This window comes from Mycobacterium sp. 1245499.0 (assembly GCF_001673615.1).
Taxonomy (GTDB): Bacteria; Actinomycetota; Actinomycetes; order Mycobacteriales; family Mycobacteriaceae; genus Mycobacterium; species Mycobacterium europaeum_A.
Window position 1 is genome coordinate 1 of the sequence record NZ_LZMG01000058.1, and the last position, 42,456, is coordinate 42,456.

Here is a 42,456-nt window from a genome sequence, read left to right on the forward strand (position 1 = left end):
ACGACAACCTGGAGTACTACCAGGACGCCTACGAGATCGGTTACGAGAAGATCATCGACACCTATGCCGCGGCCACCCAGCACGTGGACCAGGGCCTGTCGCTGACGCTGTTCTTCAAGGACACGGCCACCACCCGCGACGTGAACAAGGCGCAGATCTACGCCTGGCGCAAGGGAATCAAGACGCTGTACTACATCCGGCTGCGCCAGATGGCTTTGGAGGGAACAGAGGTCGAGGGCTGCGTGTCCTGCATGCTCTAGCGCCCCGGCGCCCGGTGTAAAGCCGGGCGCCACCGCGTTTTCCGGCCACCGCCCGCGTAATCCGGGTAGACCGGCTGTCGTAGCCGCCCTAACTTTGCATCAGACAGCGACCCGAGCGACGCAGATTCGTTCGGGGGCCAGACGATGCAAAGGGGCGATCATGCCACGGACCCGTGACGATAGTTGGGACCTCAAGACCGGCGTAGGCGCGACGGCGACGATGGTGGCCGCGGCACGGGCGGTCGCCAGCAGGCAAACCGACCCGGTAATCAGGGATCCGTTCGCCGAGATATTGGTCCGGGCGGTCGGACTACGATTGTTCACCCAAATAGTCGACGGCACAATCAGTTTCTCCGACCTCGATGTCGCCTGGATGCCCGCCTACTTCGGGATGCGCAGTAGCAGCCTCGATGACTTCGCCCTCGACGCGTGCCAGTCGGGCATTCGGCAAGCCGTGATCCTGGCCGCCGGATTGGATTGTCGCGCCTACCGGTTGGATTGGCCGTCGACGATGTCCATCTACGAAGTCGACCAACCGCGGGTAATCGAGTGGAAGCGCAGCGTCCTGACCGGATTGGGCTGGCCGCCTGCAGACGGGCACCACTGCCTAGGCATCGATTTGCGCCAGGACTGGTCAACGGCATTGCGGCAAGCGGGTTTCGATGACGCTCAGCCGACCGTCTGGATCGTCGAGGGCCTCCTCATCGGGTACCTACCGCCCGAGACACACGACGAGATACTCGACGCGATCACCACCTTGAGTGCCCCTGGCAGCCGGCTCGGGGCCGACTACATCGACAGCCCCCGGGCCGACGCGCTTGGCGATAACCTGCGAATGCACCATGCGATGTGGAATGAGCGGGACCCCGAAATAGATATGCGCGACCTGACTTTCGCCGGAAAGCACGCCGATCCGGTGGCGTATCTGGCCGAGCGTGGCTGGAAGGCAAGCAGTGCGGATCTCGACACCGTCTTTCGGGACGCCGAGCGACCCGCTCCCACCGGGGACGGCTTCGCCGAGCTTGCGAGTTTCACCCGGATGCTCAGCGGGTTGCGCACCTAGCGGTTTCGTCGCAGCTGCGTTCACTGTCATCCCCGCATGTCTTTCCTTGGCCCGCAGGAGGGGTCACACTCATGGTCGCGTCCGTACGTCGGCGGCTGGTCAGCAGGCTCTGGCTGCCCGCCCTGGTGGCCGTCGTGGTTGTCCTGGCTGCATTCATCATCGACTCCGCACACGGGATCTTCGGTTCCCAGGACCGAACTCGAAGTCCGGGCAACAAATTCTCGATAGCCCAGTTCAATCCCAAACGCATCGAATACGACATTTTCGGCGATCTCGCGGGGTGGGGAAGGGCCAGCTACTGGGACGTGAACTCCCGCCCCGTACTGGTCGACCTCGCGGCGCTGCCGTGGACACACACCGAAGTAACGGTCTTGACGACGGCCACCGCCGATATCGCCGCGCAGGTGGCAGGCGGCAACATCGGCTGCCGTATCACTGTCGACGGGCAGGTGCGTTCCGAACACACGGCAACCGGTGACCATGCCGGCGTATGGTGCCAGGTGCTGTCCGCATGAACCATAGTGACAACACGCGAAGGCCGTTCTTCGCCAAGGCCATTCGCAGGTTCGCCGTGCCCGTGGTGCTCGCGTGGATCGCCCTCATGGTTGTACTCAACACGGTCGTTCCGCAGCTGGAGCCGGTCACCGAAGCGAACCGGGGTCCGCTGGTCCCGGTCGACGCGCCATCGTCACAAGCACTCATCCACATCGGGCAGGTATTCAAAGAGTCCGACAGCAACAGCCTGGTGATGGTCGTGCTGGAAGGCGAACACAAGTTGGACGAAGGCGACCATGTGTTCTACAACGATCTGGTCGCAAAACTACGGCGCGACAAACACGTTCAATACGTGATGAACCTCTGGGGGCAGGGAACCACCGCCGCGGGGGTGCAGAGCAACGACGGAAAGGCGTCCTACACGCTGGTACGGACCGCCGGCAACCTCGGCTCGGCGGTCTCGGACGAGTCGATCAAGGCGGTGCGAGACCTGGTCTCGCAGAACAAAACCCCGCCCGGTCTGAAGGTCTACGTCTCGGGTTCGGCACCGCTGTCGGCGGATATGCTCGAAGCCGGTAACGAGAGCCTGATCATGATCATGTTCGTCACCATCGTCCTGATCACCGTGATGCTGCTGGTCGTCTACCGCTCGGTCTCGACCGCGCTGCTCGTCCTGCTCATGGTGATGCTGGAACTGAACTGCGGGCGGGGCTTGGTGTCCTTGTTGGCCTTCCACAAGCTCATCGGGATATCGGAGTTCGCGTCGAACCTCTTGGTATCCCTCATCCTCGGCGCGGGCACCGATTACGCGATCTTCTTGATCGGCCGCTATCACGAAGCACGCCACGCTGGCGAAGACCGGGAAACCGCATACTATTCCGCAGTCAACGGCGTGTCGCACGTCATCCTGGGGTCTGGTCTTGCGGTTGCCGGCGCGACGTTCTGCCTCAAGTTCACCCGGCTCAATTACTTCAACACCTGTGGGATCCCCTGTGCCGTGGCAATGCTCACCGCGGTCAGCGCCGCCCTGACCTTCGGGCCGGCCGTGCTGGCACTCGGCAGCAGATTTGGGGTATTCGAACCGAAACGCCAAGGAGGCGCCGGCATTTGGCGCAAGATCGGCACGGTTACCGTCCGGTGGCCTGGCCGGGTCCTGTTGGCAAGTTGCCTGGTGGTGCTTGTGGGATCGCTGACGTTGCCCAGCTACCGGCCCAACTACGACGACCGCATCTACATCTCCGATGACAGCCCGTCGAAGCTGGGATATGCCGCGAGCGACAGGCACTTCCCGGTCAGCAGGCTCAACGGCGACATGCTCATGGTCGAGTCCGATCACGATATGCGTAACAGCACGGATATGATCGCATTAGATCGGGTGGCGCGCAGCGTCTTTCACACTCCGGGCGTGGGGTTGATCCAGAGCGTCACCAGGCCGCTGGGGACTCCGCTCGAGCATTCATCCTTCACCTACACAATGGGCTCGATGGGAACGAAGATCAAGGAGCTCGTGCCGTTCCTCACCGACCTGAACACCCGGCTGACCGACATGGCCGACATCACGAGTCGCATGACCGAACTGATGCGTCATCAGCAGCAATTGACGTCACAACAGGCCGGCGCGACGCATCTCGCCGCCAACGCCGCCCAGGGCATGAAAGACGTCACGGATGCGCTGCGGGACAACATCGCCGAGTTCGACGACGTCTGGCGTCCGGTCCGAAGCTACTTCTACTGGGAGAAGCATTGTTTCGACATCCCGCTCTGCTGGTCATTGCGATCGCTGTTCGACGCGACCGACAAGTTCGACCAGCTGGACGAGCAGATGGACAAGAATCTTCAAGCTGCACTGATCCAGGACTCGGTGCTGCCACAACTGGTCGAACTACTCAGCCGCAACGTCGATGAGCTCGACCAACTCCACCGGGTCATCCTGGCTGAGCACAGCACGATCGAACCCCAGTTGGCCCAACTCGACGAGCTGAGCCGCCAGATGATGGACCTGGGTTACGCTTTCGACAGTGCGAAGAACGACGAATTCTTCTACCTACCACCAGACGCCTTCGCGAATCCCTCTTTCCGGATCGACCTGAAATACTTCGTGTCTCCGGACGGCAAAGCCGCGCGATACATGATCTACCACGACGGTGAGGCGCTCACTGCGCAAGGCATCCAGCATGACCAGACCTATCTGGCGGCCGCGCAGGAGGCGCTGAAGGGCACCACCCTCAGTGGCGCCCGCGTCTATCTCGGCGGCGCGGCGACGACGTACTGGGACATCCAGGATGCGGCCAAAACGGACCTGATCATCGCGGCCACCGCGGCATTCGCGTTGATCTTCCTGGTGATGCTGCTCATCACACGAAGCGTGATCGCGGCGTTGGTCATCATCGGAACCGTCGCGTTTTCTTACTCGGGAGCGTTCGGCCTGTCGGTCCTGATCTGGCAGCACGTGCTCGGCATCCCGATGAGCTGGCTTGGCCTGCCGCTCACCTTCATCATCCTGGTTGCGGTCGGCTCTGACTACAACCTGCTGCTCATCGCCCGCTACCTCGAAGAAAGCCGAGCGGGCCTGAACACCGGTCTGATCAGAGCGGTCGCCAACTCGGGCAAGGTGGTCACCACCGCGGGCCTGGTCTTCGCCGTCACCATGATGGCGATGGTTTCCGGGAAGCTGGTCTCGGTGGGGGAAATGGGATCGACGATCGGGATCGGTTTGCTGCTCGACACTCTCATCGTGCGTTCGTTCGTCACCCCCGCGCTTGCCCGGCTCCTCGGACCCTTCTTCTGGTGGCCCCGACTGGTCCGCTCCAGGCCGGCGCGCGCCGCCACCGGGCGTCCGGTGATGCCGATCGAATACGCGGCTGTTCCTTGACGTCAGGGTGTCGCATTTCGTGGGCACAACGGCTCGATAGCCATGGGTGAATCGCGCTGCGCTGGTGCAGGCTTGATTGGCCCTTACCAAACGACGAGCGTGAACGAGGTGACACCGCTTGCAGGCGATTGCGCGCGCGACCGCGCCGCCGGCCTCCGCGGCCTTTCCCTCGTCGCGGCGCCCTCCGCGCCTGCCGGCGAAACCGACGACGTCAGTCGTCGGGCGGGGCTTGAGCGTGCTTGAAATGGCGACGGCGATCCACGAACGGGCCACAGCCTGATGATCGACGGCCTGCGCATCCGGATCGACACCTCGGATCCGGACGACGCGAGAACTCAAGTCGCGTCTGTCTACTGTCCCCATCGCCTCGCTGTAAAAGGCAGGTTATCGGCGTTCCGGGCCCGGCACGCCGAGGGCGGCACCACTGGGCTAGGCGTCTACGCCCTCTCGTATGGGTCGGCTACAACCCTGATGGAATCGTCGACGTTCGACGACTTCGTCCTGGTTTCCCAGCAGATCAGCGGGCGGTTTGCGGCCCGTGCCGCGACTGGGGAACGGTTGCTGGTGCCCGGCGAACACGTAGTGCTGGACGCGCACACGTCGTATCAGTTGCGTTGGGAACAGAACTGCAGGCTTTTCCACGTGCGGATCGGCCGTACCGAGTTCGAGGCGGCTATTGGTGAATTCACCGGCGCGGGCGAGCCGTCCGCGGTCCGATTCCCGTTGCACCGGCACCCTTCCCGGGCGGGAACGGTGGCCGTTGCCAAGGTGATGCACTTCCTGCTCCGCAACGCCGGACCGAACGGGCTCTTGGCGTCCGGGGCATTGCTGTCCGCCCAGATGCGGCGCATGTTGATAGCGAGCATCGTGCAGGCCTATGCCGGGATTTCTGCCGCGGTCGAGGCAGGTCGGTGTGGCGGCGTCCAGCCGCCGGCCGTTCGGCGTGCGATCGCCTATCTCGAGGAGGCGGCGGCCGAGGACATCCGGATCGGTGACGTCGCGGCCGCAGCGCGATTGAGCATTCGTGCCCTCCAGGAGGCCTTTCGTACGCACCTGGACACGACGCCCACGGCACACCTGAAGGCGATCCGCCTCGCAAGGGCGCATGCGGAGCTGAGGCAGTCATCTGTCGAGGACGGGACGACCGTGGCCGCCGTCGCGTACCGCTGGGGGTTCGGCAATCTCGGCCGGTTCGCGGCCGACTACCGGCGGGAGTTCGGCCGCTCCCCGAGCGAGGTACTGCGCGGGCCGTAGCGACGCATCGGCGGAACAGAAGTCGAGGGCTGCGTGTCCTGCATGCTCGAGGACCGCGACCGATCAAAGGTTCTCGGCGCCCCAGTTGGCCAGCCGGCGTTCGCGTTCGGTTGAGTCGATGTCTTCGACCCGCGTCATGATCGACCACCGCTGCCCGAAAGGGTCTGTGATGGACCCGAACCGGTCGCCGGTGACGAAGGTCTGGGCCGCCTCCCGCAGTGTGGCCCCCGCGTTCTGGGCCCGCGCCAGCACGGCGTCGACGTCCGCGCAGTAGAGCGCGATCGAGTGGGTGACCGCCTCGGTGCGGCTCGGGGCTTCAAGCTGATAGCTGGGGTTGGGGTCGGACAGCTGCAACCTGCCGCGCCCGAAGTCCAACTCCGCGTGCGCGACCGTGCCATCGGGCCCGAGCATCTTCTCGACGAGTGCCGCGCCGAAGACGTCGGTGTAGAACTCGATGGCGGCTGCGGCTCCGTCGACAACGAGAAAAGGGGTCAAACTCGTGTAGCCCTCGGGGATCGGTTCGGGATTCATGTCGTTCAGCTTGGCTAGATTCGTCGCGTGGACGCTTGTAAAAACACGCCACCGGCGGGAGCGCCGGAGCCCGGTGTGGTCGGGCGGGCTGCCACCGGCTCGATATTCGAGCTCGACCGCACGGTGCCCTCGGTGGCGGCTGCCGAATTCGTCGAGCACTTCTGGTCGGTGCGCTGGGACCTGACCGGGCGGACCCCGCAGGAAAGCTTGGTCATCACTTTCCCATCGATCAATCTCACCCATGAGTGGGGCACCGACTCACCCCGCCATGGGTTCACCCTGCCGGCCACCTTGGTGCACGGCGTGGTTCAGCGGATCTTCGCCATCGAGTTGTCGGGACGCGGCGCGGTGGTCGGCGCGCGCTTCCGGCCGGGCGGATTCACCGCCCGATTCCGACGCGATGCAAGCGCGCTGACCGGCCGGGTTGTGTGCGTCGATGACGACTTATTCGACAGCCCAGCGCTTTTCGACGATGATATCGATGGCACGACCGCGCAACTGGACGCCATGATCGGGACACGCACCGACCCCGACCCGACCTATACGTCACTCAACGCGCTGCTAGACCGGATCCGTGACGACGACGCCATCCAGCGAGTACAGCACGTGATGGCGTGCTCACCGTGGAGCGTGCGAACCACCCAGCGGGTTTTCCGCCACTACGTCGGGGTTCCGGTCAAATGGGTCCTGTGCCGTTACCGCCTGCAGCAGGCGGCGTTGGCAATCGAGACCGATCGATCCGTCGATCTGGCCGATCTGGCGGTTCGCCTCGGCTGGTATGACCAAGCCCACTTCACCAACGACTTCCGCTCGATGCTCGGCTGCAGTCCCGGTGAGTACGCCCAGCGATACGCCTGAACGGGCACGCCCAGCCGTTTGATCGGGCAGTCTGCCCAGGTCAGCGCCCGTCGCGCGGTACAGTGCTTGATGTGGTGAGAATTCCTCGGCCTCCTAGACCCCACCCGGCTGTCAAGCCTGGGGCCAAGGTCGACGCGCGCAGCGAGCGCTGGCGCGAGCACCGCAAGAAAGTGCGCAGCGAAATCGTCGACGCGGCCTTCCGCGCCATCGACCGGCTCGGCCCCGAACTGTCCGTGCGGGAAATCGCCGAGGAGGCCGGCACCGCCAAGCCGAAGATCTACCGGCACTTCCACGACAAGTCGGACCTGTTCCAGGCGATCGGGGAGCGGCTACGCGACATGCTGTGGGCCGCGATCTTCGCGTCCATCGACCTGAAAACGGACTCGGCCCGTGAGGTGATCCGGCGCAGCGTCGAGGAGTACGTGATCCTGGTCGACAAGCACCCCAACGTGCTGCGCGTCTTCATCCAGGGCCGCTCGGCGGCCAGCCCCCAGATCCTGGACGAGGGACGCGGCATCACCCTGGCCGTGGCCGACATGTTCGACAACGAGCTGCGCGAGATGGAACTCGACCACGCGGCGGTCGAACTGGCCGGCAACGCGGCGTTCGGCTGCGCGGCGTCGGCCACGGAGTGGTGGCTGGGCCCCGAGCCGGACAGCCCCCGGCTGATGTCGCGCGAGCAGTTCGTCGCGCACCTGACCACCATCATGATGGGGGTCATCGTCGGGACCGCCGAGGCGCTGGGCATCACGATGAATCCTGACCTGCCGATTCACGACATGGTGACCGTCAAGCCGGCCGTGGGCTGAGCGCAGTTCCGCGTTGACAACCGCCGCGGCCATCGATAACACTCGTCCAAGCCGATACCCTGGGTACTGGGTATCTGCGCCGGCCGGGGCCGCAGCCGAAGACGCCGGCTGACGCCGACCCGCGACACGCCTGGATAGAAGGACCGATCGACCGTGACCGACGTCGTGACACAAACCGAGACAACCCCTGCGGCCAGCGCCTCGAAGCCCGTGCACACGCGCGCCCTCATCATCGGGACCGGGTTCTCCGGTCTGGGGATGGCGATCGCGCTGCAAAAGCAGGGCGTCGGCTTCGTCATCCTGGAAAAGGCCGGCGACATCGGCGGCACCTGGCGGGACAACAGCTATCCGGGGTGCGCCTGCGACATCCCGTCGCACCTCTATTCGTTCTCGTTCGAGCCCAAGCCCGACTGGAAGAACCCGTTCTCCTTTCAGCCCGAGATCTGGGACTACCTCAAGGGCGTCACCGAGAAGTACGGGCTGCGCCGCTACATCGAGTTCGACTCGCTGGTCGATCGGGCCCATTGGGACGATGACGAGAACCGCTGGCACGTGTTCACCGCCGACGGGCGCGAATACGTCGCCCAGTTCCTGATCTCGGGTGCGGGCGCGCTGCACATCCCGTCCATGCCCGACATCGAAGGCCGCGACGAGTTTGCCGGCGCCGCTTTCCATTCCGCCGAGTGGGACCACAGCGTCGACCTGACCGGCAAGCGGGTGGCCGTCATCGGGACCGGCGCCAGTGCGATCCAGATCGTGCCGGAGATCGTCGGGAAGGTCGCCGAACTTCAGCTCTACCAACGCACTCCGCCGTGGGTGGTGCCGCGGTCGAACCCCGAGATTCCGCCGGCGGTGCGCCGGGCCATGGAGAACGTGCCCGGGCTGCGCGCGCTGGTGCGGCTCGCGATCTACTGGGGGCAGGAAGCGCTGGCCTTCGGCATGACCAAGCGGCCGAACCTGCTCAAGTTCATCGAGTCCTACTGCAAATACAACATTCGCCGGGCGGTCAAGGACAAGGAGTTGCGGCGCAAGCTGATCCCGAACTATCGCATCGGGTGCAAGCGAATCCTGAACTCCTCCACCTATTACGGCGCGGTCGCGGACCCGAAGACCGAACTGGTCACCGACCACATCTCGCGGATCACCGCCGACGGCATCGTCACCGCCGACGGCACCCACCGGCCCGCCGACGTGATCGTGTACGCCACCGGCTTCCACGTCACCGACTCCTACACCTACGTCCAGATCAAGGGGCTGCACGGCGAGGACCTGGTGGACCGCTGGAACCGCGAGGGCATCGGCGCGCACCGCGGCATCACCGTCGCCGACGTGCCCAACCTGTTCTTCCTGCTGGGACCCAACACCGGGCTGGGACACAACTCGGTGGTGTTCATGATCGAATCCCAAATCCGTTACGTCGCAGACGCGATCGCGACCTGCGACAAGCTGGGCGCCCAGGCGCTGGCCCCGACCCGCGCCGCCCAGGACAAGTTCAACGACGAGCTGCAGCGCAGGCTGGGCCCCTCGGTGTGGAACAGCGGTGGCTGCAGCAGCTGGTATCTGGACGAGCACGGCAAGAACACCGTGCTCTGGGGCGGCTACACCTGGGAGTACTGGCGGGCGACCCGTTCCGTGAAGCGGGACGAATACCAGTTCTACGGCGTCAACACGGGCGAGCGGGCGGCGGTCTAAAGGCCGACCGAAGTTGTTGCGGCGCTGCGTTGTTCGCGGGCCTGCGACTTCCTGGCGAAGGATCGCAGGTTCTGCCGCACGATGCGGTCCAGCCCCCGGTCGGACACCACGCGGTTGATCCACAACAGGATTGCGGCGTCGCGTCCGATGGTGTAGCGCGTGCGTGGACGCGGTGCGGTCGCGGCCTTGGCGACCACCTTCGCGGCGTGTTCGGCCGAAACGCCCTCCTCGCCGAACGACCGGGCTTGCGCCGTGACGGCCCCGATGAGATCGCCGTAGCGGGCGAGTTGCGCCTCGGTCAGGCTGGCCATCAGGCCCTCGGCGGTGCTGATGCCGCGCTCGGCCATCTCGGTCTTGACCGCGCCGGGTTCGACGACGACCACCTTGATGCCGAGTTCGGCGACCTCCCGCCGCAACGCGTCACTGGCGGCTTCCAGGGCGAACTTCGAACCGGCATACGCGCCATACGTCGGCAACACCACCTTGCCGCCGACCGAGCTGATGTTGACGACGGTGCCTCCGCTGAGCAGCAGGGCCGGCAACAGCTTCTGGGTCATCGCGATGTGGCCGAAGAGGTTTACCTCGAATTGCCGGCGCCACTGGTCGATCGGCAGCGTTTCGACTGGAGAATTGACCGCGATGCCGGCGTTGTTGACCAGCGCGCGCAGGGGACGGCGCAGCGGATCGCGCGCGACGCGGTCGGCGATGGCGGCCACGTCCGTTTCCATCGTGATGTCCAGGATGTGCGGCTCGATGTTTTGTGCGCGCAGCGCCTCGGCGTCCGCGTCGCGGCGCACACCGGCCAGCACATGAAAACCCTTGCGGGCCAATTCTCGAGCGGTGGCCGCGCCGATGCCGGTCGAGGCGCCGGTGACGACGATCAGCTCATTACGGTTGGCGCGATTCGACGACATCATGGGGTTCTCCGATCGAGGGGACCTAGTTTGAGTTGACGCTGTCATCTCAAACTAGCAGTCGAGTTGACATTGTCAACCCAACGACCGGCTTATGCTCTGCGGGTGACGACAAGGGCCGAAAGCGCGGCGGCGACGCGCCGTTCGTTGGTCGAGGCGGCGGGGGTGTTGCTCGACCTCGGCGGTGTCGACGCGGTGACGCTGCGCGAGGTCGGCGCCCGCAGCGGCGTGTCGCGCTCGGCGGCGTATCGGCACTTTGCCGACAAGGAGTCTCTGCTCGCCGAGTTGGCCACCAACGCACTGCGCGAACTGGGTGACGCGCTCGAAGCGTTGGTGGGTAGCGAAGATTCGCCGCAGGAATGTCTGCGGTCGGCCCTGCTGTCGCTGATCGACATCGGCCGCACCCGCCCGCATCTCTACCGCCTGATGTTCACCCCGCCGGCGGGTGACCCGACCGCGGCGATGCAGGCGGCCCAACGCACGCAGGAGCTGTTTCTTCAGATGGTCGGTCGCATCACCGGTCCGCAGCAGGCCCCGCGCTACGGGGCGCTCATTTTGACGAGCGCGCATGGCATTACGGGCCTCGACTTGAGTGGCCACATGGATCTGGACAAGTGGCACACCAGCGCCGAGGAACTCGTCGACACGCTTATTTCGGTGTTGCCAAAAGCCGGATGAAAGCCTGCGCGGCCGCATCCACGCCGGCCTCGTCGTCGGTCGCGACGAGATCCAGCAGCAGGCCGCGTGCGACGGCCAACCCGAGCCGGGCCAAGGCGGGATCGACCGGAGCCTCGGCGATCGCGTCGACCTCGGCCAGCCAACTCTCGACGGCCCCGGGAACCATTCGGGCAAAAGGCTTTTCGCCCTGGGCGGCGCGGGCGTAGCACTCGAAGAACAAGCGCTCGGCTTGGCGCAGCTCGGGTCGACGCAGGTCGGCCCACATCGCCGCGAAGCCCTCGGCAGGGCCGGTCGGCAGTTCGGACAGCACACCCATCTGCCGGTGCTCGACCGCCTCGACGATTGCCAGGAGCAGGTCTTCGCGAGAGCCGAAGTGGTGCAACAGCATTCGGTGGCTGGTGCCCACTGCGGCGGCCACCTCGCGCAGGGACCGGTCGCCGATGCCGCCGGTGGCGAACTCGGCGACGAGTGCCTCGAGGAGCTGTTGGCGCCGCCCGGTGTCAGGGGTGCGCGCCATCGGCGCGGCTGAGCTGCTCGGCGCGGGCCTTGAGGCCTTGGGCTTCCAGGTCGAGGAAGCGCTTGGTCTTCTTGATCATCAACCGCCCGACGAGGGCCCCCAGCGCGCCGCCCTGGTCGAGTTGCTGGCGCACCAACGTGCGGCCGCCGGGTTGGGCGATGACGTCGTGGCGTGCGCGCACCCGCACTCCGGGCGAGCGCTGCACCCAGGTCCAGGACCTGCCGGGGTCGAGCTCGGTGACCCGCCACTTCAGCTTCGACATGCCGGGCTGCTTGATCGCGAAGCGCCTGCCGACGGCGAGGGCCGCGCCGTCCAGCCCGGTCAGGGAGGTGACCGAGGCGGTCCAGTCCGGCCAGTGCTCGACGTCGGTGAAGACGTCCCAGACGAGTCGGGGCGGTGCGTCGATCTCGACGCTGTCTTCGGTAAGCATGTACCAAATGGTACATCCTTGGCGCGCGATACTGGAGAACGGAATGGAACCGACGGTGCGCCGGGGGGCGCTTGCGACACGCAAACACAAGTTGTTGTGTTGCCGTCGCTTGTCGCACCCCAGAGGTAGTGTCTGGAGCCTGAGATTCATCCGGCAAAACGGCGTGTGAAGTGGGGTTCTGGTGTCCGAAAACATGAAGCTGATCGACCGCGTTTCGGCGATCAACTGGAACCGGCTGCAAGACGACAAGGACGCCGAGGTCTGGGACCGACTGACCGGCAACTTCTGGCTGCCGGAGAAGGTGCCGGTGTCCAACGACCTGCCGTCGTGGGGCACCCTGACCGCCCACGAGAAGCAGATGACCATGCGCGTGTTCACCGGCCTGACCCTGTTGGACACCATCCAGGGCACGGTCGGGGCGGTCAGCCTCATCCCCGACGCGCTGACCCCGCACGAGGAAGCGGTGTACACCAACATCGCGTTCATGGAGTCGGTGCACGCCCGCAGCTACAGCAACATCTTCTCCACGCTGTGCTCGACCGCCGAGATCGACGACGCCTTCCGCTGGTCGGAGGAGAACCCCAACCTGCAGCGCAAGGCCGAGATCGTCATGCAGTACTACAAGGGCGACGAGCCGCTCAAGCGCAAGGTCGCCTCCACGCTGCTGGAGAGCTTCCTGTTCTACTCCGGCTTCTACCTACCGATGTACTGGTCGAGCCGGGCCAAGCTGACCAACACCGCCGACATGATCCGGCTGATCATCCGCGACGAGGCCGTGCACGGCTATTACATCGGCTATAAGTTCCAGCGCGGTCTGGCCTTGGTGGACGACGCGCGCAAGCAGGAGCTCAAGGACTACACCTACGAGTTGCTCTTCGAGCTCTACGACAACGAGGTGGAGTATACCCAGGACCTCTACGACGAGGTCGGGCTGACCGAGGACGTCAAGAAGTTCCTGCGCTACAACGCCAACAAGGCGTTGATGAACCTCGGCTACGAGGCGCTGTTCCCGCGCGACGAGACCGACGTCAACCCGGCGATCCTGTCGGCGCTATCACCCAACGCCGACGAGAACCACGACTTCTTCTCCGGCTCGGGGTCGAGCTACGTGATCGGCAAGGCCGTCGTCACCGAGGACGAGGACTGGGACTTCTAGCAACCGCAGCTCGCATAGCTGGTCCGTCTTGCACGGTCGGCCGGCCGGAGACTTATTGCTCCGCTCCATACGCCGCGCGGGAGTTTATACAAACACAGTTGTAATTAGATGCGGGAGCGATTACGCTGCCATCGACGAATCGGGACGCGTCGCCAAACATCTGGGTCGCCAATAGGGGGAAGTTTGGGAAGTATGTTGTTCCGCGTAGCTACCGTCACCGCAAAGATCGTCACTGCCGCCTTATGACCGTCGCGTTGCTGACCCAGCATCTGTACGAGTTTGCCGTCGAATTGCGCCGATTGGCCTACACCATGCCTGGTGGGTATGAAGACCCGCTGATCCAGCTGAGCGAGCGGATGGTCCACTGCGCCAGCGAGCAGAGCTCGGAAGGTGTTGGCTGACTCGGCCGATCACTGTCGCCTCGTTAAGCAGTTGCTAGCGACTGGCAAACGCGGATTGGGTTTCCCGCGATCTGCTTTCTCACGATTGTGGATACCAGCCGATTATTGACTCGACCGCTAATAAGCCCGAAGCGGAAAATACCCGTACCCGATTTACCGCGGGCCTCCGATGTTGCTTTGTAGCCCGCACTGCTTGGCTTCCCGCGCGATCACTCGCATTAGCCGCCGGCGGCACGTCGGCCAGATCTGCAGTGGCGTTCTCATGCACGTTCCTCGACGCGAGGACGAGGGCCGGGACTGCTGGGCGGTTCGACCGCAGCGCTCGGTTTCCCGCGTGGCCGGCCCGGGTATCTGGCACGCGAAATCGTTTCTGGACGGGAGAGCCACGTGACCACCGCCGAACAGCCGCCGCCAGAGGGCGACGAACAACCGCCCCAAGCCACCGACGACGAAGAGGGCTCCGACGTGGAGTCCACGGAGCCCTCATCCACGGGAAGTGACGCTCCAACCGCCGGCGAATGAGGCGCCGGCCAGCCGACATGAGCCCGCGGCCCGACGGCTATGCGCTCTGCCGGTGCTGCTGGCGGGTCTGGTTAACGAGATTGATGCCGACAGCTGCGCCGCCCAATATTGCTGCGGGAAGGGCGATTTCGAGCTGTCCTGTCGTCGCGCCGATCGTGGCCAGCAGTCCCAGGCCCCCGGCAATCATGTTGAGGTTTCCGGCCACTCTGTTTGTCCGCTGGTGCTGATAGGCGCCGATCGCGATCTCGCCGACCCCGAGTATCCCGGAGACGATGAGCGGCGCGCCCGTCGCGGTCATTGCGGTGGCGATTACATCGAGTTGCACTTGTCTCCCAGACGATTACGACTGAACCATCAATTGCTCGTACAAGTCCTGCATACCCAATCGTCGCGTCGCTCCAAAAGGCCATCGCCCCTCCGGCCGCGCAGTTTCGCATATCGGCCTTCGCAGGGACGCCATGATTCGTTTCGTGACTGCCGCTGTGGATCCGTCCGCCGCGCGCTTTGGTAGCGGACATGTTCGGGTAATGAACGGCGTATGAATTGTGCGCGCGCCGCTTTTCACCCGCTGGCGCGGGCGACACGACAGCCCTGACACTGGTGGGGTGACGAATACCGCCGCCTCTGCCACCGCCAACTTCTGCCGTTCGGTACTTCGCTGGCTGCGCGCCGGCTACCCCGAGGGAGTCCCCGGGCCCGACCGGGTGCCGCTGCTGGCGCTGCTGCGCAGCACCCCGCTGACCGAGGAGCAGATCGCCGAGGTGGTGCGCAACATCACCGCGGACGGATCCCCGGCGATCGCCGACGGCGTGATCGAGCGCGACGAGATCGCCCATTTCATCTCCGACATGACGCACTACGACGCCGGGCCGGAAAACATCATCCGGGTGGCGTCCACCCTGGCGGCCGTCGGGTGGCCGCTGGCCGGCATCGACGTCAGCGAAGTCATCCCCGGCGACGAATGGGGAGAGGCCGCCGAAATCGCCGCGCGCAGTGCTGCTTCCGAGAACGCGCCGGGCGTCGCGCTGTAGGGCCCGTCAGCTTCCTGATGCCCTACAGCTTTGAGATGTCGATGACGAAGCGGTAGCGCACGTCGCTGGCCAGGACGCGCTCGTAGGCTTCGTTGATGTAGTCGGGCTCGATCAGCTCGATTTCCGGCGTCACGTTGTGCTCGGCGCAGAAGTCCAGCATCTCCTGGGTTTCGGCGATGCCGCCGATGTTCGACCCGGACAGGCTGCGGCGCGCCAGCGCCAGCGAGAACGCGCCCACCTCCATGGGGTGCTCGGGAATGCCCAATTCAACGAGCGTGCCGTCGACGTCGAGCAGACTGAGGTAGTCGTTGAGGTTCAGGTTCGCCGAGACGGTGTTCAGGATCAGGTCGAAGCTGTTGCGCAGCTCCTTGAAGGTCTCGCGCTCGGCGGTGGCGTAGTAGTGCTTGGCGCCGAGTCGCAGACCGTCTTCCATCTTCTTCAGCGATTGCGACAGGACCGTCACCTCGGCGCCCATCGCCGCCCCGAGCTTGACGCCCATGTGGCCCAGCCCGCCCAGGCCGATGATCGCCAGGCGAGTGTCCGGGCCGGCCTTCCAGTGCCGCAGCGGCGAGAACAGCGTGATGCCCGCGCACAGCAGCGGCGCCGCCTTGTCCAACGGCAGCGAATCGGGGATGTGCAGGACGAAGTTCTCGTTGACGACGATCGCCTGGCTGTAGCCGCCCTGGGTGATCGTGCCGTCCTTGTCGGTGGCGTTGTAGGTGAAGATCGTGCCCCGGCTGCAGTACTGCTCCAGGCCGGCCTGACAACTGCGGCACTGACCGCAGGAGTTCACCATGCAGCCCACCCCGACGTGGTCGCCCACCTTGTGCTTGGTGACCGCGGAGCCCACCGCGGTCACGACGCCGGCGATCTCGTGGCCGACGACCAGCGGGTAACTCGGTGTTCCCCATTCGCCTTTGGCCGTGTGGATGTCGGAGTGGCAGATTCCGGCGAACTTGATGTCGATCGCCACGTCGTGCGGACCCGGCTCGCGCCGCTCGATGGTTGTCTTGGTCAACGGTGCCGTCGGCGAGGTGGCCGCGTACGCCGAAACTGTGCTCATGAAAAGTCCCTCTTCGATTCGATACGTCTTCAAGAAGTTTAGCTAGGGTAAAAGTTCTTCCGCCATCCGAGGCGGCGAATATCACCTTATGGCGACGAGTGCGTACCGGCCGGTCGTGGTCAGTTGATCGGGGCGTTCACCAGGCGCAGGTCGTCGACGATGCCGCGGGCCGCGATCAGGCCCTCGCCGGTTTGCCAGATCTCGTCGTTGACGACGTAGACCCGGTTGTCGTGGTTGGCCGACAGCTTGCGCCACGGGTTGCTGTCCAGGATCGTCGCGGCCCGATCGGCGGCGGCCGGGGTGGCGCAGGACAGGTACACCACGTCGGCGTCGGCGATCGAGAGATCCGGATTCTTCGCCAGGTCCGCGTCGGAAGCGCCGATCTCGATGTAGGGCTTGTCGGTGAACCGCTGCGAGGCGGGCCGGTCGACGCCGACCGCGCCGAGCACGCTGGCCGGGAAGTTGTTGGCGCCGTAGACCCGGATGGTGCCGGCCGTCAGCTGCACGATCGACGCCTGATAGTGGGAGGCGTCGTGCCGCGCGCCGACGTCGGTCGCCCGCTGCGAGAAGCCGGTGACCAGCCCGTCCGCCGCGGCGCCGCGGCCGGTGGCGGCTCCGACCGCGCGCAGGTTGTCCTGCCAGGCCGCGCCCGGCGCGGCGGTGAACACCGTCGGGGCGATCGGGGCCAGCTGCGGATACAGCGTCGGGGTCAACGCTTGCGAGCCCAGGATCAGATCGGGGTGGGCGGCCGCGATCGCCTTCACGTCCGGGTGGGAGCGGCTGCCGACACCGGGCACGCCCTGCACCGCGCCGCCCAGATAGGCGGGCTGGGTCGGCGAGCCGTCCGGCAGGGCGGCGCCGACCACCCGCGATTGCAGGCCCAGCGCGCACAGCGTGTCGAGCTGGTCGCCGGAGAGCACCACGATGCGCTGGGGATCGGCGGGCACCTGCACGATGTCTGGGGCGACGCCCGCCGCGTTGTGCGCCTGCCGCTTGGCCGGGCCCGGGTCGGCCTCGGCGGGGTCGCGTGCGCATGACTCGTCGGGCCGGCGGTCGTTTCCGAGCACGCCGGCGCCGGCGATCTGGGTGGTGGGCGTGACGAGCGAATGGGTCGGCTGCCCGGCGGGCTGGTCGGATCCGCAGCCGCCGCAGGCCAGGATGACCGCCGCCGTCGCCGCGGTCAGCCGGGCGGGTCTGATCACGCCGAACAACACGCGTCAGACGCTAACATCCGGCCAGCTCGGCGCGGCCGCGCCGACGGGCGGGCCGCGCCGGTGAGCCGTTTACGACAGTTTGTAGGACCAGCCCTGACGTCGTCATGATCGACGGCTAAGATTCGTCTCAATACCGATTTTTGGGCCAGTGTCCGATCTGGATGTTTGGAGAAGCTGTTGACAGCCGAAGCGCCCCCTTTGGGACAACTCGAGGCCGTTCGTCCGTATCCGGACCGGATGGGCCCCAAAGGGAACCTCGTCTACAAACTGATCACGACGACCGATCACAAGTTGATCGGCATCATGTACACGGTCACCTGCTTCGCCTTCTTCTTCATAGGCGGGCTGATGGCGTTGCTGATGCGCACCGAGCTGGCCGCTCCCGGGCTGCAGTTCCTGTCGAATGAGCAGTTCAACCAGCTGTTCACCATGCACGGCACGATCATGCTGCTGCTCTATGCCACCCCGGTGGTGTTCGGTTTCGCCAACCTGGTGCTGCCGCTGCAGATCGGTGCGCCCGACGTGGCCTTTCCGCGGCTGAACGCCTTCTCGTACTGGCTGTTCCTGTTCGGTGGGCTGATCGCGGCGTCCGGCTTCATCGTCCCGGGCGGCGCCGCCGACTTCGGCTGGACCGCCTACACGCCGCTGTCCGACGCCGTGCACTCACCCGGCGCCGGGGGAGACCTGTGGATCACCGGCCTGATCGTCGCCGGTCTGGGCACCATCCTGGGTGCGGTCAACATGATCACCACCGTGGTGTGCATGCGCGCGCCCGGCATGACGATGTTCCGGATGCCGATCTTCACCTGGAACATCCTGGTGACCTCGATCCTGATCCTGATCGCCTTCCCGATCCTGACCGCGGCGCTGTTCGGGCTGGCCGCCGACCGACATCTGGGCGCCCACGTCTATGACGCCGCCAACGGTGGAGTCTTGTTGTGGCAACACCTGTTCTGGTTCTTCGGGCATCCCGAGGTGTACATCATCGCGTTGCCGTTCTTCGGCATCGTCACCGAGATCATCCCGGTGTTCTCGCGCAAGCCGGTGTTCGGCTACACCACGCTGGTGTACGCCACCCTGTCGATCGCCGCCCTGTCGGTCGCGGTGTGGGCGCACCACATGTTCGCCACCGGAGCCGTTCTGCTGCCGTTCTTTTCATTCATGACGTATCTGATCGCGGTGCCGACGGGGATCAAGTTCTTCAACTGGATCGGCACGATGTGGAAGGGGCAGATCACCTTCGAGACGCCGATGCTGTTCTCGGTCGGCTTCCTCATCACCTTCCTGCTGGGTGGTCTGACCGGCGTGATGCTGGCCAGCCCGCCGCTGGACTTCCACGTCACCGACAGCTATTTCGTGGTCGCGCACTTCCACTACGTGCTGTTCGGCACCATCGTGTTCGCCACCTACGCCGGCATCTACTTCTGGTTCCCGAAGATGACCGGCCGGCTGCTCGACGAGCGGCTGGGCAAGCTGCACTTCTGGCTGACCTTCATCGGGTTCCACACCACGTTCCTGGTGCAGCACTGGTTGGGTGACCTGGGCATGCCGCGCCGCTACGCGGACTACCTGCCCAGCGACGGCTTCCAGCCCTACAACGTCGCCTCGACGGTCGGCGCCTTCATCCTGGGCGCGTCGATGTTCCCGTTCGTCTGGAACGTCTTCAAGAGCTGGCGTTACGGCGAGGTCGTCACGGTCGACGACCCGTGGGGCTACGGCAACTCCCTGGAATGGGCGACCAGCTGCCCGCCGCCGCGGCACAACTTCACCGAGCTGCCCCGAATCCGTTCGGAGCGACCGGCATTCGAGTTGCACTACCCGCACATGGTGGAGCGGCTGCGCGCCGAGGCCCACGTGGGCCGCCATGCCACGGCTCTCGAATCACCGAAGGGCTTCGGCCCACGAACCGAACCCGATCGCTCAACTCCTGAGCAGTAGCGGCGGCTGTCCGGAGTGAACGCACCACCCAACAAGGTGTCGGTGCTGATCACCGTCACCGGCGTGGACCAACCGGGCGTGACGGCGACCCTGTTCGAGGCGCTGTCGCGGCATGGGGTCGAGTTGCTCAACGTCGAACAGGTGGTGATCCGGCACCGCCTGACGCTGGGCGTGCTGGTGTGCTGCCCGGCCGAGGTCGCCGACGGCGCGCAGTTGCGCGAGGACGTTGAAACGGCCATCCGCAGCGTGGGGCTCGATGTGACCATCGAGCGCAGCGACGACGTGCCGATCATGCGGGAGCCCTCCAGCCACACCATCTTCGTGCTCGGCCGGCCCATCACCGCCAGTGCGTTCGGCGCGGTGGCCCGTGAGGTGGCCGCCCTCGGCGTCAACATCGACCTGATCCGCGGTGTCTCCGACTATCCGGTGATCGGCCTGGAACTGCGGGTCTCGGTGCCGCCGGGCGCGGACGCCGCGCTGCGGACCGCCCTGAACCGGGTGTCCAGCGAGGAACAGGTCGACGTGGCCGTCGAGGACTACAGCCTGGAACGACGGGCCAAGCGGCTCATCGTGTTCGACGTCGACTCGACGCTGGTGCAGGGCGAGGTGATCGAGATGCTGGCGGCCCGGGCGGGCGCCGAGGGCAAGGTCGCCGCGATCACCGACGCCGCGATGCGCGGCGAGCTGGACTTCGCGCAGTCGCTCGAGCAGCGGGTGGCGACCCTGGCGGGGCTGCCCGCCAGCGTGATCGACGAGGTCGCCGACCAACTGGAACTGATGCCCGGCGCCCGGACCACGCTGCGCACCTTGCGCCGGCTGGGCTATCACTGCGGCGTGGTCTCCGGGGGATTCCGGCGCATCATCGAGCCGTTGGCGCACGAGCTGATGCTGGACTACGTCGCGGCCAACGAGCTCGAGATCGTCGATGGCAAACTCACCGGCCGGGTGGTCGGCCCCATCGTCGACCGGGCCGGAAAGGCCACGGCCCTAAGGGATTTCGCGCAGCAGGCCGGGGTGCCGATGGCGCAGACCGTCGCTGTGGGCGACGGCGCCAACGACATCGACATGCTGGCCGCCGCCGGGATGGGCATCGCGTTCAACGCCAAGCCCGCGCTGCGTGAGGTCGCGGATGCGTCGCTGAGTCACCCCTACCTGGACACCGTGCTGTTCCTGTTGGGTGTGACCCGCGGCGAAATCGAGGCCGCCGACGCGATCGACGGCGAGGTCCGGCGGGTGGAAATCCCGCCGGGCCCCTAGCGACCCGGCAGCTATTCGGGCGCCGCGGTACGGCACGATGGTCGGGTGCCCGAAAACGGAAGCCGGAGGTGATTCCCGAGGAGTCGAGAGACTCCGAGCGTCGAGCCGACCAGACGGTGGAGGAAGCCGACCCCGATCTGCTGCTCGATTTCAGGCAGGTATCGCTGAAGCGTGGCGGCAACGTCTTGGTCGGGCCGCTGGACTGGGCGGTCGAACTCGACGAACGCTGGGTGATCGTCGGGCCCAACGGGGCGGGCAAGACCTCGCTGCTGCGGATCGCGGCGGCGGCCGAACATCCCTCGTCCGGCGTCGCTTTCGTGCTCGGCGAGCGGCTGGGCCGGGTCGACGTGACCGAGTTGCGGTCCCGGATCGGGCTGAGCTCCTCCGCCCTGGCCCAGCGCATCCCCACCGACGAGGTGGTGCGCGATCTCGTCGTCTCGGCCGGTTACGCGGTGCTGGGCAGGTGGCGAGAGCGCTACGAGGACGTCGACTACCAACGCGCGATCGACATGCTGGAAAGCCTGGGCGCCGAGCACCTGGCGGACCGCACCTACGGAACGTTGTCTGAGGGCGAGCGCAAGCGGGTGTTGATCGCGCGTGCGCTGATGACCGACCCCGAGCTGCTGCTGCTCGACGAGCCCGCCGCCGGCCTGGACCTGGGCGGCCGCGAGGAGCTGGTCGCCCGGCTGGCCGACCTGGCCGGCGACCCCGACGCGCCCGCGCTGGTGCTGGTCACCCACCACGTTGAGGAGATACCGCCCGGGTTCAGTCACTGCATGCTGCTCTCGGAAGCCGAGGTGGTCGCCGCTGGCCTGCTGACCGACGTGCTGACCGCCGAGAATCTGTCCACCGCGTTCGGCCAGGCGATCGCCCTCGACGTCGTCGACGGGCGCTATTTCGCCCGGCGAGTCCGCACCCGCGCAGCCCACCGGAGGCCGCTATGACGTCACCCGACGAAGCCCCGCTGGTCGCCCGGCCGGCCGCCACCGTGATGCTGGTGCGCGACGAACCGGCCGGCTCCCAAACCGGGCTAGCGGTTTTTCTCATGCGCAGGCACGCGAAAATGGAATTCGCCGCGGGGACGATGGTGTTCCCCGGCGGCGGTGTGGACGAACGCGACCGCAACGCGGACATCGCGTGGGCCGGCCCGCCGCCGCAGTGGTGGGCCCAGCGCTTCGGCATCGAACCCGACCTGGCCGAGGCACTGGTCTGCGCCGCGGCCCGCGAGACGTTCGAGGAGTCGGGGGTGCTGTTCGCCGGGCCGGCGGGCGAGGCCGTTTCGGCGCCGAACAGCATCGTCGACGACGCCTCGGTCTACGGCGAGGCCCGCCGCGCGCTGGCCGACGGCACGTTGTCCTTCGCGGACTTCCTGCGCCGGGAGAACCTGGAGCTGCGCTCGGATCTGTTGCGGCCGTGGGCCAACTGGGTCACGCCGGAGGCCGAGCGCACCCGGCGCTACGACACCTACTTCTTCGTGGGCGCCCTGCCGCGGGGGCAGCGCGCCGACGGAGACAACACCGAATCCGATCGGGCGGGCTGGACGACGCCGGAGGCCGCGATCGACGACTTCACGGCCGGCCGCAGCTTCTTGCTGCCTCCGACCTGGACGCAGCTGGACTCGCTGGCGGGCCGGACCGTTGCGGAGGTGCTGGCCGTCGAGCGCCAGATCGTGCCCGTGCAGCCGCACCTGGAGATCCAGGGCGACAACTGGGTGTTCGAGTTCTTCGACTCCGACCGCTACCACCAGGCGCGGGAAGCGGGTGGCCTGGGATGGCGGCATTGAGCGAGTTCGTCAGCGTGGTGGTCTCCGACGGCTCCCAAGACGCCGGGCTGGCCATGTTGCTGCTGTCGCGGCCCCCGACGAACGCGATGACCCGCCAGGTGTATCGGGAGGTCATCGCGGCCGCCGAGGAACTGGGGCGGCGCGACGACGTCGCCGTGGTGATCCTGTTCGGCGGCCACGAGATCTTCTCCGCCGGCGACGACATGCCCGAGCTGCGGACGCTGCGGGGCGCCGAGGCCGACAGCGTGGCGCGGGTGCGCCAAGAGGCGATCGACGCCGTGGCGGCGATCCCCAAGCCGACGGTGGCCGCGATCACCGGATACGCGCTGGGCGCCGGCCTCACGCTGGCCCTGGCCGCCGACTGGCGGATCAGCGGGGACAACGTGAAGTTCGGCGCTACCGAAATCCTGGCCGGCCTGGTGCCCGGCGGCGATGCGATGACCCGCCTGACCCGGGCGGCCGGCGCGAGCAAGGCCAAGGAGCTGGTGTTCAGCGGCCGGTTTTTCGATGCCGAAGAGGCGCTGGCGCTGGGCCTCATCGACGAAATGGTGGCCCCCGACGACGTCTATGACGCCGCCGCGGGGTGGGCGCGCCGTTTTCTCGACGGGCCGCGGCACGCGCTGGCCGCCGCCAAGGCCGGGATCAACGACGTCTTCGACCTGGGGCTGGCCGAGCGGCTCGCCGCCGAACGCCGCCGCTACGTCGAGGTGTTCTCCGCTGGTCAGGGCGGTGGCGATCGGGCGGATCCCGGCGGCCGTTAGGCTGCCCTGCATGACCAGTTCGACGGACGCCGTTCCGACGCCCCACGCCACCGCCGAGCAGGTGGAAGCCGCCCGGCACGACAGCAAGCTGGCCCAGGTGCTCTACCACGACTGGGAAGCCGAGACCTACGACGACAAGTGGTCGATCTCCTATGACCAGCGCTGCATCGACTACGCGCGGGGCCGCTTCGACGCCATCGTGCCGGACGAGGTGCGGCGCGAGCTGCCCTACGACCGGGCCCTTGAATTGGGTTGCGGCACTGGGTTTTTCCTGCTCAACCTGATCCAGTCCGGGGTGGCCCGGCGCGGATCGGTGACCGACCTGTCGCCGGGCATGGTCAAGGTCGCCACCCGCAACGGGCAGTCGCTGGGCCTCGACATCGACGGCCGGGTCGCCGACGCCGAGGGCATCCCGTACGAGGACAACACCTTCGACCTGGTCGTCGGCCACGCGGTGCTGCACCACATCCCCGATGTGGAGTTGTCGCTGCGCGAGGTGATCCGGGTGCTGCGCCCGGGCGGCCGGTTCGTCTTCGCCGGCGAGCCGACCAGCGCCGGCGACGTCTACGCCCGCGAGCTGTCCACCCTGACCTGGCGCATCGCCACCAACGTCACCAAGCTGCCCGGCCTGGGCAGCTGGCGGCGCCCGCAGGCCGAGCTCGACGAATCGTCGCGGGCCGCGGCGCTGGAGGCCATCGTCGACCTGCACACCTTCACCCCGGGCGACCTGGAGCGGATGGCCGCCAACGCCGGGGCCGTCCAGGTGCGGACCGTCAGCGAGGAGTTCACCGCCGCGATGTTCGGCTGGCCGGTGCGCACCTTCGAGGCGTCGGTGCCGCCCGGGCGGCTGGGCTGGGGCTGGGCGAAGTTCGCCTTCAACGGCTGGAAGACGCTGAGCTGGGTGGACGCCAACGTGTGGCGCCGTGTGGTGCCGAAGGGCTGGTTCTACAACGTGATGGTGACCGGGGTCAAACCCTCCTGAGTGGTGGACTGCGGTTCAGCGCGCAAGACGTCGGCTACCTGCGGTCGGCCGCGGGTGCCGCGGCGCTGGCGGAGGTCGCCCGGCTCGAGCTGACCGACGCCACCCGGGTCGCCGACGTCGCCGCCGCCCGCGCCCGATTCGGTGACCGCGCCGCGATCCTGGTGGAGACGGTCCTGTTGCGCCGCCGCGCGGTGGACAAACTCGGCGGCCTTGCGACGCCGGCGTGGCTGTTCACCGACGAGGCGCTGCAGCAGGCCACCGCGGCGCCGGTGGCCTTGCACCGGGCCCGGCGACTGGCCGGCGCCGCCCCCGATTTCGTCGTGCACGACGTGACCTGTTCGATCGGCACCGAGCTCGCCGCGCTGCGGGCCTGCGGGGTCACCGCGGTGGGCAGCGATATCGACCCGGTGCGGCTGGCCATGGCCCGCCACAACGTGGGGGAGGCGGCCCTGCTCTGCCGCGCCGACGCCCTGCGCCCGATCACCCGCGACGCCGTGCTCGTCGCCGACCCGGCCCGGCGCGTCGAGGGCCGGCGCCGGTTGCGTATCGACGACTACCGGCCCGGCCTGGGCTCGCTGCTCGACACCTACCGCGACCGGCACTTCGTCGTAAAGTGCGCTCCCGGAATCGATTTCGATGAGGTGCGGCGCCTGGGCTTCGGCGGCGAGATCGAGGTGACGTCGTATCGGGGTTCGGTCCGGGAAGCCTGCCTGTGGTCGGCCGGGCTGGCGCGGCCCGGCGTGGGCCGGCGGGCCAACATGCTGGACCGCGGCGAGCAGCTGACCGACACCGACCCCGACGACTGCGGCGTGCGGCCGGCCGGTCGCTGGATCGTCGACCCGGACGGCGCCGTGGTGCGGGCCGGGCTGGTGCGCCACTACGGCGCACGGCACGGACTCTGGCAGCTCGACCCCGACATCGCCTACCTCTCCGGTGATGCGCTACCGGCCGCCGACCGCGGGTTTGAGGTGCTCGAACAGCTGGTCTTCGACGAGCGCCGCCTGCGCCAGGCGCTGTCGGCTCGCGACTGCGGCGCGCTCGAGGTGCTGGTGCGCGGGGTGCGCGTCGACCCGGACGCGCTGCGCAAACGGATGCGGCTGCGCGGGAGCCGCCCGCTGTCCGTGGTCATCGCCCGCATCGGCGCCCGGACCGCCAGCCGGGCGATGGCATTCGTTTGCCGGCCCTCCCGATAGCTCCGGGTACGCTGGCGGCGTCACTTCTCCGGGTCACCGGCCCTGGCCACTCTGCGAGGACGATTCCACGATGCGTTATCCGATAGCCGCTGCGCTGCTGGCGGCGGCGGTCCTGGTGGGCTGGCCGGCCGCGGCCGAGCCGCCGTCGTGTGCCGGTTTGGGCGGCAGCGTCGAGGCCGGCCAGCTGTGCCATCTGCACGCCACCGGCCCCAACTACACGCTCAACATGACCTTCCCCGCCGACTACCCGGACGAGCAGGCGCTGACCGACTACATCACCCAGAACCGGGACGGCTTCGTCGCGGTCGCGCAGAGTTCCGGCGGCCGCGACCAGCCCTACCAGCTGGAGGCCACCACCGAACAGCACAGCGCCGGGCAGCCGCCGCACAACACCCGCAGCGTGGTGCTCAAGTTCTTCCAGGACGTCGGGGGATCGCACTCGTCGATCTGGTACAAGGCCTTCAACTACAACCTGGGCACCAAGCAGCCGCTGACCTTCGACAACCTGTTCCCTCCCAACACCACGCCGCTGGACGCCATCTTCCCGATCGTGCAGCGCGACCTGGAACGCCAAACCCCTTTGGGCGCCGCCATTTTGCCGTCGACCGGCCATGACCCGACCCACTACCAGAACTTCGCCATCACCGACGATCAGCTGATCTTCTACTTCGCCCCGGGCGAGATGCTGCCGGCGTTCGGCGGGCCGCTGCAGGCCCAGGTGCCGCGCAACGCCATTCCGCCGCTGGCGATCTAGACCGGGCCGGCCTGCAACTCCATCGCGACGGCGGCGACCGCCAGCGCCACCTGCGCGAGGCACCCGATGATCGGGACGAAAAACGCCCGCCGCCGGCGCACCAGCAGGTACACCGCGAGCACGATGTCGATGAGCAACAGGGCCGCGCCGCCCCAGGTGGCCAGGTTCATGGCCCGGTCGATCCAGGCGGGATTGCCGCACTGCCGGGAGCCGCACGCATCGGTGGTCATCACCAGCAGACCCAGCAGCGCGAAGGTCGCGCCGTAGAGGCCGCCGTGGATGACCAGCAAGATGACCGTCGCCACGGTGTCGGCGGTGTTGCTGCGGCCGCTTCCTGCGGTACTGGTGGTGGCGGCGCCGGGCGCCGCGGGGTCGTCGATCGGCACTACAGCAGTATGTCCCGGTCAGGCCGGCGCAAAACCGTAAACCTGGCCGTCGCTGGTGGCGGCCACCACCCGGCGATCGGTGCCGACCGATACCCCGACGGGATACCCGGTCGCCGCGGGCAGCGCAGAGCTGTTCAACGTGCGGCCGCTGCCCGGATCGAACACCAGCAGCGACATGCCGGGGGCGCCGTTCGCCGGTGGGCCGCTGACCACCGCGTAGCCGACGCCGCCGCCGGCCAGGCTCGACGTCGACAGGGGGAACACGTCGTCGCGGCGCCACACCTGGTCGGCGTGATCACCGGCGTCCTTGAACGCCGCCAGCCGGGTGTCGGGCCCGCCGCCCGCCACGATCAGCCCCTGCGGGGTGACTGCGGGCGGCGTCTGCGCCAGGAAGCCCAGCGGCGCCGACCATTTCACCTTCGCATCGGCGGTGCGCAGCGCCCACAGCCGTTGGTCGCGGCCGTTGACGTAGACGGTCGATCCGTCGGCCGACAGCACTGGACTGGCGATGATGCCGGCGCCGACGGCGTCGCTGGTCCATTCGCGGGTGAGCAGCGGCGTCTGCCCGGGGTGGTACTTCAGCCCCACCAGACCCGCGGCCGGGGCGCCGGGCTGCCAGACCCCGAGCACCACCATCCCGTTGACCGGCGAGAAGGCGGGGGCGGCCGCGACGGGACAGCCCTGGCGGGCCGGGGCGCAGTCGGCGAGGCCGCGCGCGGGGTCGGTGGGGTCGACGCCGTCGACGAGATCGAGCGGGCTCCCGGTCACCTGGCCGCGATGGGAGTCGAAGACCAGCACCTGCCCCAGGTGGGTCGTGACGAGCAGCTCGCCCTGCCCGAGGAACCGCGGCGTGGTGGGCATGCCGATCACCGGCTGGCGCCACCGCGTCCACTGGGTGACCGGAAAGGACAGCATGGCCCCGGGCTGGCCGACATAGACATTGTCGAAACCGTCGAGCAGCGGGCCGCCGAAGCCCCCACCCTGGGCGAGCCGCACACACCAGCGCTGCCGCCCGTTGTCGTTGTTCTCCCACTCCATCAGCGAACATCCCGCCGACGTCTGGGCGTTGAGGACCAGATAGCCGCGCGCGCTGAGCGCCGGTCCGGCGGCCAGGCTTCCCTTGACCGACCGGGTCCATTGCAGCGACAGCTTGGTGGCGCCGCCGACGGTGGTGTAGCTGCTGTTGGCGGCGTCGGCGTACTGGGCCGGCCAGCCTTGCGCGGCCGCGGCGTCCACCCACGAGTCGGTGTTGCCGCAGGCCCCCAGCGGCACCGCGAGCACGGCCGCCAGCGCCACGGATGAACAACGCCGTAGCCCACTGACGAGTCGTCGGGCAAGCACGTCGGTTTCCAAGTCCTTCCGCAGGGGCGTTCGGCGGGTGCGGCGATCGAGTACACGTGAGGGTATCGCTTGGCCTCTCGACTAGGCTTTCCGGCCATGACATCCATGTGGGGTGCCCCGGTCCATCGTCGCTGGCGTGGATCAAATCTGCGCGACCCGCGCCAGGCCAAGTTCCTCACGCTGGCCTCGCTGAAATGGGTGCTGCGCAACCGCGCGTACACCCCGTGGTACCTGGTGCGCTATTGGCGGCTGCTGAAGTTCAAGCTGGCCAACCCGCACATCATCACCCGCGGCATGGTGTTTCTGGGCAAGGGCGTCGAGATCCATGCGACGCCCGAGCTCGCGCAGCTCGAGATCGGCCGCTGGGTGCACATCGGCGACAAGAACACCATCCGCGCGCACGAGGGTTCGCTGCGGTTCGGGGACAAGGTGGTGCTGGGTCGCGACAACGTGATCAACGCCTACCTCGACATCGAGCTCGGCGACTCGGTGCTGATGGCCGACTGGTGCTACGTCTGCGATTTCGACCACCGCATGGACAACATCGACCTGCCGATCAAGGACCAGGGCATCGTCAAGTCCCCGGTCCGGATCGGTCCGGACACCTGGGTGGGCGTCAAGGTATCGGTGCTGCGGGGCACGTCCATCGGGCGTGGTTGCGTGCTCGGGTCTCACGCGGTGGTCCGCGGGGTGATCCCGGACTACTCGATCGCGGTCGGCGCGCCGGCCAAGGTGGTGAAGAACCGCCAGCTCGCCTGGGAGAGCTCGGCCGCCCAGCGCGCCGAACTGGCGGCCGCGCTGGCCGACATCGAGCGCAAGAAGGCGGCCCGTTAGCCGGCGGCCTGCGGCTGCTCGTCGACCTTGAAGTGGAAGTTGACGTCGCCGGCGTCGACGTCGGTCACGGTCACCAGCACGCCGTATTTCTCGGCGCCGTCGGTGAGCTGACACCGTAACGTCGCGCCCGCAACGCCTTTGAGGTTGTCGGGGCAGGTCACCGCGTCCGGTTTGCGGCCGACCTGCTGGCCCACCTGGGTGCTGATCGCGCCGGCGACCTGGTTCTTGTCGACCGTCTCGACCATGTCGAACTTGACGTCCTTGCCGTTGACGCTGGTCACCGTGACGTTGACGTTGAACGGCCGGTCCTTGACCTTCATGTCGCAATTGATCTGCGCGCCGACCTTCGCGGGCAGATCGGTGGGGCAGTTCACCGACTCCGGTTTGTTGCCCGCCGCGTCGGTCATTTTGGCGGTGATCTGGCCGGCGACATCGCTCTTGCTCACCGAGTGCGAGGTGCCGACGGAACACGAACAGGCGCCGACGCCCGCGGCGAGTCCGGCCGCCGCGCCAGAGATCAGCAGCGCCCGGATGATGAAGTTGGTCATTGTCGCCTCCCGAACGGCTTGCCCACGATGAATGGGCTGATCCTGGCATGCTCATCGGTTTCGGGCGGACGATTCAGCAAACGGGTGCCGGCGGGCGTGGCCGTTGCTGCGTCCATGACCCACCAACGGCCACTCGTGTCACAGCGGCAACGTCTGCGCACCATAATCCGCTTTCCGATTCCGCTGGCGCGGGTGCTAGCACATGGCGGAAGGTGCGCATCAGTTCGCGGAGCCGGCGGGAGCGCCTCGACGGCGAATCCCGCTCAGATGCTCTGGTAACGCCGCAGCGCCTCGGCGCGCTCCGCGGGGTGGTCGACTATCGGCTCGGGATAGCCGTCGGGACGTTGACCCTTGCGAAGGTGCACGTCGTCGGCCGAACGCAGCTCCGGGACCCAGCGCCGGATGTAATCACCCGCCGGGTCGAACTTCTCACCCTGGGTGATCGGGTTGAACACCCGGAAGTAGGGCGCGGCGTCGGTGCCGCAGCCCGCACACCACTGCCAGCCGTGCTGGTTGTTCGCCATGTCACCGTCGACCAGCTGGTCCAGGAACCATTCGGCCCCCCATTGCCACGGCAGGTGCAGGTCCTTGACCAGGAACGAGGCCACGGCCATGCGCACGCGGTTGTGCATGAATCCGGTGTCGCGCAGCTGACGCATGCCGGCATCCACGAACGGAAAGCCCGTCTCGCCGGCTTTCCATGCCTCGAAGCGGCGGGCGGCCTGCGCGCCGGTGTCGGTCTGGATGCCGTCGAAATCGCTGTTCCAGTTCCGCCAGGCGCTGGCCGGCCAGTGGTGCAGCACGTCGGCGTAGAAGTCGCGAAAAGCCAACTCCCGCAAGAAGGCCTGCGCCCCGACGCTTCGTGCGTCCAGGTCGGCGACCAGGGTGCGCGGATGAATGGTGCCGAACTTCAGGTGCGCCGACATGCGGCTGGTCCCGGTCAGGTCGGGCCTGTTGCGTTCCTCGGCGTAGCTTTGTAAGCCGTTGTCGACGAACGACTTCCATTGTTTGCGTGCCGCCGCCTCGCCTGCGGCCACCTCGAGGGCCTGTCCGGGATCGGGGAGGTCGCACTGCTTGATGGGCAGGCTCGCCGGATCCAGCCAGCGCGCGGACTTCGCGTTCGACTTCGCCGGTTCCCGCCACCCGGTCTTGCGCCACTGGCGCAGGAACGGGGTGAACACTTGGTAGGGCGAGCCATCGGGCTTGGTGACGCGGCCGGGTGAGACGAGGTACGGCGACCCCGTCGCCATCAGCGGCACCGGACCCAGCGCCGCGCGCACCCGCTCGTCACGGCGCTTGCCGAACGGCGCGAAGTCTTCGGAGATGTGCACCGACGACGCCCCGATTTCCTTGACTATGCGGGGAATCTGCGTGTGGGGCTGCCCGCGGGTGACCAGCAGCCGGCCGTCGAGATCGTCGCGCAGCCGGCGCAGCGAGTCACCGAGGTACTGCAGTCGGCGTTGCCCCGAGGACTTTTCCAGGCGCGGGTCCAGCACGAAGCAGGCGAGCACCTCGTCGTTCTCGGCCGCGGCGAGCAGCGCCGGATGATCGCGCAACCGCAGATCTCGGCGAAACCACAGCAGTGCCGGCATAGTCAGCGGTTGAGTCGCCAGATGTGGGTGGACAAAACGGTCGCGAAGCCGCACCACAAGGGGTAGGGCAGCAACGCCAGCGCGCCGCGCGGTGTGGCTTGCGCCGTGCGCCTGACCAGATCGGCGCTACTGGCCGTCAGCGCCGCCGCCCCGATCGTGGCGGCCCCGAGTTTGTGGTACCGGAAGAACAGCCAACTCCATCCGGCGTTCAGGGCCAGGTTCGCCGTCAGCGCCGCCGCGTACGCGCGGGCCTTGTCGTGCTGCCCGGTTGCCTTCAGACGGTCGAGGGCTGCCGCCGACGTGACCGCGATGTCCCCGTAGAGCGTGGTCCACGCCGCGGGGAAGGCGGCGCGGGGTGGCTGGTAGGCGGGCTTGCGGAGCCGCGAGTACCACCGGGACGTGGCGTCGCGGCTGGCGACGCTGCCGGCCGCGGCGGTTGCGGCCACGGCCAGGCTGGTCCCGGCCAGTATCGACCTGTTCATCGCGTGCTCCGTTCTGGTTGTCTCCGGTCCGCTTGTTGCTCAACGGTTTTGGTGCGTGTTGGATTGGTCGGCCACCAGATCCGGTCGCCGATGAGGGCGAACAACGCCGGGATGACCAGCGTGCGCACCACGAAGGTGTCGAGCAGGATTCCCAGGCCGACGATGATGCCAAGCTGGGTCAACACGATCAGCGGCAACACCCCGAGCACGCAGAACACGGCGGCCAAAACGATTCCGGCACTGGTGATCACGCCACCGGTAGCCGATACAGCGCGCACCATCGGAGCGCGGGCGCCGGGCCGCGCGGCTTCCTCGCGGGCCCGGGTGACCAGAAAGATCGTGTAGTCCACCCCGAGGGCCGCCAAGAACAAGAACGCGAACAGCGGGGTGGTGTTGTCCAGCGCCGGGAACCCGAAGACGTGCAGGCTCGCCCACCCACCCATGCCCAGCGCGGCCAACGCGCCCAGGATCGTCGCGGCCAGCAGCGTCGGTGGCGCCAGGGCCGAGCGCAGCACCGCGTACAGCACGACCAGGATGACGGCCAGGATCGCCGGGATCAGCAGCAGCCGGTCATGAGTGGCCGCATCACGCACGTCGACGGCCTGCGCGTCGGGCCCGCCCACCAACGCCGCGGGGTCCACGGCTCGCGTCGAATTCCGCAGTGCCGCAACTGCATTGAAAGCTTGATTCGACGACGGCGGCGCGTCGATCACCACCGACCACTTCGTCAGCCCGGACTCCGATCGGCCGGACTCGGTCACCGAGACGACGCCGGGGGTGGCGGTGATTGCCTGCCGCAGCGCCGAGGCGTGATCCGTGCGTCCGATGACCAGCGTCGGGTTGGTCAGGCCGGCCGGAAAGTGTTGGGCCACAACCTGGTATCCCGCCACGGAGTCGGCGCGCAGGCGGAACTGTTCGGTCTGCGTCAGGCCGATCCGGGTTCCCAGCAGGCCGGTGCCCAGGACCGCCAGCACCGCGACGGCGACCGCCGCCACCAGAGCGGGGCGCCGATTCACCCATTCCGCGACGCGAAGCCACGCGCCGGCTCCGAGGGTGTCGCCGTCGTCCGCGCGCGGGATGAACGGCCAGAACAATCGCCGCCCGCAGCCGGCCAGCAGCGGGGGGAGGATCACCAGCACCGAAATCGCCGCGACGACAAGGCCGCACGCCGCGAGCGCGCCCAGGCTGCGGGTGCTCGGGGTGGACGCGAACAGCAGGGTGAGCAACGCCAACACCACGGTGGCGTTGCTGGCGACGATGGCCGGCCCCGCCCTGCGCACGGCCTCGCGCAGGGCGGCGCGGTGCGCGGAATGGCGGTGCAGCTCTTGTCGATACCGGGAGATCAGCAGCAGCGCGTAATTGGTGCCGGCGCCGAAAACCAGCACGCTGGTGATCCCGGAGGTGGCGCCGTCGAAACTCAGCCCGGTCAGCGATGCGACCGCCGTGCCGAGCGCCGCGGCCACTCGATCGGCGAATCCGACGACCAGCAGCGGGACCAGCCACAGCACCGGGGAGCGGTAGGTGGCGATCAGCAGCAGCGCCACCACCGACGTCGTCACCGCGAGCAGGGTGATGTTGGCGCCCGCGAACGCGCCGGCGATGTCCGCCCCGAAGGCGGGGCCGCCGGTCACGTGCACCTGCAGCTGCCCGGGCAGGCCGGTGGCCGCGGCCGTGCGCAGCGTGGTGACGGCGTCGGAGAGCTCGAGCCCGGACAGGTCGGCGTCGATGGGGACCGCGGCCAGGGCGGCCCTGCCGTCGCTCGACGGCAGCAGCGGGGTCGCCGCCGCATTCGCGCCGGGCCGCGAGGCCGCCAGCGCCCGGTCCCGAGCGGCCTGGGCGGCGTCGCGGTCGGACGCGGTCAGCACGCCTGCATCGGTGCGGCTGACCACCACGATCAGCGGCGCCTTATCACCCACGGGAAACTGCCTGGCCAGGGTCTCGACCCGGGCGGATTGCGCATCGACTGGAACGGATTGCGGGGATTGGCCCGCGGCGGCGTTACCGCCGATCAGGACCATCAACCCGACACCGAGCGCGGCCGCGGCCAGCGCGAGCAGCCAGCAACGCCGCCCCGTCACGGCGGCGGCCACGGAATCCCACACCACGTTTACAACCCTTTCAGTTTGTTAACCATTAATCAACTGAAATGACGCATCGCCACGCGACGGCGCCGGCGGTACGCAGGAGGGGGCACTATGGACATTATGGACGCGGGGCCGGGGGCAGTGTCGGACGCGAGGGGGTACCTGCGATGACCGCTGACCGCGGCGAGATGACCACCCGCAAGCGGCGGCACATCGATGTCTGCCTGAGCGAGCCGGTCGGCTACGACGGCGTCACCACCGGGCTGGACCGCTATGAACTGCCGTACAACGCGCTGACCCAGACCAACCTGGGCGACATCGATTTGTCCACCGAGTTTTTCGGTGCCCGCCTGCGGTCGCCTATCCTCATCGGCGCGATGACCGGGGGTGCGGAGTTGTCCGGGACGATCAACCGCAACCTGGCCGCGGCGGCCCAGCAGCTGGGTTTGGGCATGATGCTGGGCTCGCAGCGGATCATGTTGGACAGTGCGCTGGGGGAGCGGGCGGCGGACAGCTTCACGGTGCGCGATGTGGCGCCGGATGTCTTGCTGTTCGGCAACATCGGCTTGGCGCAACTGACCAAGGCCGCCGCGCCGGATCTGGCGAAGGCCCTGGATCGGGTGGGCGCCGATGCGCTTGCCGTGCATACCAATCCGCTCCAGGAGGCGATGCAACACAACGGCGACACCGACTTCGCCGGGTCGCTGAACAGGTTGCGCGAGGCCGCCGCCACCGTCGACTATCCGGTGCTGCTCAAGGAGGTCGGGCACGGCATCGGCGGCGCGGCGGCCGCGGAACTGGTCGGGGGAGAAGGCGAATTGCCGGTGGCCGGAATCGACGTCGCGGGCGCCGGCGGCACGTCGTGGTCGCGCGTCGAGCAGTTCGTGCGGTACGGCGAACTGCGCTACCCGCACCTGGCCGACTGGGGCATCCCGACCGCCCGCGCCATCGTGGAGGTGCGCGAGGCGCTACCGGCGATCCCCTTGGTGGCCTCCGGTGGCATCCGCACCGGTATGGATGCGGCCAAGGCGATCGCACTCGGTGCCGATGTCGTGGCGGTCGCCCGGCCGCTGCTGCCGGCCGCCATCGAATCGAGTGACGCCGTGGTCGACTGGCTGCAGCCGTTCATCGACGAGCTGCGGATCTGCCTGCACGGCTGTGGTGCCGCGAACCTGGCGGACCTGCGCGGCGTCGACCTCGTCGGCGCGGACTAGGCCCGCGCGAGGTGGCCGTCATCTTGGCCTACGGCTCGCCCGCCCTGGGGCATCTGCTGCCGGCCGGGGCGCTGCTCGCCGAGCTGACCCGGCGCGGACACGAGGTGCACCTGCGCACCATGTCGGCCGGTGTTTCGACGATGCGATCCATCGGCGTGCACGCCGAGCCGGTCGATCCGCGGATCGAGGCGATCGCCGGCAACGACTGGCAGGCGCGAAATACCTTGGAAGTGTTGAAGTTAACCATCGACGTGCTGTGCCGGCGGGCGGTGCTGGAAGTCGACGACTTTCGGCGTGCGGTGGGCGCGACCCGGCCGGATGCGGTGATCGTGGACGCGAACTGTTGGGGAGCCCTGTCGGCCGCGGACGCCGGGGACCTTCCGTGGCTGTTGTTCTCACCGTTCACCCCCTACCTGCGATCGCGCGGGGTGCCACCATTCGGTCCCGGATTTCGTCCGCTGCCGGGCATCGTCGGTGAGGTCCGTGACGCCACGGTGCGGCCGATCGTCAGGCACCTGTTCGACCGGCCAATGTTGCCTCGCATCAACGCCATTCGCGCCGGGCTGGACCTGCCGCCGGTCACCTCGGTGGACGGCTTCATCCGGCGCGCGCCGCTGGTATTGGCGGTCGGCGGCGAGCCGTTCGAGTACCCGCATCCGGGATGGTCCGGCGTGGTGCACCACATCGGTGCCTGCGCATTCGAGCCCTCGACGGCCGCCGCACCGGAGTGGATCGACGCCATCGAACGTCCGATGGTGCTGGTGAACACCTCCTCGTTGCGCCAGGGTGACGAGGCGTTGGGACGAATCGCGTTGCGCGCGCTCGCCGACGAGGACGTGCACGTGGTGGCGACGTTCCCGGCCGGTGTGCCCGCTGGTCTGCCGCGACCCGAGAACGCGACCGTGCGCCGGTTCGTGCCGCACGCGGCCATCCTCGCCCGCGCCAGCTGCGCCATCACGCACGGGGGGATGGGCACGACGTTGAAGGCCCTCGATCGGGGAGTGCCGGTCTGCGTTGTGCCCTTCGCGCGCGATCAGGCCGAGGTCGCCAGGCGAGTGGAGATGGCCCGCTGTGGAACCCGGTTGACCGCCAAGAAGCTCACCGTGGCGCGACTGAGAGCCAAGGTACGCAAGGCGATGACGATGGCCGACGGCGCGCAACGGGTGGCCGCCGGGCTCGCCGCGACGGGGGGCGTGGCCCACGGCGCCGACCTTATCGAGCAGCGGCTACTGGGCTGCGCCGCCGAGCGGCCGGTTCACTAGTCGGGCGCGGCGCCGCGTCTCGCCGGACCGCGATGACCCTTGACCTTAGGTTCGGGGGCCGCGGGCGTCTTCGGACCCGGTGTGGCCAGCCGTGATTCGAAGCTGGCCATCGCCTCGATCATCGCGGTGAACACCCGATGCGCCGCCGCCAGGTCGCGATCTGGAAGGTCGGCCAGCGCCGTATGTAGCTCGGCGCCAAGGGGAGTGAAGAACGAGCGGGCCAGCGCCATGCCCGGCTTCTCGTAGCGAAGCAGGGTCTTGCGCCGGTCCTGGGGATCGGGTTCGCGACGGACGTGGCCGGCGTCGATCATGCGGTCGACCAGGTAGGTGATCGCGGCCGGTGAGACGTCCATGCGGCGGCGCAACTGGGCCGCCGTCAACGGCTCCCCGGCGGTTTCGGCGACCATAATGTGCAGCAACGCGTGAAAATCCGTGCTGCTGACATCGTTTTGCCGGGCGAAGTGGCGGCCGATGCGGTCGGACTGGGCGGTGATCGCGCGCATATCGGCCGACATCAATTTCTCGAGTTCGGCTCGATCTGGTCGCCGGTCAGCGGCGGCGCGCTTGGTCACTTACCCGCATCCTTTTTGCAAATACGCCGGCCAGCGTATCGGTGACCGCTATCCGCGGCAGTCGAAACGCGCCGGAGCGTTCGGTGGCCATCAGCCTACGGCACCCTCGGCGGATCGCCGTCGCGGCGGCTCAGCCGCGCCGAGCGGGCGCTATCGGGACTTCGCGGGGTCGTGGCCCCAGTTCATCAACGAGTACCGCCAGGGGCTTTCATCGATGTCGCCCTGCGGGCGTTGCGCCAGGTGGCGCTTGGCATAACCGACCACCTTTCGCATGTGCGCGTAGTCGGCCTCGGTGAGGTCGGCGCGTTTGGCCTTGAGTATCTTGACGATGTGACGGCCACTGGCGTGGCCGGTGGACTCGGCTCCGCTCCGCTTTTCGCCGACACTCTTCGATTCCTCGGTGCCGAGCCAGTTTTCCAGCTCGCGCGCCGTCATGTTGACGGTGTCCCGGAAGCGCTCCCAGGTGGTGTGTTGGTCGTCGGTCACGGTGACTCCTCGATGCGGTTGTCGCGCATCACTTTGCGCGGCGCAGCGATTCGGGCTTGTGTACCGCGTCGGCTCCCGTCTTGTCGCTGCGCACCTTGTACTGCGGCTCGTCCTCGGACGCCCGCACCGTGCGCCCGGCGGCCTGGGTGTCGGAGGTGATCTTGCCCTCGACCGTGCCCCGGACCGTGGTGCCGTGGCTTTGCCACTCGACCTTGTCGCCCTTTTTGAATTGCTTGTCGCTCACCGGGATTCACCTTTCGCCGATTCGTCGCTGGGGGAGGCGGTGTGGGCCGGGTGTCCGTCGGTGCGTCGACGCTCCTTGAGGGCCATCTCGTAGACGTGGCGCCGTCCCTCGGTGAGCCGGCTTCGCACCAGCTGTTCGATCTGTGTGAAGCAGCGGTAGTAGCCGTCGTCGTAGTCCTCGAGCACCTGGAAGCTCCACCGGCCCGGCAGGACGTTGCGTCCGATCAGCTCGGTGCTGATGTGTTGCGCCAGATCGGCGTGGCCGGTTTCGCGCAGCCGCGCCACCGCCTCGTCGAGTTGCAGGTCGGCCCGGCCGGTGAGCTGATGAAAGGAATACAGATGCCCACGGGCGCGCTCGATGGTTTCCAGCGCCTCGGTCACCTTACCTACCGCCTGCGCCACGCCGTCGATCTCGCCATTTGCCATGCCGTCCATGCTTTCCCCCTGTTGGTCGGAGCATTCCCGCCGCGGGGCGGTGCGAATCGTCGGATCCGGTGGTTCATCAGCTGAATGGTTAACTGCTTGGTGCGATGACCTCGCCGCGCGCCGCGACGGTTTGAACGACTCCGCCCCGGGTATCTGATCTGGCGATGACCGTGATCGAAACGTCGCGACGGCTGGGCCGCGCCGAACGTAAAGTGCTGCGCCTGCAACGGCGCTTGTGGCTCGCGCAGTTGGCCATGTGGCCCACCGCGATCGCGTTGGCGGTCCTGCTTACGGGTGCGTCAGTGCTGGTGTGGCGGCGTTCGGCCCGCGGCCGGCACCGCTCGGTCACCACGGCGACCACTTCCTCCGCCACCAGCCCTGATGGCATGGCGGCGACGGGTCCGGAAGGCACGAAGTAGCCTCAGCTATGCCGGGTGCGTGTCACGATCGCCGCGAGGCAAGCGGTTCGGCGTTCGCCGATCCCGGGTCGGACCGGTCAGGTGGGGACTACGCGGTTCCACACCCGGTGCTCCTCGAGGCCGGCGACGAGCGAGGAGACGATGTCCGACGCGTCCGAGCCCGTGAAGATACCTTCTCCTTCCGCCGGAAGGCCCGCTGCCGCAAGCAGATTGGTCCCCTGCGGCAGCACGCCGATCGGCTTGAGATGACGGAACGCCTCGTCCACGAGGGTTCGCGCACCGGCCTCGACCGGTGATCCAGCGACGAGAACGGCGTCGACCTCCACGGATCGTCCCGTCGCATACGTGCGAGAAACCGTTGGGCCGCCGTCGCGGTTCAGCTTTCCGCCATGCGACGCGAACACCAGGGGAACCAGCTTGGCCGCGGTGATCGCGGCCACCGCCGCCGTCACCTGGCCGGTGTCGGACTCGGCGTCGGTGAGGATACCGATGCGGCGACCGGCCACCGGCCATCGTTGGCCGACTTGCGACAGCGCCGGGCTGACCGCCGGGGCGGCAGGCGCCGCGGCCGGGACGGGCGGCTCCAAACCCAGCTGCGCCGCGACGGCGGCGCACAGTTCGGTGTCGATCTTCGCGAGGACCGCGAGCTCGCGTTCCTTGATCACCTGTTCGTAGCATTTACCCAACTCGAAGGCGAACGCCTCGACGACATGGGCTTGTTCGACGGGCTGCAGGCTCCGGTAGAACAAGGTCGCCTGACTGAAGTGGTCGTCGTAGCTCGCGGGATTTGCGCGACGTTTGGTCGACGCGGGCAGTGGGACCGGGGACTCGATGAAGGCGGCGAGATCGGCTCCGGCGGCGAAAGGGCATCCGCCGTCAATGGAATTCGGACGGTACGGCGCATTGCCGGGATGTACGCCGTGTTGGTGAAACCCGTCCCGCAACATGTCGTTGACCGGCGCGTGCGGACGGTTGATCGGGATCTGCGCGAAATTGGGACCACCCAGGCGGGTGATCTGCGTGTCGAGGTAGGAGAACAACCGCGCGTGCAACAGCGGGTCGTCGGTGACGTCGATGCCGGGAACCAGATGACCGATGTGAAACGCCACCTGCTCGGTCTCGGCGAAGAAGTTGGTCGGGTTGGCGTTGAGTTGCATGGTGCCGATGATTTGAACCGGGGCCAACTCCTCGGGCACGATCTTGGTCGAGTCGAGCAGATCGATGCCTTCGAACATTTGCTCCGGGGTGTCCGGGAACACCTGGATGCCCAGATCCCATTCGGGGTAGGCGCCCGCCTCGATGGCATCGGCGAGGTCACGGCGGTGGAAGTCGGGGTCGACGCCGGCGGCGATCTGCGCCTCCTCCCACACCAGCGAATGCACCCCCAGGCGCGGCTTCCAGTGGAACTTCACCAGCGAGGTGGTGTTGTCGGGCGCGACCAGCCGAAACGTGTGGACGCCGAAGCCCTCCATGGTCCGGTAAGACCGCGGGATCGCGCGGTCGGACATGGCCCACATGGTGTGCGCGGATGCCTCGGTGTGCAGCGACACGAAATCCCAGAAGGTGTCGTGCGCGGTCTGGGCTTGCGGGATCTCGCGATCCGGGTGCGGCTTGGCCGCGTGGATGATGTCGGGGAATTTGATGCCGTCCTGGATGAAGAACACCGGGATGTTGTTGCCGACCAGGTCGAACGTTCCCTCGTGGGTGTAGAACTTGGTGGCGAACCCGCGGGTGTCCCGCACGGTGTCGGCCGATCCGCGGGAGCCGATCACGGTGGAGAATCGGACGAATACCGCCGTCTCGGCGCCGGACTTGAGAAACCCTGCCTTGCACAGTTTTTCGGCTGCGCCGTTGCCGCGGAACACACCGTGGGCGCCGGCGCCACGGGCGTGCACCACACGTTCCGGAATGCGCTCATGATCGAAATGGGTGATCTTCTCGCGCAGATGGTGGTCTTGCAGTAGCGTCGGGCCGCGTTCACCGGCCTTCAGCGAATGATCGGTGTCATACAGCCGCACACCCTGAGCGGTGGTCAGGTAGTCGCCCTGCTGCCCACGCGCGGTGGTCGGGCCTTCGACCGGTGTCCCGGTCGCGGTCCGAAGTTCCGGGGCGATTTGGTCGTTCTTGGGCGGCAACGGCTCCCGCGGCGTCGTCGGCTCCGCGAGGTCTGGCGGCTCGGCGCCCGGCGCGCTGGGAATGTAGCCGCTGGCCTGAGCCTGCTGGGCCTTGCCTTCGCGGACCAGATACTCCTGGCCGGACACCGCGCCGAGGGCCTGCTTGGCCACTGCCTTGACGCCCTCGACGACACCCTTGACCGGGTTGCTGCGCCCGCCGTCCTCCGCCATCAAATCTCCTTGGTTGGCATGAATTCAGATACGGCCGCCTGAGGCATCAGGCGGCTTATCCCCGCGTTCCCCTCAGCGGCGCGGTGAAACCCCGGTTTGGGCATAAAAGTTGGGAACGGGCAAAACTGGTCGTGCCGTCTGGCGTCGGCAGCGCACCTGCCGCCGCACGGACAACCCGGCACGGGGCGTGCCAAGAGACCAGCTGGCGGCTTGACCCTACGAACTTGCGCGAACCTGATAGCGGCGCTCGGCGTAGGCGAGGTCGTCGCGCCACAGTTTGGTGGCCGCGTAACGCATGAACGGTGTGATCAGCGGCGCCGCCCGAGCGGCGCGCGTGAAACCGGGCCGGTCCGAATGCGCGATGGTGGCCTCCAGCACCGCGGTGCGCGGTCGGCCGTCGGGACCCGAACCCATTGGTGTCGCATGGGTTTCGACGACGCTGCCCGCGCCCTCGCCGTCCACGATGCGCATGACGATGGTGCGCGCCTCCGGGCAACTGAACTCCGCGACGACAGGGACTCCGACGCGTCCCATCCGGAAGGTCACCGCCACCATGAATCGGTCCGCCTCTTCGGTGGGGGTGGTGAGCACGTCGAGCCGGGTGAACGAGTAGGGGTGAAACCACGCCCCATGCCACGGATCGAGCCGGTTGGCGATGACGTCGCTCGGTTCGCAGACCCCCACCACGTGGGCGACCGCGCTCAGGGTGTCGCCGGCCGGCCGCTGCGCAATCACCGGCCGGTCCAGCGGGTCCTCCGTGCCCACCGCGTCGAGCCGCACCCATGCCAGGACACCGTCGTCATGACTGGGCAACGGGCTCCAGCCGAATTCGCGCGCGTGTCCGTCCAGGGTCAGCCCGTGCCAGCGGCAGATCAGCGCGCCCCGGTGCACGGTGCCGGTGGCGAGGTCGGCACCCAAATGGGGGCAACTGCGGGGCCCCACGCACAACCGCCCGCGGTCGTCGCGCCAGGCCACGACCTCGACGCCGGCGACCCGGGCGCCGACTGGGCGCCCGGCGGGGACCTGGTGACTGGCGGCGAAGGCGTACCAGTTGCCGGTGGGTTTGCGCTGCGAGCGGCGCAGCGCGCCCTCGATGATGGCGGGTTGCGCGTCGCGATAGGTCGGGCGTTGATCGGCCCACGACATGCGCGGGATCACCTGCAGTGGCCACCCTTTGGTCCGGGTGGCGGACAGGCGCTGCTGTAGCTGTTCGCGGAACTTCATGGTTTGGTGGATCTTTCGCGGGCGGCAAGCCATCGAAGCAGCGGTGACCGGCCTTGGGTGGGTACCGTGGCCAACGGGTGTCCGGCTAATCCCCATCGTTGCAGGAGTTGGTTCGCGGCGCACCAGCCGGTGGTTGCGGCGCGCTCCATGAGCGCCACCGGCAAGTCGATGCGGATGGCGTCGCCGGCCAGCAACAAGCCCGGCGTGGGCGTGCGGACCGGGGGACGGAAGGGATAGGAGCCCGGCGCAAACAGCGGGCAGTCGCTGCGATGCAGCAGCTTCTCGTGGACGATTTGCGCCGCAGCGGTTTCCGGATACACCCTGTGTAGCTGTCGTAGCGCGGCGTCCCGCGACGGCGCGGAATCCAGGGCGTACGAGTGCAACTCGACCACCGAACCATGATGCGCGCCGGCCCAGTCGCGGGCTTCGCTTTCGTAGCGCTCCAGCACGCTGATGTTGTCGAGCGGTTCATGGCCGGCGGTGCCCAAAAACGCCGGCCGGTGCGCCGCGACCGGTCGGTCGAGCCACAGCCGATGCACGGCGAACGGCGGCGCGCTGCGCAGCCGCGAG

At 67.7% G+C, this 42,456-nt stretch carries 44 protein-coding genes and 1 pseudogene; 25 read left to right on the forward strand and 20 right to left on the reverse strand.

Going from position 1 to position 42,456, the window contains the following annotated elements; all coding sequences use genetic code 11:
- From A5646_RS02810 to A5646_RS02830, 5 genes and pseudogenes are all read left to right on the forward strand, one after another.
- A pseudogene (locus tag A5646_RS02810) lies at window positions 1-260 on the forward strand (ribonucleoside-diphosphate reductase); the annotation flags it as partial.
- Window positions 261-420: 160 nt separating this feature from the next.
- Window positions 421-1,323, forward strand: a complete 903-nt coding sequence (locus A5646_RS02815) for an SAM-dependent methyltransferase (RefSeq protein ID WP_067019718.1) — start codon at window positions 421-423, stop codon at window positions 1,321-1,323.
- A gap of 71 nt (window positions 1,324-1,394) precedes the next feature.
- Window positions 1,395-1,838: an MmpS family transport accessory protein gene (locus A5646_RS02820; RefSeq protein WP_066864734.1), complete on the forward strand. Its 444-nt coding sequence runs from the start codon at window positions 1,395-1,397 to the stop codon at window positions 1,836-1,838.
- Window positions 1,835-4,690, forward strand: a complete 2,856-nt coding sequence (locus A5646_RS02825) for an RND family transporter (RefSeq protein WP_066881252.1) — start codon at window positions 1,835-1,837, stop codon at window positions 4,688-4,690. The genes A5646_RS02820 and A5646_RS02825 overlap by 4 nt, the downstream gene beginning before the upstream one ends.
- A 279-nt stretch (window positions 4,691-4,969) precedes the next feature.
- Window positions 4,970-5,944, forward strand: coding sequence for an AraC family transcriptional regulator (locus A5646_RS02830; RefSeq protein ID WP_067019721.1), 975 nt, complete (start codon window positions 4,970-4,972; stop codon window positions 5,942-5,944).
- A 63-nt stretch (window positions 5,945-6,007) separates the two neighbouring features.
- Here the strand turns inward: A5646_RS02830 and A5646_RS02835 are convergent, their stop codons facing one another.
- A complete protein-coding gene (locus A5646_RS02835) occupies window positions 6,008-6,475 on the reverse strand; it encodes a glyoxalase/bleomycin resistance/extradiol dioxygenase family protein (RefSeq protein ID WP_066864725.1) in 468 nt (155 codons plus the stop codon).
- A gap of 75 nt (window positions 6,476-6,550) precedes the next feature.
- On the opposite strand from A5646_RS02835, the gene A5646_RS02840 reads away from it, so the two are divergent.
- The 3 genes from A5646_RS02840 to A5646_RS02850 all read left to right on the forward strand — a co-directional run bounded on the left by A5646_RS02840 (window position 6,551) and on the right by A5646_RS02850 (window position 9,834).
- Window positions 6,551-7,333: a helix-turn-helix domain-containing protein gene (locus tag A5646_RS02840; protein WP_197497871.1), complete on the forward strand. Its 783-nt coding sequence runs from the start codon at window positions 6,551-6,553 to the stop codon at window positions 7,331-7,333.
- An 80-nt stretch (window positions 7,334-7,413) separates the two neighbouring features.
- A complete protein-coding gene (locus A5646_RS02845) occupies window positions 7,414-8,142 on the forward strand; it encodes a TetR/AcrR family transcriptional regulator (protein ID WP_156748738.1) in 729 nt (242 codons plus the stop codon).
- A gap of 153 nt (window positions 8,143-8,295) precedes the next feature.
- On the forward strand, window positions 8,296-9,834 hold the full coding sequence (locus tag A5646_RS02850; protein ID WP_067019724.1) for an NAD(P)/FAD-dependent oxidoreductase: 1,539 nt from the start codon (window positions 8,296-8,298) through the stop codon (window positions 9,832-9,834).
- On the opposite strand, the gene A5646_RS02855 is transcribed toward A5646_RS02850, so the two are convergent.
- Window positions 9,831-10,751 (reverse strand): SDR family NAD(P)-dependent oxidoreductase, encoded by a 921-nt coding sequence (locus A5646_RS02855; RefSeq protein WP_066864715.1) that lies wholly within the window; start codon window positions 10,749-10,751, stop codon window positions 9,831-9,833. The two genes, A5646_RS02850 and A5646_RS02855, sit on opposite strands and share 4 nt — an antisense overlap.
- A 102-nt stretch (window positions 10,752-10,853) precedes the next feature.
- On the opposite strand from A5646_RS02855, the gene A5646_RS02860 reads away from it, so the two are divergent.
- The gene (locus tag A5646_RS02860) at window positions 10,854-11,426 is read left to right on the forward strand and encodes a TetR/AcrR family transcriptional regulator (RefSeq protein WP_066881246.1); all 573 of its coding nucleotides are present in this window, start codon (window positions 10,854-10,856) and stop codon (window positions 11,424-11,426) included.
- Here the strand turns inward: A5646_RS02860 and A5646_RS02865 are convergent.
- A complete protein-coding gene (locus A5646_RS02865) occupies window positions 11,398-11,943 on the reverse strand; it encodes a TetR/AcrR family transcriptional regulator (protein ID WP_066864709.1) in 546 nt (181 codons plus the stop codon). The two genes, A5646_RS02860 and A5646_RS02865, sit on opposite strands and share 29 nt — an antisense overlap.
- The gene (locus tag A5646_RS02870; protein WP_067019727.1) at window positions 11,927-12,373 is read right to left on the reverse strand and encodes an SRPBCC family protein; all 447 of its coding nucleotides are present in this window, start codon (window positions 12,371-12,373) and stop codon (window positions 11,927-11,929) included. The genes A5646_RS02865 and A5646_RS02870 overlap by 17 nt, the downstream gene beginning before the upstream one ends.
- Before the next feature lie 181 nt (window positions 12,374-12,554).
- Between A5646_RS02870 and nrdF the strand changes: the two genes are divergently transcribed.
- From nrdF to A5646_RS30215, 3 genes are all read left to right on the forward strand, one after another.
- The gene (gene nrdF, locus A5646_RS02875) at window positions 12,555-13,529 is read left to right on the forward strand and encodes a class 1b ribonucleoside-diphosphate reductase subunit beta (protein WP_197497868.1); all 975 of its coding nucleotides are present in this window, start codon (window positions 12,555-12,557) and stop codon (window positions 13,527-13,529) included.
- A gap of 242 nt (window positions 13,530-13,771) precedes the next feature.
- On the forward strand, window positions 13,772-13,930 hold the full coding sequence (locus A5646_RS29335; RefSeq protein WP_197505100.1) for a hypothetical protein: 159 nt from the start codon (window positions 13,772-13,774) through the stop codon (window positions 13,928-13,930).
- A gap of 387 nt (window positions 13,931-14,317) precedes the next feature.
- A complete protein-coding gene (locus tag A5646_RS30215; RefSeq protein WP_255361666.1) occupies window positions 14,318-14,452 on the forward strand; it encodes a hypothetical protein in 135 nt (44 codons plus the stop codon).
- Between the two features lie 37 nt (window positions 14,453-14,489).
- On the opposite strand, the gene A5646_RS02880 is transcribed toward A5646_RS30215, so the two are convergent.
- Window positions 14,490-14,750, reverse strand: a complete 261-nt coding sequence (locus tag A5646_RS02880) for a hypothetical protein (protein ID WP_156749168.1) — start codon at window positions 14,748-14,750, stop codon at window positions 14,490-14,492.
- A gap of 307 nt (window positions 14,751-15,057) precedes the next feature.
- Between A5646_RS02880 and A5646_RS02885 the strand changes: the two genes are divergently transcribed.
- Window positions 15,058-15,483, forward strand: coding sequence for a DUF3349 domain-containing protein (locus A5646_RS02885; protein WP_066872070.1), 426 nt, complete (start codon window positions 15,058-15,060; stop codon window positions 15,481-15,483).
- 22 nt (window positions 15,484-15,505) lie between these two features.
- On the opposite strand, the gene A5646_RS02890 is transcribed toward A5646_RS02885, so the two are convergent.
- Window positions 15,506-16,546, reverse strand: a complete 1,041-nt coding sequence (locus A5646_RS02890) for an NAD(P)-dependent alcohol dehydrogenase (protein WP_066872073.1) — start codon at window positions 16,544-16,546, stop codon at window positions 15,506-15,508.
- A gap of 119 nt (window positions 16,547-16,665) precedes the next feature.
- Window positions 16,666-17,760, reverse strand: a complete 1,095-nt coding sequence (locus A5646_RS02895; protein WP_067019730.1) for an iron-siderophore ABC transporter substrate-binding protein — start codon at window positions 17,758-17,760, stop codon at window positions 16,666-16,668.
- Between the two features lie 177 nt (window positions 17,761-17,937).
- Here A5646_RS02895 and ctaD point away from each other — a divergent pair, with 177 nt between their 5' ends.
- The 8 genes from ctaD to A5646_RS02935 all read left to right on the forward strand — a co-directional run bounded on the left by ctaD (window position 17,938) and on the right by A5646_RS02935 (window position 26,428).
- A complete protein-coding gene (gene ctaD, locus A5646_RS02900; protein WP_231997702.1) occupies window positions 17,938-19,698 on the forward strand; it encodes a cytochrome c oxidase subunit I in 1,761 nt (586 codons plus the stop codon).
- Window positions 19,699-19,713: 15 nt separating this feature from the next.
- Window positions 19,714-20,955 (forward strand): phosphoserine phosphatase SerB, encoded by a 1,242-nt coding sequence (serB, locus tag A5646_RS02905; protein ID WP_066876349.1) that lies wholly within the window; start codon window positions 19,714-19,716, stop codon window positions 20,953-20,955.
- A gap of 116 nt (window positions 20,956-21,071) precedes the next feature.
- Window positions 21,072-21,899 carry an ABC transporter ATP-binding protein gene (locus A5646_RS02910; RefSeq protein ID WP_156748742.1) on the forward strand — a complete coding sequence of 276 codons (828 nt, stop codon included), beginning with the start codon at window positions 21,072-21,074 and terminating at the stop codon, window positions 21,897-21,899.
- On the forward strand, window positions 21,896-22,738 hold the full coding sequence (locus A5646_RS02915) for an NUDIX hydrolase (protein WP_067019734.1): 843 nt from the start codon (window positions 21,896-21,898) through the stop codon (window positions 22,736-22,738). Before A5646_RS02910 ends, A5646_RS02915 begins: the two co-directional genes overlap by 4 nt.
- Entirely contained in the window at window positions 22,735-23,499 is a 765-nt protein-coding gene (locus A5646_RS02920) for an enoyl-CoA hydratase (protein WP_156752806.1), read from the forward strand. The genes A5646_RS02915 and A5646_RS02920 overlap by 4 nt, the downstream gene beginning before the upstream one ends.
- Window positions 23,500-23,509: 10 nt before the next feature.
- Entirely contained in the window at window positions 23,510-24,481 is a 972-nt protein-coding gene (locus A5646_RS02925) for a class I SAM-dependent methyltransferase (protein WP_067019764.1), read from the forward strand.
- The gene (locus A5646_RS02930) at window positions 24,439-25,674 is read left to right on the forward strand and encodes a class I SAM-dependent methyltransferase (RefSeq protein WP_231998222.1); all 1,236 of its coding nucleotides are present in this window, start codon (window positions 24,439-24,441) and stop codon (window positions 25,672-25,674) included. Before A5646_RS02925 ends, A5646_RS02930 begins: the two co-directional genes overlap by 43 nt.
- 70 nt (window positions 25,675-25,744) lie before the next feature.
- Entirely contained in the window at window positions 25,745-26,428 is a 684-nt protein-coding gene (locus A5646_RS02935) for an esterase (RefSeq protein WP_066881238.1), read from the forward strand.
- Here A5646_RS02935 and A5646_RS02940 read toward each other — a convergent pair.
- Both A5646_RS02940 and A5646_RS02945 read right to left on the reverse strand, forming a co-directional pair.
- Window positions 26,425-26,814 carry a DUF6264 family protein gene (locus A5646_RS02940; RefSeq protein WP_067019741.1) on the reverse strand — a complete coding sequence of 130 codons (390 nt, stop codon included), beginning with the start codon at window positions 26,812-26,814 and terminating at the stop codon, window positions 26,425-26,427. The two genes, A5646_RS02935 and A5646_RS02940, sit on opposite strands and share 4 nt — an antisense overlap.
- An 18-nt stretch (window positions 26,815-26,832) precedes the next feature.
- Window positions 26,833-28,110 (reverse strand): PQQ-binding-like beta-propeller repeat protein, encoded by a 1,278-nt coding sequence (locus A5646_RS02945; RefSeq protein WP_197505101.1) that lies wholly within the window; start codon window positions 28,108-28,110, stop codon window positions 26,833-26,835.
- A gap of 141 nt (window positions 28,111-28,251) precedes the next feature.
- On the opposite strand from A5646_RS02945, the gene A5646_RS02950 reads away from it, so the two are divergent.
- Entirely contained in the window at window positions 28,252-28,989 is a 738-nt protein-coding gene (locus tag A5646_RS02950) for an acyltransferase (protein ID WP_066862245.1), read from the forward strand.
- On the opposite strand, the gene A5646_RS02955 is transcribed toward A5646_RS02950, so the two are convergent.
- The 4 genes from A5646_RS02955 to A5646_RS02970 all read right to left on the reverse strand — a co-directional run bounded on the left by A5646_RS02955 (window position 28,986) and on the right by A5646_RS02970 (window position 33,716).
- On the reverse strand, window positions 28,986-29,537 hold the full coding sequence (locus A5646_RS02955) for a DUF4333 domain-containing protein (RefSeq protein WP_067019744.1): 552 nt from the start codon (window positions 29,535-29,537) through the stop codon (window positions 28,986-28,988). The two genes, A5646_RS02950 and A5646_RS02955, sit on opposite strands and share 4 nt — an antisense overlap.
- 263 nt (window positions 29,538-29,800) lie before the next feature.
- Window positions 29,801-31,129 (reverse strand): deoxyribodipyrimidine photo-lyase, encoded by a 1,329-nt coding sequence (locus A5646_RS02960; RefSeq protein ID WP_067019748.1) that lies wholly within the window; start codon window positions 31,127-31,129, stop codon window positions 29,801-29,803.
- 2 nt (window positions 31,130-31,131) lie between these two features.
- Window positions 31,132-31,611, reverse strand: a complete 480-nt coding sequence (locus tag A5646_RS02965; protein ID WP_066862236.1) for a TspO/MBR family protein — start codon at window positions 31,609-31,611, stop codon at window positions 31,132-31,134.
- Window positions 31,608-33,716: an MMPL family transporter gene (locus tag A5646_RS02970; RefSeq protein ID WP_067019753.1), complete on the reverse strand. Its 2,109-nt coding sequence runs from the start codon at window positions 33,714-33,716 to the stop codon at window positions 31,608-31,610. Before A5646_RS02970 ends, A5646_RS02965 begins: the two co-directional genes overlap by 4 nt.
- 146 nt (window positions 33,717-33,862) lie before the next feature.
- Here A5646_RS02970 and fni point away from each other — a divergent pair, with 146 nt between their 5' ends.
- Together fni and A5646_RS02980 are read left to right on the forward strand one after the other, a co-directional pair.
- Entirely contained in the window at window positions 33,863-34,909 is a 1,047-nt protein-coding gene (gene fni / locus A5646_RS02975; RefSeq protein WP_067019756.1) for a type 2 isopentenyl-diphosphate Delta-isomerase, read from the forward strand.
- Window positions 34,910-34,920: 11 nt separating this feature from the next.
- Window positions 34,921-36,171 carry a glycosyltransferase gene (locus A5646_RS02980; protein ID WP_067019759.1) on the forward strand — a complete coding sequence of 417 codons (1,251 nt, stop codon included), beginning with the start codon at window positions 34,921-34,923 and terminating at the stop codon, window positions 36,169-36,171.
- On the opposite strand, the gene A5646_RS02985 is transcribed toward A5646_RS02980, so the two are convergent.
- From A5646_RS02985 to A5646_RS03000, 4 genes are all read right to left on the reverse strand, one after another.
- Window positions 36,168-36,743: a MarR family winged helix-turn-helix transcriptional regulator gene (locus A5646_RS02985; protein WP_066881221.1), complete on the reverse strand. Its 576-nt coding sequence runs from the start codon at window positions 36,741-36,743 to the stop codon at window positions 36,168-36,170. The genes A5646_RS02980 and A5646_RS02985 overlap by 4 nt on opposite strands.
- A 150-nt stretch (window positions 36,744-36,893) precedes the next feature.
- Window positions 36,894-37,229: a DUF3140 domain-containing protein gene (locus A5646_RS02990; RefSeq protein ID WP_066881219.1), complete on the reverse strand. Its 336-nt coding sequence runs from the start codon at window positions 37,227-37,229 to the stop codon at window positions 36,894-36,896.
- Window positions 37,230-37,257: 28 nt separating this feature from the next.
- Window positions 37,258-37,473 carry a DUF2945 domain-containing protein gene (locus tag A5646_RS02995; protein WP_066862218.1) on the reverse strand — a complete coding sequence of 72 codons (216 nt, stop codon included), beginning with the start codon at window positions 37,471-37,473 and terminating at the stop codon, window positions 37,258-37,260.
- The gene (locus A5646_RS03000) at window positions 37,470-37,898 is read right to left on the reverse strand and encodes a hypothetical protein (protein WP_156748804.1); all 429 of its coding nucleotides are present in this window, start codon (window positions 37,896-37,898) and stop codon (window positions 37,470-37,472) included. Before A5646_RS03000 ends, A5646_RS02995 begins: the two co-directional genes overlap by 4 nt.
- A 164-nt stretch (window positions 37,899-38,062) precedes the next feature.
- On the opposite strand from A5646_RS03000, the gene A5646_RS03005 reads away from it, so the two are divergent.
- Complete coding sequence (locus A5646_RS03005; RefSeq protein WP_066862212.1) at window positions 38,063-38,317, forward strand: hypothetical protein; 255 nt, start codon at window positions 38,063-38,065, stop codon at window positions 38,315-38,317.
- Between the two features lie 77 nt (window positions 38,318-38,394).
- On the opposite strand, the gene A5646_RS03010 is transcribed toward A5646_RS03005, so the two are convergent.
- The 3 genes from A5646_RS03010 to A5646_RS03020 form a co-directional block, all read right to left on the reverse strand.
- The gene (locus A5646_RS03010; protein WP_067019762.1) at window positions 38,395-40,662 is read right to left on the reverse strand and encodes a catalase; all 2,268 of its coding nucleotides are present in this window, start codon (window positions 40,660-40,662) and stop codon (window positions 38,395-38,397) included.
- 216 nt (window positions 40,663-40,878) lie between these two features.
- Window positions 40,879-41,886 (reverse strand): DUF5914 domain-containing protein, encoded by a 1,008-nt coding sequence (locus A5646_RS03015; RefSeq protein WP_066881215.1) that lies wholly within the window; start codon window positions 41,884-41,886, stop codon window positions 40,879-40,881.
- Window positions 41,883-42,456, reverse strand: a 574-nt coding sequence (locus A5646_RS03020; protein WP_369806903.1) for an FAD-dependent oxidoreductase, incomplete at its 5' end; no start/stop codon positions are given. The genes A5646_RS03015 and A5646_RS03020, both read right to left, overlap by 4 nt.

Bases quoted from the DNA above. Each gene is read 5' to 3' on its own strand.
- A5646_RS02815 (WP_067019718.1), top strand. From the start codon at position 421: ATGCCACGGACCCGTGACGATAGTTGGGACCTCAAGACCGGCGTAGGC.
- A5646_RS02820 (WP_066864734.1), top strand. From the start codon at position 1,395: ATGGTCGCGTCCGTACGTCGGCGGCTGGTCAGCAGGCTCTGGCTGCCC.
- A5646_RS02825 (WP_066881252.1), top strand. From the start codon at position 1,835: ATGAACCATAGTGACAACACGCGAAGGCCGTTCTTCGCCAAGGCCATT.
- A5646_RS02830 (WP_067019721.1), top strand. From the start codon at position 4,970: ATGATCGACGGCCTGCGCATCCGGATCGACACCTCGGATCCGGACGAC.
- A5646_RS02835 (WP_066864725.1), bottom strand. From the start codon at position 6,475: ATGAATCCCGAACCGATCCCCGAGGGCTACACGAGTTTGACCCCTTTT.
- A5646_RS02855 (WP_066864715.1), bottom strand. From the start codon at position 10,751: ATGATGTCGTCGAATCGCGCCAACCGTAATGAGCTGATCGTCGTCACC.
- A5646_RS02865 (WP_066864709.1), bottom strand. From the start codon at position 11,943: ATGGCGCGCACCCCTGACACCGGGCGGCGCCAACAGCTCCTCGAGGCA.
- A5646_RS02870 (WP_067019727.1), bottom strand. From the start codon at position 12,373: ATGCTTACCGAAGACAGCGTCGAGATCGACGCACCGCCCCGACTCGTC.
- A5646_RS29335 (WP_197505100.1), top strand. From the start codon at position 13,772: ATGACCGTCGCGTTGCTGACCCAGCATCTGTACGAGTTTGCCGTCGAA.
- A5646_RS02880 (WP_156749168.1), bottom strand. From the start codon at position 14,750: ATGACCGCGACGGGCGCGCCGCTCATCGTCTCCGGGATACTCGGGGTC.
- A5646_RS02890 (WP_066872073.1), bottom strand. From the start codon at position 16,546: ATGAGCACAGTTTCGGCGTACGCGGCCACCTCGCCGACGGCACCGTTG.
- A5646_RS02915 (WP_067019734.1), top strand. From the start codon at position 21,896: ATGACGTCACCCGACGAAGCCCCGCTGGTCGCCCGGCCGGCCGCCACC.
- A5646_RS02925 (WP_067019764.1), top strand. From the start codon at position 23,510: ATGACCAGTTCGACGGACGCCGTTCCGACGCCCCACGCCACCGCCGAG.
- A5646_RS02935 (WP_066881238.1), top strand. From the start codon at position 25,745: ATGCGTTATCCGATAGCCGCTGCGCTGCTGGCGGCGGCGGTCCTGGTG.
- A5646_RS02950 (WP_066862245.1), top strand. From the start codon at position 28,252: ATGACATCCATGTGGGGTGCCCCGGTCCATCGTCGCTGGCGTGGATCA.
- A5646_RS02955 (WP_067019744.1), bottom strand. From the start codon at position 29,537: ATGACCAACTTCATCATCCGGGCGCTGCTGATCTCTGGCGCGGCGGCC.
- A5646_RS02960 (WP_067019748.1), bottom strand. From the start codon at position 31,129: ATGCCGGCACTGCTGTGGTTTCGCCGAGATCTGCGGTTGCGCGATCAT.
- A5646_RS02965 (WP_066862236.1), bottom strand. From the start codon at position 31,611: ATGAACAGGTCGATACTGGCCGGGACCAGCCTGGCCGTGGCCGCAACC.
- fni (WP_067019756.1), top strand. From the start codon at position 33,863: ATGACCGCTGACCGCGGCGAGATGACCACCCGCAAGCGGCGGCACATC.
- A5646_RS03000 (WP_156748804.1), bottom strand. From the start codon at position 37,898: ATGGCAAATGGCGAGATCGACGGCGTGGCGCAGGCGGTAGGTAAGGTG.
- A5646_RS03005 (WP_066862212.1), top strand. From the start codon at position 38,063: ATGACCGTGATCGAAACGTCGCGACGGCTGGGCCGCGCCGAACGTAAA.
- A5646_RS03010 (WP_067019762.1), bottom strand. From the start codon at position 40,662: ATGGCGGAGGACGGCGGGCGCAGCAACCCGGTCAAGGGTGTCGTCGAG.
- A5646_RS03015 (WP_066881215.1), bottom strand. From the start codon at position 41,886: ATGAAGTTCCGCGAACAGCTACAGCAGCGCCTGTCCGCCACCCGGACC.